General features: G+C 43.9%; 43 protein-coding genes (2 of these 43 only partly in view). 21 read left to right on the forward strand and 22 right to left on the reverse strand.

What is annotated here, in order from left to right:
- The 3 genes from prc to ITG09_08835 all read right to left on the reverse strand — a co-directional run.
- Positions 1 to 123 carry the 5' end (the start) of a carboxy terminal-processing peptidase gene (prc, locus tag ITG09_08825; protein UPR50830.1) on the reverse strand. It extends 1872 nt beyond the left edge of the window, so 123 of the gene's 1995 nt are visible here — the first part of the coding sequence; its start codon is at positions 121 to 123; its stop codon lies beyond the left edge, outside the window.
- A gap of 17 nt (positions 124 to 140) precedes the next feature.
- Positions 141 to 764, reverse strand: a complete 624-nt coding sequence (gene proQ / locus ITG09_08830) for an RNA chaperone ProQ (GenBank protein UPR50831.1) — start codon at positions 762 to 764, stop codon at positions 141 to 143.
- Between the two features lie 97 nt (positions 765 to 861).
- Entirely contained in the window at positions 862 to 1353 is a 492-nt protein-coding gene (locus tag ITG09_08835) for a GAF domain-containing protein (protein UPR50832.1), read from the reverse strand.
- A gap of 89 nt (positions 1354 to 1442) precedes the next feature.
- Between ITG09_08835 and ITG09_08840 the strand changes: the two genes are divergently transcribed.
- From ITG09_08840 to rsmF, 4 genes are all read left to right on the forward strand, one after another.
- On the forward strand, positions 1443 to 3239 hold the full coding sequence (locus ITG09_08840; GenBank protein ID UPR50833.1) for an ABC transporter ATP-binding protein: 1797 nt from the start codon (positions 1443 to 1445) through the stop codon (positions 3237 to 3239).
- 78 nt (positions 3240 to 3317) lie between these two features.
- Entirely contained in the window at positions 3318 to 4601 is a 1284-nt protein-coding gene (locus tag ITG09_08845) for a paraquat-inducible protein A (protein UPR50834.1), read from the forward strand.
- The gene (locus tag ITG09_08850) at positions 4588 to 7245 is read left to right on the forward strand and encodes an MCE family protein (GenBank protein ID UPR50835.1); all 2658 of its coding nucleotides are present in this window, start codon (positions 4588 to 4590) and stop codon (positions 7243 to 7245) included. The genes ITG09_08845 and ITG09_08850 overlap by 14 nt, the downstream gene beginning before the upstream one ends.
- A 168-nt stretch (positions 7246 to 7413) precedes the next feature.
- Complete coding sequence (rsmF, locus tag ITG09_08855) at positions 7414 to 8835, forward strand: 16S rRNA (cytosine(1407)-C(5))-methyltransferase RsmF (protein UPR50836.1); 1422 nt, start codon at positions 7414 to 7416, stop codon at positions 8833 to 8835.
- 298 nt (positions 8836 to 9133) lie between these two features.
- On the opposite strand, the gene ITG09_08860 is transcribed toward rsmF, so the two are convergent.
- Complete coding sequence (locus ITG09_08860) at positions 9134 to 10042, reverse strand: GntR family transcriptional regulator (protein UPR50837.1); 909 nt, start codon at positions 10040 to 10042, stop codon at positions 9134 to 9136.
- Between the two features lie 28 nt (positions 10043 to 10070).
- Here ITG09_08860 and ITG09_08865 point away from each other — a divergent pair, with 28 nt between their 5' ends.
- Complete coding sequence (locus tag ITG09_08865; GenBank protein UPR50838.1) at positions 10071 to 11426, forward strand: hypothetical protein; 1356 nt, start codon at positions 10071 to 10073, stop codon at positions 11424 to 11426.
- A 101-nt stretch (positions 11427 to 11527) separates the two neighbouring features.
- On the opposite strand, the gene ITG09_08870 is transcribed toward ITG09_08865, so the two are convergent.
- Together ITG09_08870 and ITG09_08875 are read right to left on the reverse strand one after the other, a co-directional pair.
- Positions 11528 to 12013 (reverse strand): DUF4442 domain-containing protein, encoded by a 486-nt coding sequence (locus ITG09_08870; GenBank protein ID UPR50839.1) that lies wholly within the window; start codon positions 12011 to 12013, stop codon positions 11528 to 11530.
- A 176-nt stretch (positions 12014 to 12189) separates the two neighbouring features.
- On the reverse strand, positions 12190 to 13077 hold the full coding sequence (locus tag ITG09_08875; GenBank protein ID UPR50840.1) for a phosphoenolpyruvate synthase: 888 nt from the start codon (positions 13075 to 13077) through the stop codon (positions 12190 to 12192).
- Between the two features lie 207 nt (positions 13078 to 13284).
- Between ITG09_08875 and ITG09_08880 the strand changes: the two genes are divergently transcribed.
- On the forward strand, positions 13285 to 14343 hold the full coding sequence (locus ITG09_08880; GenBank protein ID UPR50841.1) for a 3-deoxy-7-phosphoheptulonate synthase: 1059 nt from the start codon (positions 13285 to 13287) through the stop codon (positions 14341 to 14343).
- A 12-nt stretch (positions 14344 to 14355) separates the two neighbouring features.
- On the forward strand, positions 14356 to 14838 hold the full coding sequence (locus ITG09_08885) for a YajQ family cyclic di-GMP-binding protein (GenBank protein ID UPR50842.1): 483 nt from the start codon (positions 14356 to 14358) through the stop codon (positions 14836 to 14838).
- A gap of 168 nt (positions 14839 to 15006) precedes the next feature.
- Here the strand turns inward: ITG09_08885 and ITG09_08890 are convergent, their stop codons facing one another.
- Positions 15007 to 15948, reverse strand: a complete 942-nt coding sequence (locus ITG09_08890) for a siroheme synthase (GenBank protein UPR50843.1) — start codon at positions 15946 to 15948, stop codon at positions 15007 to 15009.
- A gap of 481 nt (positions 15949 to 16429) precedes the next feature.
- Here ITG09_08890 and ITG09_08895 point away from each other — a divergent pair, with 481 nt between their 5' ends.
- From ITG09_08895 to ITG09_08920, 6 genes are all read left to right on the forward strand, one after another.
- Positions 16430 to 17458, forward strand: coding sequence for an amino acid ABC transporter substrate-binding protein (locus tag ITG09_08895; protein UPR50844.1), 1029 nt, complete (start codon positions 16430 to 16432; stop codon positions 17456 to 17458).
- Positions 17459 to 17529: 71 nt separating this feature from the next.
- Complete coding sequence (locus ITG09_08900) at positions 17530 to 18735, forward strand: amino acid ABC transporter permease (GenBank protein UPR50845.1); 1206 nt, start codon at positions 17530 to 17532, stop codon at positions 18733 to 18735.
- Between the two features lies 1 nt (position 18736).
- Positions 18737 to 19834, forward strand: coding sequence for an amino acid ABC transporter permease (locus ITG09_08905; protein UPR50846.1), 1098 nt, complete (start codon positions 18737 to 18739; stop codon positions 19832 to 19834).
- A gap of 22 nt (positions 19835 to 19856) precedes the next feature.
- A complete protein-coding gene (locus ITG09_08910) occupies positions 19857 to 20621 on the forward strand; it encodes an amino acid ABC transporter ATP-binding protein (protein ID UPR50847.1) in 765 nt (254 codons plus the stop codon).
- 282 nt (positions 20622 to 20903) lie between these two features.
- Positions 20904 to 21569: a Bax inhibitor-1/YccA family protein gene (locus ITG09_08915; GenBank protein UPR50848.1), complete on the forward strand. Its 666-nt coding sequence runs from the start codon at positions 20904 to 20906 to the stop codon at positions 21567 to 21569.
- 155 nt (positions 21570 to 21724) lie between these two features.
- Entirely contained in the window at positions 21725 to 22054 is a 330-nt protein-coding gene (locus ITG09_08920; protein ID UPR50849.1) for a TusE/DsrC/DsvC family sulfur relay protein, read from the forward strand.
- Positions 22055 to 22105: 51 nt separating this feature from the next.
- Here ITG09_08920 and yccX read toward each other — a convergent pair whose 3' ends face one another.
- Positions 22106 to 22393, reverse strand: a complete 288-nt coding sequence (gene yccX / locus ITG09_08925) for an acylphosphatase (protein ID UPR50850.1) — start codon at positions 22391 to 22393, stop codon at positions 22106 to 22108.
- 88 nt (positions 22394 to 22481) lie between these two features.
- On the opposite strand from yccX, the gene ITG09_08930 reads away from it, so the two are divergent.
- Both ITG09_08930 and ITG09_08935 read left to right on the forward strand, forming a co-directional pair.
- Positions 22482 to 23885 carry a methyl-accepting chemotaxis protein gene (locus ITG09_08930; protein ID UPR50851.1) on the forward strand — a complete coding sequence of 468 codons (1404 nt, stop codon included), beginning with the start codon at positions 22482 to 22484 and terminating at the stop codon, positions 23883 to 23885.
- Between the two features lie 128 nt (positions 23886 to 24013).
- The gene (locus tag ITG09_08935; GenBank protein ID UPR50852.1) at positions 24014 to 25207 is read left to right on the forward strand and encodes a class I SAM-dependent methyltransferase; all 1194 of its coding nucleotides are present in this window, start codon (positions 24014 to 24016) and stop codon (positions 25205 to 25207) included.
- An 82-nt stretch (positions 25208 to 25289) separates the two neighbouring features.
- On the opposite strand, the gene ITG09_08940 is transcribed toward ITG09_08935, so the two are convergent.
- Positions 25290 to 33686: an Ig-like domain-containing protein gene (locus ITG09_08940; GenBank protein UPR50853.1), complete on the reverse strand. Its 8397-nt coding sequence runs from the start codon at positions 33684 to 33686 to the stop codon at positions 25290 to 25292.
- Between the two features lie 444 nt (positions 33687 to 34130).
- Between ITG09_08940 and ITG09_08945 the strand changes: the two genes are divergently transcribed.
- The 4 genes from ITG09_08945 (at position 34131) to ITG09_08960 (ending at position 38696) form a co-directional block, all read left to right on the forward strand.
- Positions 34131 to 35396 (forward strand): TolC family outer membrane protein, encoded by a 1266-nt coding sequence (locus ITG09_08945; GenBank protein UPR53616.1) that lies wholly within the window; start codon positions 34131 to 34133, stop codon positions 35394 to 35396.
- Positions 35396 to 36013: an OmpA family protein gene (locus tag ITG09_08950; protein ID UPR50854.1), complete on the forward strand. Its 618-nt coding sequence runs from the start codon at positions 35396 to 35398 to the stop codon at positions 36011 to 36013. Before ITG09_08945 ends, ITG09_08950 begins: the two co-directional genes overlap by 1 nt.
- Positions 36014 to 36149: 136 nt before the next feature.
- Positions 36150 to 36500: a DUF2750 domain-containing protein gene (locus tag ITG09_08955; GenBank protein ID UPR50855.1), complete on the forward strand. Its 351-nt coding sequence runs from the start codon at positions 36150 to 36152 to the stop codon at positions 36498 to 36500.
- A gap of 162 nt (positions 36501 to 36662) precedes the next feature.
- Complete coding sequence (locus ITG09_08960; GenBank protein UPR50856.1) at positions 36663 to 38696, forward strand: GGDEF domain-containing protein; 2034 nt, start codon at positions 36663 to 36665, stop codon at positions 38694 to 38696.
- On the opposite strand, the gene queC is transcribed toward ITG09_08960, so the two are convergent.
- Entirely contained in the window at positions 38656 to 39351 is a 696-nt protein-coding gene (queC, locus tag ITG09_08965; protein ID UPR50857.1) for a 7-cyano-7-deazaguanine synthase QueC, read from the reverse strand. The genes ITG09_08960 and queC overlap by 41 nt on opposite strands.
- 58 nt (positions 39352 to 39409) lie before the next feature.
- On the reverse strand, positions 39410 to 40060 hold the full coding sequence (gene queE, locus ITG09_08970; protein UPR50858.1) for a 7-carboxy-7-deazaguanine synthase QueE: 651 nt from the start codon (positions 40058 to 40060) through the stop codon (positions 39410 to 39412).
- Positions 40061 to 40263: 203 nt separating this feature from the next.
- Here queE and ITG09_08975 point away from each other — a divergent pair, with 203 nt between their 5' ends.
- A complete protein-coding gene (locus ITG09_08975) occupies positions 40264 to 41073 on the forward strand; it encodes a Cof-type HAD-IIB family hydrolase (GenBank protein UPR50859.1) in 810 nt (269 codons plus the stop codon).
- A gap of 105 nt (positions 41074 to 41178) precedes the next feature.
- On the opposite strand, the gene ITG09_08980 is transcribed toward ITG09_08975, so the two are convergent.
- From ITG09_08980 to ITG09_09030, 11 genes are all read right to left on the reverse strand, one after another.
- Complete coding sequence (locus tag ITG09_08980) at positions 41179 to 42591, reverse strand: phosphatase PAP2 family protein (GenBank protein ID UPR50860.1); 1413 nt, start codon at positions 42589 to 42591, stop codon at positions 41179 to 41181.
- Positions 42592 to 42675: 84 nt separating this feature from the next.
- On the reverse strand, positions 42676 to 43155 hold the full coding sequence (locus ITG09_08985; GenBank protein ID UPR50861.1) for a GNAT family N-acetyltransferase: 480 nt from the start codon (positions 43153 to 43155) through the stop codon (positions 42676 to 42678).
- Positions 43156 to 43346: 191 nt separating this feature from the next.
- Positions 43347 to 43748 carry a glycine zipper family protein gene (locus tag ITG09_08990; protein UPR50862.1) on the reverse strand — a complete coding sequence of 134 codons (402 nt, stop codon included), beginning with the start codon at positions 43746 to 43748 and terminating at the stop codon, positions 43347 to 43349.
- 241 nt (positions 43749 to 43989) lie between these two features.
- Entirely contained in the window at positions 43990 to 44436 is a 447-nt protein-coding gene (locus ITG09_08995) for a hypothetical protein (GenBank protein UPR50863.1), read from the reverse strand.
- Between the two features lie 147 nt (positions 44437 to 44583).
- Positions 44584 to 46488: a propionyl-CoA synthetase gene (locus tag ITG09_09000; GenBank protein UPR50864.1), complete on the reverse strand. Its 1905-nt coding sequence runs from the start codon at positions 46486 to 46488 to the stop codon at positions 44584 to 44586.
- A gap of 117 nt (positions 46489 to 46605) precedes the next feature.
- Complete coding sequence (prpF, locus tag ITG09_09005) at positions 46606 to 47778, reverse strand: 2-methylaconitate cis-trans isomerase PrpF (GenBank protein UPR50865.1); 1173 nt, start codon at positions 47776 to 47778, stop codon at positions 46606 to 46608.
- A 9-nt stretch (positions 47779 to 47787) separates the two neighbouring features.
- Positions 47788 to 50424, reverse strand: a complete 2637-nt coding sequence (gene acnD / locus ITG09_09010) for a Fe/S-dependent 2-methylisocitrate dehydratase AcnD (GenBank protein ID UPR50866.1) — start codon at positions 50422 to 50424, stop codon at positions 47788 to 47790.
- 101 nt (positions 50425 to 50525) lie between these two features.
- On the reverse strand, positions 50526 to 51728 hold the full coding sequence (prpC, locus tag ITG09_09015; protein UPR50867.1) for a 2-methylcitrate synthase: 1203 nt from the start codon (positions 51726 to 51728) through the stop codon (positions 50526 to 50528).
- 146 nt (positions 51729 to 51874) lie between these two features.
- On the reverse strand, positions 51875 to 52771 hold the full coding sequence (gene prpB, locus ITG09_09020; GenBank protein ID UPR50868.1) for a methylisocitrate lyase: 897 nt from the start codon (positions 52769 to 52771) through the stop codon (positions 51875 to 51877).
- Positions 52772 to 52870: 99 nt separating this feature from the next.
- The gene (locus tag ITG09_09025; GenBank protein UPR53617.1) at positions 52871 to 53590 is read right to left on the reverse strand and encodes a GntR family transcriptional regulator; all 720 of its coding nucleotides are present in this window, start codon (positions 53588 to 53590) and stop codon (positions 52871 to 52873) included.
- Positions 53591 to 53980: 390 nt separating this feature from the next.
- On the reverse strand, positions 53981 to 57154 hold the full coding sequence (locus tag ITG09_09030; GenBank protein ID UPR50869.1) for a transporter substrate-binding domain-containing protein: 3174 nt from the start codon (positions 57152 to 57154) through the stop codon (positions 53981 to 53983).
- Positions 57155 to 57604: 450 nt separating this feature from the next.
- On the opposite strand from ITG09_09030, the gene ITG09_09035 reads away from it, so the two are divergent.
- Positions 57605 to 57671, forward strand: partial view of a tripartite tricarboxylate transporter substrate binding protein gene (locus ITG09_09035; GenBank protein ID UPR50870.1) — the 5' end (the start) only. 905 nt of this gene lie beyond the right edge of the window; only the first 67 of its 972 coding nucleotides appear in the window; its start codon is at positions 57605 to 57607; its stop codon lies off the right edge, out of view.

The following is a 57671-nucleotide window of genomic DNA, read 5'->3' on the forward strand; positions in this document are numbered from 1 at the left end:
GTGTTGGACCTCAGGAGCGAGTAGAGGTAAATCGTCCTGATCTAATTTGGCTTCGAGAGCCTGAGCTGAAGCTGCTAGCCAAAAGCTAGCAGCAATCAGTGTCAATTTTGAACGGCATTTCATGCGTAGGAGTATCTCCTTTAAGCGCGCAAGTGCTCCGCTTTAACAACCATTTGTAGGCCGTTTGCTAACTGAACACGCACATCTTCCTTATTGATTTCAACAATGGTCGCAGCCATGTTTCCTGTACCCATGTTCACATTTACTTCTTTGCCAGCGATGAATTCATCGGCGTTCAAAGCGCGTGTTTCTACAGGCTTTTCTACTTTTGGTGCTTTAGGCGCTTGACGACGAGGCTGTTGAGCTTTCTTCGCCTTAGTTTTCGCTTTGCCTTCTTCACGAGCTTTTTGTGCTTGTTCTTTACGACGAGCCTGAACTTTCGCTTTGCTTTCTGCAAGTGTAGCTTTAGCGTGTTCTACGTGCTCTTCTTCTAATGTGCCACATGCGTTGCCGTCTAGGTCAACACGATCTGCGCCAGCTTTTACGCCGTGCAGGTAACGCCATGATGATGTGTACTGTCTTAACGCTGCACGAAGCTGAGTCTTACTTACTTTTTCGTCTTCATTTAGACGTTCAGCAAGATCTTGAAAAATACCAATTTTAAGTGGTTTTGCTTCACCTTCTAGAGTAAAGCATTTAGGGAAACATTCAGCAACATATGCGATAACTTCTTTGCTGTTTTTTAACTTTTCAGTGTTTTCCATGTGGGTTCCTGGTTTTTGCGGTTTTCCGCGAGCATTAAGAAAATATTTTTACGTATTATAGAGAGATGCTTGGGAAAAACCACAGTAAGAGAATAATTTATGCTTTGTTCGCGTGCGAATTAAGCACCTTTTCCACTTCAGCCATAAAAAATGTCAATCCGTCTTCATCAATTTGAGAAAAACGACCAACATTTGGGCTATCGATATCAAGAACGCCCGTTATTTTTCCGCCAATCGAGAACGGAATAACGATTTCTGAGTTACTCGCGGCGTCACAAGCGATGTGACCTTCGAACTCATGAACATCATGAATGCGCTGAACTGTATTCGTCGCAACCGCAGTTCCACACACACCACGCCCTACCGGAATTCGCACACAAGCAGGTTGACCTTGGAAAGGACCCAGTACAAGTTCGTCTTTTTCCTTAGCCTGGTCCTGCTTCATTAAATAGAAACCCGCCCAGTTCAAGTTATCCAATTCCATGAATAATAATGAACTGATATTAGCAAGATTAGCAGTTAGATCGGTTTCTGATTCAATTAATGCAACGGCTTGTTTGGTTAAGCGTTGGTAATGTTCTATTTTCATATTAACTTCCAATTAAATTGAGACTTCCATTATCAAGAGAACGCAGTAGAATGCGGCCATCAAACTAAATAGGACTTATTCTCATTACAATGAACAATTCAGAAGATACTATTAGCCGTTCTTGGTTAATAACTCAAGTAAAAAAACACAAGTCCAAATTACTGTTTGCTAACATTATTGCCATTTTTGCAACTCTCATTAGTGTCCCTATCCCGTTGCTGATGCCACTAATGGTTGATGAAGTATTACTTGATAAGCCTGCTTCAGGTTTAGAAATGATGAACCACCTACTTCCATCTTCATTACAAACACCGACTGGCTATATAGCACTAACTTTGTTGTTAGTGATTATCATGCGCTCCGTTAGCCAAGCGTTGAACATTCTGCAAGGGCGTCAGTTTACGCTTGTGTCCAAAACAATTACCTATCAAATGCGCAGCAAGATGATAGATAAGCTTGGCCGCATCAGTATTCGACAATACGAAACCAAAGGCAGCGGCGGTATCAACGCCCATCTGATAACAGACATAGAGACAATAGATAAGTTCATTGGCTCGACCCTTTCTAAATTTATCATTAGCTTCCTGACCGTGTTCGGTACAGCGATCGTGTTGTTATGGTTAGAGTGGCGTTTAGGATTGTTCATTTTACTGGTCAATCCTGTTGTGATTTATTTCTCCCGTAAACTAGGCAGCAGGGTTAAACACCTTAAGAAGTACGAAAACCAATCTTTCGAGCGCTTTCAAAACCGTTTGGTGGAAACTTTAGATGGCATTTACCAACTACGCGCGGCGAATAAAGAACGCATCTTTCTCGATGAACTTAAGGTTCAAGCAAACCAAGTAAGAATCGATGCAGACAAATACGCTTGGCAATCTGAAGCTGCTGGCCGTGTTTCGTTTCTACTCTTCTTATTAGGTTTCGAACTTTTCCGTGCCGTCGCTATGCTAATGGTGTTATTCAGCGACTTAACCATCGGTCAGATTTTCGCAGTATTTGGCTACTTGTGGTTCATGTTAGGCCCAGTTCAAGAGCTACTAGGGATTCAATTCTCTTGGTATAGCGCGAAAGCGGCACTGCAACGCATCAACGATCTTCTTCAGTTAGAAGAAGAGAAGCGACCTATCAGTAAAGTGAACCCATTTAATGAAGATCAAGAAGTGACAGTTGACATCGAAGACGTTACATTCTCTTACACATTAGAAAACACTGTTTTAAATAGACTATCGCTGCACATCCCTGCAGGTAAGAAAGTCGCTTTGGTAGGCGCGAGTGGCGGTGGTAAATCTACGTTAATCCAGTTGCTGATTGGGGTTTACCAAGCCGACTCGGGTTGCATTCGCTATAACGGTGAAACAACCGATGACATTAGCTTTGATGTAATACGCAATCAAATTGCCGTGGTTTTACAACAACCTATACTCTTTAACGATACATTAAGGCATAATCTGACCCTTGGTGCTGAATACGACGAAATGTCGTTGTGGCGTGCGCTTGAAGTCGCTCAAATGCAAGATGTCATCAAGCAACTGAGTAATGGCTTAGATACACAAATTGGTAGGAACGGCGTTCGACTGTCTGGCGGTCAACGACAACGCTTAGCAATAGCTCGTATGGTGCTGAGCAATCCTAAGTTTGTTATTCTTGATGAAGCGACATCTGCACTCGATACAGCAACAGAGTCAGCGCTGCATAAAGCGTTGAGCGAGTTTTTGAAAGATCGCACAACTTTGATAGTGGCTCATCGATTATCAGCGGTGAAACAAGCCGATCTAATCTATGTTTTAGAAGATGGACAAGTCACACAGACGGGAACACATGGTGAATTGGTTGAACAACAAGGACTCTATCAAACACTCTATGGCAGTGTGCAATCGCACGCCTGATGTTTATTGTTCTAGGAATTTAAGTCAGTTTAGTTTTAAGTATTTAAATCAGCTTAAAAGTCTTATCGCTGTTTCAACTTGGGAGGTCGCGTGACCTCCCCATCCGTTACCAACCCTTTATCAACTAAGCATCAATGCGATAGCAGCTCAGTGCGCCTTTGCCAAGGCTGCGAACTTCCCGTCGATAAAATGGACATCCCTTTAGGAAAGTCCGCTTATTGCCCTAGATGCGGTACCCAGCTTTATAGAGGCGGCACCCCTAGCCTCTCTGGAAACCTAGCCATCGCAATTACCTGCTTATTGCTGTTTATCCCGTCGCACTTTTTTGAATTCATCAGTATTCGCCTGATTGGTGTCATGATTCCCGCGACGTTACCATCCGGCGTCTTTACCTTAATGGGTGAAGGCTTTCCTCTGCTTGGCTTGTTGATTCTATTCTGCAGTTCGATAGCTCCGTTGCTCGTGTGCACGTCGGTACTCATCACTCATGCTTCACTGCGTTTTAAGATCTTCACACCCTTTCGTTATGCATTAACTATTATTCAAACTCTCAAACATTGGATGATGTTGGATGTATTTCTGGTAAGTTTGGCGGTATCGTGTTTCAAACTCCAAGATTACTCGGATATTTTTGTCGGCCCTGGTTTGATTGGCCTGATTCTTCTGCAGCTTTTCAGCGTATTACTAGTAAGCCGTATTAGTGTGCGTCGCTACTGGGAAGCTTGGGCAAAAGAATCTGAGTACTCTTTTGCTGAAAGTAAAAACGTACACTGTCACAACTGTCATCTTTCTCAGCCTGACGGCCATACTTGTGTGCGTTGTCACCATGACTTATATCACCGCAAGCCTTACTCTATACAGAAGACTTGGTCTCTGTTGTTTGCCGCATCCGTGGCTATTATACCCGCTAACGTCATTCCTATTTCTATCCTTATTACCAACGGTCAAAGGTTAGAAGACACCATTATTTCCGGTGTCGCTTCGCTGATTAATAGCGACATGTATGGCATCGCAGCGATCATTTTCATCGCCAGTATCGTCGTGCCAGTTGCAAAAATACTTGGCCTTGCTTACATCTTAATTTGTATCAAGATGAAGCGCGCCGTTTACCACAGACAACGCATGACCATCTATTTCATTGTGAAATGGGTGGGCAAATGGTCGGTTATGGATCTGTTCGTTATTTCGATCATGATGACCTTGGTCGACCGCGGACAAATTTTAAACTTTACACCAGGTTATGGTGCAGTCGCTTTTGGCGTCGTAGTTGTTCTCACGATGCTGGCAGCGGAAAGCTTAGATCCTAGGCTAATTTGGGATAACTACACCTCTAAAGATGAGTCAGTGAATGAACAACGATAACCAATCACAAACATCATATTCACCAGAAGTAAGGAAAAACAAAGGCATCTCACCTTTGTGGATCCTGCCAATATTAACCGTCGCATTAGCCGGTTGGTTGGTCATGAAATCGATACACGATGCTGGGCAGCGTGTGCAGATATACTTCTCAGATGCCGCAGGTTTAGTCGCAGGTCGAACAACGATTCGTTACCAAGGCTTAGAGGTGGGTATGGTGCGCGACATCACTTTGTCCAAAGATCTATCCAGCATCTATGTCGATGCTGACATCTACCCAGAAGCGAAAAAGCTACTCTCAAAAGGCACTCGTTTCTGGCTAGTAAAGCCGACAGCAAGTTTGTCTGGCATCTCAGGATTAGACGCACTTGTTTCAGGTAACTATATTGCTATCCACCCGAGTGAAACCAAAGAAGACCCAGAAACCGTTTTCCAAGCCTTAGAATCATCCCCTTCTGACTTACTGGCTTCTGAAGGTTTGAATATTTCACTGACGACCAAAGATCTGGGCGGCGTGTCTGTTGGTTCTCAAATCGTTTACCGTAAAATCCCAATTGGTGAGGTTTACAACTACCAGTTAAACGACAATGCGAAATCCGTTACGATTCAAGCGTCAATTAAAGATGAATACAGCCATATCATCACCGACCAAAGCCGTTTTTGGAATGTCAGTGGTTTAGGTGCCAGTATTGGTTTTTCTGGTGTTGATGTTCGTTTAGAGAGCCTAAGTGCATTGCTTGGCGGTTCAATTGCGGTCGACTCTCCGGGAGAAGGCCAACCCGTCGAGATGAATACCAAGTTCAAACTCTACCCAGATCTGAAAACAGCAGGTCGTGGTATCTCTATCAAGATCGCCGTACCCGATGACAACAAGATCAGCGCAACAGGCGCACCAATCATGTATCGTGGCATTGAAATCGGTCAAATCACTGACTTATCGCTAAGTGAAGGGCGTGAAAACGTGGTCGCATCTGCCGCTATTCAACCAGCATTCAGTGATTTTTTAAACAGCGGCAGTAAATTCGTTCTAGAAGAGGCTGAACTGTCGCTTACTGGCATGAAAAACATTGCCAACTTAGTGACAGGTAACTTTTTAACCTTGGTACCGGGCGAAGGTGAAAAAGCACGTCGATTTACTGCGATCCGCAAAAATGAATTCAGTCAGGAACAAGAGAAATCCGTGGCGATTCGCTTAACGTCGAACAATTCGTTCGGGTTAGATGTCGGCACACAACTGCTCTACAAAGGCATTGCCGTTGGTTCTATCATCCAAGTGGGTTTAGTCGATGGTGTTGGCTCTGGCTCCGATAAGCACGAAGTGTTCATGGATGCGCTTATCGACAACGAGTACGCGCACCTTATCAAAAGTCACAACCGTTTCTTCGTGACAGGCAGTGCGACCGCAGAACTTACCGAATCAGGCTTGAGTGTTACGGTCCCACCTGCAAAACAGCTTCTTACAGGCTCGATTAGCTTTGTCAGTGAAGGTAAATCTGAAGCAAGAACGGACTATCAACTTTTCCAAAGTAAATCGTTAGCAGAAATCGCTAAGTTTAATCAGTCTGGTTCAAAGACACTTTCTTTGTTTGCGAGTGAGTTACCTTCAATCTCTAAAGGCAGTCCACTCCTCTACCGCAACCTACAAGTGGGTAGTATTTCTGATTTTCAGCTTGCAGACGGTGGCGTAAGAATCAAAGTCACGATCGAAAATCGTTACACGCACTTACTCAACAAGCACACTGTTTTTTGGAACCGTTCAGGCGTTGAGGTTGATGCGTCGTTATCGGGTATCAGCATTAAAGCAGCACCAGTTAAAACTCTTATTCAAGGCGGTATTGCTTTTGACTCTCTGCCGGGAATCGACAACAAACTTGGCGATGTGTGGAAGCTTTACAAAGATTCGAAATCCGCTCGAAAATTTGGCCGCGCGATTACTATCACCTCTTCTGGCGATCAAGAAGTCAGCAAAGGCATGGCGATCAAATATCAAGGTGTCACGGTTGGTGAGGTTACTTTGGTGATTCCGAACTTCAACAAGGGCGGTATTGAAATTACTGCGCGTATTTTACCTGAGTACGTCAACAAGATTGCTGTGGCGAACAGTCACTTCTGGTTGACAGAGCCTGAGATCGGCCTTAACGGCATAAAAAACGTCTCTGCGCTGCTCTCTAAGCACATTAACGTAGATCCGGGCAAAGGTGATAGAAACACGAAATTTGAGCTTAGCAAGGGACCCGTGCAGCCAGAAGGCAAGATATTCCAACTGCAAAGCGAAACGCGAGGTTCAGTGTCTGAAGGCACGCCTATCCTATTCCGTGAACTAGAAATCGGCAGTGTTATCGATGTTCAGTTGGGTGAGTTTGCTGACCGCATCATATCTACCATTCAAATAGAACCTGACTACGCGTACCTAATCCGCGCAAACACTGTGTTCTGGAACGTGTCGGGCGTCGATGTCTCTATCGGCCTGTCTGGCGCAAACATCAAAGCCGGAACGGTAGACAGCTTGTTAAGAGGTGGTATTACGTTCTCAACACCACCGACGAATGAACTTCAACCAGTCGCAAGCGAAGATCAGTCTTTCTATCTCTATCCTCAAGCCGAAGCTGAGTGGAAATCATGGAGGACTGCGATTCCTCGTCCATAGAGTGAATCCCCTGACGCTCCTTGCGATTAATAAAGCTTAAACAAGATTAATTCTTCATCAAAATGCAGCCAATAGGCTGCATTTTTGTTGTTTGCTTTAAATAGGGTTTAGGACGGCTTCATTTTGCTTTAAACTCCCCGCATTAATGCAATAAATCGAGATACTCTTTTGCACGCTAACGTATATATTCCTGAAGAATTCCTAACGCACATCGAAGCAATCATGCCTAGTCATCTAGATATGGCTTCTTTTGTCGCGTCATGCCAAAAACCACTTCGTAAAAGTATTCGAGTCAACACATTGAAAATCAGTGTTGAAGACTTCCTAGTACGAGCAAAAGAGAAAGGCTGGGAACTGGAACCTGTACCTTGGTGCGAAACGGGCTTTTGGATTACAGCTGATGAAAGTGAAGCGCCACTAGGCAATACGGCAGAACACATGTCTGGTCTTTTCTACATCCAAGAAGCCAGCTCTATGATGCCCCCCTCGGCACTTTTCCAAGGCGAAGCTGATTACCAAGCGGTGTTAGACACTGCGGCTGCACCCGGTTCTAAAACAACGCAAATCGCTGCGCTAATGAATAATCGCGGTGTACTGGTTGCCAATGAGTACGCAGCAAGCCGTGTAAAGGTCCTTCATGCTAACATCGAACGTTGTGGTGTTCGTAATGCCGCTCTAAGTAACTTTGACGGTCGAGTTTTCGGTGGTTGGTTACCAGAACAGTTTGATGCTGTGTTGCTAGACGCGCCCTGCTCTGGCGAAGGTACCATTCGTAAAGACGCTGATGCGATGAAGAACTGGACGTATCAATCTGTGGTCGATATTGCCGACACGCAAAAAGATCTGATTGAAAGTGCATTCCATGCTCTTAAACCTAATGGTGTGTTGGTTTACTCAACGTGCACGCTTAGCACCGAAGAGAATCAACAAGTGTGTCATCACCTAAAAGAAACCTTTGGTGATGCGGTTGAGTTTGAATCTCTTGAATCACTATTCGACAACGCAAAAGCAACCACGACTGAAGAAGGCTTTCTACACATCTTCCCTCAAGTTTATGACTCAGAAGGTTTCTTTGTTGCGCGTATTCGTAAATTAGCGTCAGTTACTCCACCAGAAGTTAAAAAGCGCATGGGTAAATTCCCATTTGAAAAAGCATCAAAGAAAACTCAGCAAGAAGTCGCTGAACAACTGATGAGTACTCTCGATATCGAATTTCCAAGCGATACTCAAGTTTGGATTCGCGACAAAGACGTTTGGCTATTCCCAGAAGCGCTAGAGCCGATGATCGGTGAATTCCGTTTCTCTCGCATGGGAATCAAGATCGCAGAAACCCATAAAAAAGGTTACCGCTGGCAGCACCAAGTAGCGACAACGCTTGCAACAGGTAATGAAGCTAATGTTGTCGAGCTAAGTATTGAAGATGCTCGTGAATGGTTCATGGGACGCGATGTTCGCCCTGAAGGCTTGTCTGGCAAAGGTGAAGTATTAGTGAAGTACAATGGTGCAATCATCGGCCTTGGTAAGTGGGTTGGCAACCGAGTGAAGAATGGTTTACCACGCGAACTAGTGCGCGATAAGAACCTATTCTAAATAGCTTTCGCACTGAATACACCTTGATAAACAAAAAGCCCAAACAACGTTAATTGTTTGGGCTTTTTCTATTCTATCGACCATGTAACTCAGTGTGCGAGCGCTTGTAAATCAACAGCTAATTATATAAATATCAATTCAAGTCACTATTTCCAAAAAGAAAAATAGCACTTCAGGGAATCTAAACTAGACTTCAATCTAATAGTCAAAAGATTAAACGATTAGCGTAGGCTCTTCGGAGCCCTTTCCCCTAGCCCAAACAGGAAGGTTTGGGCTTTTTTTTGACCGAGAGAACCGCTTATTTAACTAAGCTGATACCTTCTTTATCGATAGTGATCTTGCCAGATTTGTACAAACCACCAATTGTCTTTTTGAACGTACCTTTGCTGGTTCTGAATGCACAGAAAATAGCTTCAGGAGAAGACTTATCATTCAAAGGCAGGTAACCGCCTTTCTTCTCAAGCAGGTCAAGAACCTTAGTGCTTAGGTCATCCATCTTAGCTACGCCAATTTTCTGAAGAGATAAATCAATCTTACCGTCTTCTTCACGAACGTTTTTAATGTAGCCTTTCAGTGTTTTGCCAATGAACAGCTTACCGATGATGTCAGATGGGAAAATCATACCCCAGTGTTCACCGTTCACAATCGCTTTGTAACCCAGTTGGCTTCTCTCTGCGATAATGAGATCGACTTGCTCATTTTGCTTATAAGTTGCTGGCGTGTTGTCTAACCATTTATTGAACTTCGTTGTACCAACGATACGGCTCGATGCTTTATCGATATACACATATACTAAAATTGACTGGCCTTCGTTTAAACGGCCGCGCTGCTCGCTGAAAGGAACAAGAAGGTCTTTACCTTTTACGCCCCAACTCATGAATGCACCAGTGCTGTTAACACCTTCAACCGTCATCAAACCAAACTGGCCTACTTGAGCAATTGGTTTTTCAGTGGTTGCAGCGATCTGGTTGTCAGAATCAATGTATAAGAAAACATCTAGCTTTTGACCAATTTCAACACCTTCAGGAGTAAATCGTTTCGGCAGCAACACGGTTCCATAGTCGCTCGCGTCAAGGAATACACCGAAGTCTGCTTGTTTTACTACTTCTAAGTTGTTTATTTGACCAATATTAATCATCAAGATTGTCTCTACTTTAAATTTGGCGGAGATTATACGTGATCTCTGATATGCTTTCGCTAGTTTCATTCATATTTTTATATTCTAGGAGACATCGTTGATCACCGTTGATAAACAAGATGCGATAACACTTAAAATTAACCATGCGATGGCTAAGACAAAAAAGCTCGACATGGACGTTTATCTATTCATTCCCGGTGAACTTGGACTGACTCCTGAAGTACTTTCTGAAAGTGCCTTTTTCTACAGCTCAATCACTCAAAAACGTGCCTACTACAGTAACAAGACACTTTTACCTTTGGTGCACAGTCGCTTAGCTAAGCGTGGACGATTGTCGATTACGCAATATCGTGTCAGTTTGAGTTTGTTCGCCTACCAATATGTTATCGCGTTAGATAAAGCGGTAAGTAGCCTGAATAAGAATGATAGTGACGACGTAACGGCTGATGAAGTAGATGAAGTAATTGAACTGGCTTTAGACATCCTCAAGAAACTTCGTCGTAGTATTCCCTATGAAGAGAACCTCAAACGCTACTACGCAAACATTGATAACTACCTTTCATGGTACACAGAGCAAAAGTTCCTATCGCTGGTATCTCATATGCCGCGTGGCAGCGAGTACTCCACAATTAAGGATCGACTCTTAACGCTTTGTGATAAGGAGACCGCACACCGCAAGCTAAACCGCTACAACTCAGCCAAAGTACGTGAAGACGTCACCCGTCTGAGTAACAAGATGCGACTGCTGCGACGTTTGATTGAACACCCTATCGTGCTTAAAGAAAAGACCACCTCCATGGGTAAAAACGTGAAACGCGCCGTAAAAGGCATTGCAACAGGTTTGGTGATGGTGGTGGTGACAACGACGGTTATCTTAGCCCGTGACTTCCTTGGAGAAATTACCGCGTCCTTCATCGTCGCGATGTCATTCATCTACGCGTTGCGTGAAATCTTTAAAGATGACTTGAGGGACATCCTTTGGCGCTGGCTTCGTAAAGGCAAACCAAAGTGGAAGCGTCGTTACTATGATCCAACGACCAATAAATCAGTTGGTCATAAACTTGAATGGCTGGATTATGCGAATTTTTCTAAGTTGGCAGACCGTATTCAATCGATACGTAAGAAGCGTGTCGTTCAACGTGAAGAGCAAATCCTGCACTATCGTTCGCACACTGAGATGTCGACATCGACGTTCATGAGTGGTTACGAAGAGACCCGTGAAACGTTATCCATTAGCCTCCGAGCGCTGACACGATTGATGGATAAGGGATCAAATAAGGTGTATCGCTTGAATGAAGGGCAAGTTAGCCGTGAATCAGTAGAAAAGCGTCACTTGCTCAACCTGATCATTAAAGAGAACAATCACGATAACGAACCGACCTATTACCGTTGGAAAATCGTAATGAACCGTTCAAAAATCGTTGATATCGAGCAAATCACTCAAGAATCTTAACTTTTCTACGGTTTTCGGCACGGTATGTGGCTATTCAATTCACATACCGCTCTTCCACTTATTCACTTATTCACTTATTCAAGCTTCCATCTACTTCCAAGCTATTTCCTAGACGGGACTTTCTTGATCGAAAGCGTTAGCGTGAACTCGGCCATTGGCTCGTCGCCATGCAAAGATGGGCAAGTCGCGATAATGGTTACAGGTTGGTTTACACGCTCCCCGGTAGACATAGTTTCTTCCAGCATAGTGTTGATCAACTCACCATCGTTACAAGTGAAGTGTACATCGCCTTCTGGACGCTTTAAGAAGTTGCCTGTCACCTCTTTAAATGCCAACGAAATCTTTTCACCTTGCTGCTGAGATTTACTCATCGCAAGAAAACCACCTGCGACATCAGCACCTACAGCCAAAACGCCAAAATACATACTATTAAGGTGGTTCTTCGTTCGTCTTTTGAGAGGGATTTTGACTTCAACATGTTGGTTATCCAGTGCGAGCAACTTTGGTCTGCATAACCAAATCAAAGGCACTTTGAAAAAACCAAACATGCTCAAGTAGAAATTAGCTTTTTGTAGAGGGGTCAACATTCGGATTACCTAGCCAAGTTAGTCATCAGACCAGTTAATCGATTAGCGATGAAGATGTCAAAAAAATGTTACAAAAAAGAGATATCATCGCATAATGATATCTCTTTCATTCTCAAAGCGTTAGCGCTTCAAGTAAACGGACACGGCAAGTTGATTTACTAAGACAACAAATCGATTTATGCAGTCACGACCGTTTCTACGCCTTCAAGATCAGCTATGTAACCTTGTAGACGCGGGTAATCCACCAAGCCTTGAGTTACTAGCAGCACTGGTTTCTTCGCGTTCAGGGTTGCTTTAACAATCATATCCAACAAGGTAATAACCGCCTCGTTTTGTGGATCAAAAGCGTGTTGCTGAGCTTCATTGTGTTTATCTACACCTAAAGTGAAAGACGCTAAGCTATCAACGTTTACAACAACACCATCGAAGTAATGCAGTAAGCGTTCGCTCAATAGCACTGCAGACGGCACATCGCAAGAGAACAGTACTTTCAAACCATTAAGGCCACGTGGTAAGCCTTGCTCTGCAAGCAGGTCAATAATCTTAGCGGCATCGCTTAATGCACGAACGTAAGGAACAACCACTTCAACGTTAATACCCTGCTCTCGCAACGCTTTAATTACCTGACATTCTAAAGCGAAAGCCTTGCTGTACTCTGGTGTCGCGTAACGAGCAACGCCACGAACACCTAGTGCAGGGTTAATCTCTTCAGCTTCACAGTTCCCGCCAAGCAGCGAACGGAAGCCATAGCTGTCAGCACTACTTAACGCGATACGAACAGAAGTATGATTTGGCTGCACGGCAGCTTGGATGGCAATCACTAAGGTCGAAACAAAATGCTCATCGACTGTTTTATCGCCAAGAATCGCATCTAAAGACGTTTTTTCAATATCAGTCAAAGTATCTAAGTGACTCTCGATACTTGGGTGATAAAAGACACGATCCATCACCAATTCTGATAATGAAACGTATAAGTGGTTGGAATTATTATTATCGTTGTAAGAAGGCAGCACATCACCTAAGGCAAGTTCTGGGTGCAAAGTGCTTTGATTTTCTTGAGTCATTGCTGCTCCAGCATTTTTATGTTGTGTTCAAACGAAAATACCGATAGCTGCCTGTTAATACAAGTGAAAATCCCTTATTTGACGCTGGCCTGCTGATAAAAATAAGAATATTAGCAATAACTGAGATAACTTTGACTCAAGAGAGTTTATTCCTCTGTTCAATTCCGTTATCTTAACCACTTCGCAATAGAATAAAAAAGCTATCACATGCCATTAAAAACTGATGAGTTGAGAACCCAAGCTCTGGGTCCTATGCCAACTCCTGCCGAACTAGGCAATGCACACCCTATTACTGACGACGTTGCTGAGCGCATTAAAAATTCTCGCCGCCAAATCGAAGATATCCTAACTGGTCGTGATAACCGCCTATTAGTTATCGTAGGCCCTTGCTCTGTTCACGATACAGATGCGGCACTTGATTACGCTGAGCGCCTAAGCAAAATTCAAGACCAGTACAAAGATGAACTGTTCGTGGTAATGAGAACCTACTTCGAGAAGCCTCGCACTGTTGTAGGTTGGAAGGGTTTGATTACCGATCCTAACCTTGATGGTTCATACGCACTTGAAACCGGCTTGAACAAAGCTCGTAAACTTCTGCTAGATATCAACAAGCTTGGCCTAGCTACCGCGACTGAATTCCTTGATATGATCACAGGTCAGTACATTGCGGACCTTATCACTTGGGGTGCTATCGGCGCTCGCACAACAGAATCTCAGATTCACCGTGAAATGGCTTCTGCACTGTCTTGCCCAGTTGGCTTCAAGAACGCAACCAACGGCAACATCAAGATTGCTATCGATGCAATTCGTGCAGCCCATGCTTCACACTACTTCTACTCTCCAGATAAGAACGGCCGCATGACGGTTTACCGTACTTCTGGCAACCCATACGGTCACGTTATTCTACGTGGTGGTGATAAAGGCCCGAATTTCGATGCTGAATCTGTCGATAATGCATGTAAGCAACTGGCTGAATTCGATCTACCTCAACGTTTGGTTGTAGACTTTAGCCACGCTAACTGTCAGAAACAACACCGCAAGCAGTTAGAAGTTGCACAAGACATTTGTGAACAAATTAAATCTAACAAGAACCAAATTGCAGGCATTATGGCAGAAAGCTTCATTATTGAAGGCAACCAGCCAATGACAGATATCAACAACCTAGAATATGGCAAGTCGATTACTGACCCATGCCTAAGCTGGGAAGATACTGCAACAATGCTAGACATGCTTGCAACAGCAATTAAAGATAGAAACTTAGCTTAAGGAAACAACACAATGCCATCATTTGACATTATCTCTGAAGTAGAAGCAGTAGAACTGCGTAACGCAGTAGACAACGCAAACCGTGAACTATCGACTCGTTTCGATTTCCGCGGCGTTGAAGCAAGCTTTGATTACAAAGATGAATCAGTAAAATTGACTGCTCAAGACGATTTTCAACTGAAGCAAATGCGCGATATCCTTCGCAGCAACCTAACGAAGCGTAATGTCGATCCTAACGCGATGGAAGCGAAAGCGGCAGACCAAACAGGTCGCACTTGGCACCAAACGGTTATCTTTAAGCAAGGCATTGAAACTGATGTAGCTAAGAAGATCGTTAAGCTAATCAAAGACAACAAAGTTAAAGTTCAAGCTTCTATCCAAGGCGACAAAGTTCGTGTAACGGGTAAGAAGCGTGATGACCTACAAGCTGTTATGGCTCTAGTTCGCAGCGGTGAACTTGGTCAACCTTTCCAGTTTGACAACTTCCGCGACTAATTAATCTGGCTATGTGCAGCGACTCTTGTTCGCTGCTTACTAATCAGTTTAATGCGGCATTTAACATAGCAAAAAGCCACTTCTTTATCGGAAGTGGCTTTTTATTTATCTAGGCGTTGTTATTAGCGTGTTAGACGCCAGTATGAAGACGACTAGCAGGCCTATCTTTTAACTCAACACCTTGGCAGAAGACAGCTTCAGGTCTTTGCCTACCAATAAGTTGAATTCGACACTCGCTGGTGGAATAAACACACAGACACGTAGACTCTCTGATCTTGCTTGTTCGAGCTTAGTCGACAGCTCTCCACTATTCGCATAGCTTTCCCTTTCCGCATCTCGGCGACATAAATCTACAAACTCAAACGGGCAATCACTCGGAGCAAGAACCAGTTCCGCTTCCTGCATTAGACGTAAAGCTTTCATTGGTAAGAGCTCTATGTCTTGCTCGAATTCAATCCAAGTGACCTGCCCTTCGCTATCAATGCCTTCGGTTAGCGCTTGCTGGTAATATGACTCTAACTGTTCTCTGTCAGTCACCTGCGCGATAAAGCTGGATGACAAGAACTGTTCCCAAAACTTACGACGCTCGTCGACAGTTGGGAATGACTCCTTGATCGAATTGCGTTTTGATGCACCAAAATCTGCGATCAATCCTATATTTTGTGGAAGTACCGTTTCGAGTTTCTCTCTAATATTTCTCACTAAAACAGGTGATGCACCGCCGCTAGAGATCGCAATTTGGATTCTTCCACGATTTATCATCGAAGGGGTAATGAAATCACAATAAGGCAAATCATCGACCACATTGACTAAAATACCCAGTTTTTTCGCATCATTATGTACTTGATGGTTAAGACTTGGATTGTCTGTAGTAGCCCAAACTTGTAGATAATCTTTTGAGATAATTTGTGATGAGTAAAAGTTTTGTACCCAATGAAGTTTACTCTCGTCAACTAGCTGCTTTAAGTAAGGTGCAACCTTGGGAGACACCAAGGTCACATTAGCCCCTGCTCTTAATAAGCTATCTACTTTTCGGCAAGCAACCTCACCCCCACCAACCACTAGAATTGGCTTATTCTCTACATCCAAAAACATTGGGAAATAACGCATGTTCTTCCTTGAGACTACTTCAATAACTATTCAACCATGCTACCAAATTTGGAGCACATTAATAACTATCCAAGTGTAATAAAAATATTTATTCACCAAATTTCAATACTTCTTGAGTTTAATGTTTCATCATTGTGATGTTGATTCAGAATATTTATCTAGTCGATTATCAATATAAAAATCTAAATCTTGTTGCACCAACAGTGTGAGCCGTTGCACTATTTACATTCACATAACATTTGGTCATTCTAATTGTGTTCGGATTTGTGATTTCATTCAAAATTCTTTTTAAATTATACATTTGTGAAAGTACGGATCCTTTCCTAACCTTATAAACAGTTGCTTAAATCGCACACAGTTTCATTTGCAAAATGCAACTAGTTTGAATTGAGTAACAAGGTCATAGAAAACGCAACACATATAGAAAAACTCAAACGAGCACGAGTATCAGGTGTCACCTGGTTAACAAGGAAGGATACAAATGACAAATAAACTAACACTTCTTGCTTCAGTAGTAGCTGCATCAACTGCGATGATGGCAACATCAGCATCAGCGGCAGAAAGCACTCTGGACAAAGTCACATCTCAAGGTTTTCTAACTTGTGGTGTAAGTACCGGTCTTCCAGGGTTCTCTAACCCTAACTCAAAAGGTGAATGGGAAGGAATTGATGTTGAGTATTGTCAAGCTCTTGCAGCGGCTGTACTCGGTGACAAGACTAAAGTTAAGTATGTACCTCTAACAGCGAAAGAGCGTTTTACTGCGCTTCAATCTGGCGAAATCGACGTACTATCTCGCAACACAACATGGACACTACATCGTGACAGTGCTCTAGGTCTGAACTTTGTAGGCGTTAATTACTACGATGGTCAAGGCTTCATGGTTAAGAAAGAACTTGGCCTGACAAGTGCTCAAGAACTTGATGGCGCTTCTGTATGTGTTCAATCAGGTACAACAACTGAGCTTAACCTAGCCGATTACTTCCGAAACAGTGGCATGTCTTACAAGCCAGTAGTATTCGATACGGCAGCACAAACATCTAAAGGTTTCGACGCGGGTCGTTGTGACGTGCTAACTACTGACCAATCTGGTCTATATGCACTTCGCCTGAACCTAGCTGATCCTAAATCTGCAGAAGTACTTCCTGAAATTATCTCTAAAGAGCCTCTAGGCCCTGTAGTTCGTCAAGATGATGATCAATGGTTTAACGTTGCTAAGTGGACACTTTCAGCAATGGTTAACGCGGAAGAATACGGTATCTCTTCTAAAAATGCAGACGAAATGCTTAAGTCAAAAGATCCAAACATCAAACGTATTCTTGGTGTAGACGGTCCTAAAGGCAAAGGCCTTGGCATTCGTGACGACTGGGGTTACCAAGTAATTAAGCAAGTTGGTAACTACGGTGAGAGTTTTGAACGTACTGTTGGTACAGGTTCTCCACTTCAAATCTCTCGTGGTGTAAATGCATTATGGAATGCGGGCGGCTTTATGTACGCTCCACCAATCCGTTAATAAATTTTCAAGCATCAATTAGGGCGGAGTTTTCCGCCCTATTTATTAAATGGATTTGAGGTTATAGTAGTATGAAACCTAATGAAACTATTTCTCCAGCTCAGGCAAAGCCACAGCCCAAAAGTGCCAACTTATTTTACAACCCCACTTTTCGCTCCATCATCTTCCAAATTCTCGCCGTCGGAGCGCTTTGTGCATTCTTTTACACGATTGTAAATAATGCACTCACTAACTTAGATTCCCGTGGTATCACCACTGGTTTTGATTTTCTCTCCCAAGAAGCTGGTTTTGGTATCGGCTTAACGCTGATTGAATACGATGAGACCTTCTCATATGGTCGTACATTCTTTATCGGCCTTCTCAATACCGCTTTGGTCTCAGTACTCGGCATCATGCTAGCTACGGTACTAGGCTTTAGTATGGGTATCGCTAGACTCTCTTCAAACTGGCTGGTTAGCCGATTTGCAGCTATCTACATTGAGATATTCCGAAATATCCCTCTTCTATTGCAAATCTTTTTCTGGTACTTCGCCGTTCTCCAAGCCTTACCTTCTGCTCGTCAAAGCATGAGCCTCGGTGAAGCAATTTTCTTGAACGTACGTGGATTGTACTTCCCTGCACCAGTGTTAGAGCAAGGCAGTAGCATTGTTATCGCATCATTGATTGTCGGTATTATCGCGACGTTTATTATCAACATCTGGGCTAACAACAAGCAGAAACTAACCGGCCAACAAACACCAATGTTGAAAATCGCTGCAGCGTTGATTTTAGGCTTACCTTTAGTAACTTACTTTGTTATGGGCATGCCTATCTCTGCGGATTACCCTGTTTTGAAAGGGTTTAACTTCAAGGGCGGTATTAGCATAATACCTGAATTAGCTGCATTGATGCTTGCTTTAAGTATCTACACAGCAGCGTTCATTGCTGAGATTGTTCGTTCAGGCATTAACGCCGTAAACCATGGGCAAACTGAAGCTGCTATGTCTCTAGGCATCCCACGGTCTAGAACTCTAAAGCTTGTCATTATTCCACAAGCATTAAGAATTATTATCCCACCACTAACCAGTCAGTATCTAAACCTGACCAAAAACTCATCACTTGCGATGGCTATTGGTTACCCTGACCTTGTCTCTGTATTTGCAGGAACAACACTGAACCAAACTGGACAAGCTATCGAAGTAATCGCGATGACAATGGGCGTCTACCTAACCTTGAGCCTATTAACGTCTGCTCTAATGAACATATACAACCGCAAAGTAGCGTTGGTGGAGAGATAAGATGAGTACACATCAATTTCAACCTGATCTTCCGCCTCCAGCGAATACCGTTGGGCCAGTCGGTTGGTTAAGAAAAAATCTATTTAATGGACCAGTTAACAGTGTCGTCACTGTGATCCTTGGTTATTTTGCTTTCACTTTATTGTGGGCAATAGCAGATTGGGCATTCATCAGTGCTGACTGGATAGGAACCACACGCGATGCCTGTACTAGCGAAGGCGCTTGTTGGGTTTTTATTAGCGTTCGTTGGGACCAATTCATGTATGGCTTCTATCCAGAAGCTGAATTGTGGCGACCTCGCCTCTTCTACGCAACGTTAGCTATTTTTGTAGCCTTACTGGCTTATGAAAAAACACCTAAACGTACGTGGATTTGGTTGTTCTTCGTAAACATCTACCCATTTATCATTGCTGGCTTGCTATACGGTGGTGTTTTTGGATTAGAAGTTGTTGATACCCATAAATGGGGTGGGCTGTTGGTTACACTGGTCATCGCACTTGTTGGTATTGTAGTGTCACTCCCTATTGGTGTTGCACTTGCTCTTGGGCGTCGCTCAGAGATGCCGATCATTCGCAGCATGTGTACCGTATACATCGAAATTTGGCGTGGCGTACCGCTCATTACAGTACTATTCATGGCTTCAGTAATGCTTCCACTCTTTTTATCAGAAGGGACGGAAACCGATAAGCTGATTCGAGCACTTGTTGGGGTGGTACTATTCAGTGCAGCCTACATGGCCGAAGTAATTCGTGGTGGCTTACAAGCGATACCAAAAGGTCAATACGAAGCAGCTGATGCTCTGGGATTAAGCTACTGGAAAAAGACTGGGCTTATCATTCTACCTCAAGCTCTTAAAATCACGATTCCTTCAATTGTGAACACCTTTATTGGTTTGTTTAAAGATACCAGTCTTGTTTTGATTATTGGTATGTTTGATGTATTAGGGATTGGCCAAGCAGCGAATACCGACCCTGAATGGCTTGGGTATTCAACAGAAAGTTATGTATTTGTCGCGTTAGTGTTCTGGGTGTTTTGTTTTGGCATGTCGAGATATTCGATATGGCTAGAAAACAGACTTCACACCGGTCACAAACGATAATTAACAAGATCAAGGACGTATTATGACGCAGCAGACAGAAAACAACTCTCAAGGTCTTATGATTGAGTTGAAAGACATGAACAAGTGGTACGGTGAATTCCACGTACTTAAGAACATCAATCTAGAAGTTAAAAAAGGCGAGAAAATCGTTATCTGTGGCCCTTCTGGCTCAGGCAAATCAACGATGATCCGCTGTATCAACCGATTAGAAGAACATCAAAAAGGCCATATCTTCGTTTCAGGTAATGAATTAACAGAAGATCTAAAGAACATCGAAGCTGTTCGCAGAGATGTCGGCATGTGTTTCCAGCACTTCAATCTGTTTCCTCATCTGACGGTATTAGAGAACTGTACTCTGGCCCCTATCTGGGTCAAAAAGATGCCAAAAGAAGAAGCTGAAGCGATTGCAATGAAGTACTTAGAGCGAGTTAAAATCCCAGAGCAAGCGGACAAGTTCCCAGGTCAACTCTCAGGTGGTCAACAACAGCGTGTAGCTATCGCTCGTTCTTTGTGCATGAACCCTCAAGTGATGCTTTTTGATGAACCAACATCAGCCCTCGATCCGGAAATGGTTCGTGAGGTGTTAGACGTAATGGTTGAGCTTGCAGAAGAAGGCATGACGATGCTTTGTGTAACGCACGAGATGGGCTTTGCTAAAGAGGTCGCAGATCGCGTTATCTTTATGGATGCCGGTGAAATCATCGAAGAGAACAACCCTGTCGATTTCTTTGAAAACCCACAATCAGACAGAACGCAGAACTTCTTAAGCCAAATCTTACACCACTAATGTGTTATGATGCATAAACTACAGAGGCGGCTTAGGTCGCCTCTTTATCTTCAGTGTTATAATTAGCTATTCATGATTATAAATAGCGTCTCAGTGCGATAAGAATCAAACATCGAACCTTAACTGCGTTATCAGAAATATTTTGTTACACCTTCAAGAACACTTAACCGACTATTTTGATTATTATTTTACGTATACAAGAGGAATGAGAGACTTGATTTTTCGAACTTTCACCCCCATAAATGTACTAATAACTATTGAAGTCACCTTACGAGGAAGATTATGAACAGCCCTATGTTTTCACGCACAGCATCTCAAGAAAGTGCTCTGCAAACCAATAAAGTGTTGCGTAACACCTACGCATTACTGTCTATGACACTACTTTGGTCTGCTGTTGTAGCAGGCGTATCCATGGCGATGAACCTTCCTCGCCCGGGTCTTATTATCATGCTAGTTGGCTTCTACGGCCTACTTTTCCTAACAGAGAAGAACCGTGACAACAGCATGGGTCTAGTCTTTACATTCCTATTTACGGGTTTCTTAGGCTACACCATCGGCCCAATCTTAAACATGTACGTTGGCGCAGGTATGGGTGATGTCATCTTAACTGCACTTGGCGGCACTGCACTAGCGTTTATGGGCGCATCAGCTTACGCACTAACAACTAAGCGCGACCTTTCATTCCTTAACGGTATGTTAATGGCCGGTTTCGTTGTACTGCTAGTAGGTATGGTTGCAAACATCTTCCTGCAAATGCCCCTACTATCTTTGGCAATGAGCGGTATGTTCATCCTATTCTCGACTGGTGTTATCTTGCTAACAACGCAAAGCATCATCCGTGGCGGTGAAACGAACTACATCTCAGCAACTATCAGCTTGTACGTATCGATCTACAACATCTTCATCAGCCTACTAAGTATCTTAGGTATTATGAACAGCAACGACTAATCATAGTTCGTTCAAAATCGAGCCCAAGAGCAAGTCTCTTGGGCTTTTTTGTATCTATAGATGCAATATTCCTAGAGATAACGACGATATTTCTTGAGAAAGATAAACGTGGTCATGTACCCTATTTACTGAGTTAAACTGATTCTGGACTAAACATGTTTGAATATAACGGCAAACAAATCGAAACCGACGCTCAAGGCTACCTATTGGACTACACACAATGGGAAGAAGGTATGATCGAAATTCTTGCTCAAGATGAAGCTATTGAACTGACTGAAGCACACTTGGAAGTCGTCCATTTTGTAAGAAGCTTTTACGAAGAATTCAAGACTTCTCCAGCCGTTCGCATGCTTGTGAAAGCGATGGAAAAAGCTCACGGGCCAGAGAAAGGCAACAGCAAATACCTTTTCAAGTTATTCAAGAAAGGTCCTGCGAAGCAAGCGACCAAACTTGCCGGTTTACCTAAACCAGCAAAGTGCCTGTAAGAGACTAAGCTGTTTAAGGTAACCCTCGATACCAATACTGTAGTGCGTGAACTACAGTATTTTAAATTCGCCAGCACGTACCACTCTAAGATCTGCTTCTGTAACATCATGTTTGACAACCTGATCTACTTGAGCGCTAGACGGCCCTAATTGTAACCAAGCGTATAACTTCTCTATCTGATCCAAATCCCCAACGGCTAATACTTCGACACGACCATCACTTAAATTTTTTGCATAGCCCGAAATCGACAATGTTTGCGCTTGCCTGCTTGTGTGATAACGAAAACCAACACATTGAACTCGGCCTGATACGACAAATATACATTGTGAATTTTTCATAACGTTGCCTCATAAATTATATGAATGATATAGTTGCAACTCTATTCATTCACCGTTTAACGGTGGCATTACTTCGAGTATAACGATTATGAAAGAAATCCCATTTCGTTGGATTGACAAATATCTCATTCACCTAAAAATCCAAGAAAAGTTCTATCTACTCTTCTTATTGCCTCTTCTCGCTCTGGTTATATTAACTCTCGTTTTAGATAGCGCCGCGGACTCTTTACTTGCTCACCTTTATCAAGAAGAAATGCTCTTGATGAAAGGGCTTATCGAAGCAGGCCAACTCACTAAAGATCAAGTCGCTCAGCTTGTTAGTCACTCTGAAAGCATTTCCCTAGGCTATGGCACGGGAGCCGTTTCAGTGATGAACGGCGCGTTCAGTTTAGTCGCAAACCATGATCAAAACCTATGGTCGGCTTTATCTACAACGCAAGTATCTATCATTGCGGTTACTCTGACCTTAATTGCGCTTGGCGTTTATTACATCATGACTTTCATTGGCGGAGCGATGTTCTCTATGAACAAAGCTTTGAACACCCTAGCGAATGGCGACTTAACTTGCCGCATGAACTACTTCTTAGTTCGTGACGAGTTCAGTGAAATCGCGATTACAATCGATAAGGTCGCTGAACGTGAACAAAACATGGTTCTATCAATCCAAGAGTCTGTCGCTCTCATGCAGCAAATCAGCTCAGACTTGAACCAGTCAACACAACAAAGTTCAGACATCTCAGGTAACCAACAAGAACACCTGAATAGTTTGGCAAGCGCGACGGAACAAATGGCGGCTACAATTCGTGAAGTCGCTACCCTTGCTCATGAGTCTAGCTCACAAACGATGGACGCTCGCGGCGTTGCCCAGAGTGGTCAAGTAAAGGTTTCAAACACATTGGAGTCTATCTCTAACCTATCTCAAGAGATCCAATCCGCTTCACAAGCAGTAGAAGAGCTTGATGCCAACGCGGCGCAGATCGATGAGGTGGTCGCAACTATCAATGGCATTTCAGAGCAGACTAACCTATTGGCACTGAATGCTGCCATAGAGGCTGCTCGTGCAGGCGAGCAAGGTCGTGGATTCGCTGTTGTTGCCGATGAAGTTCGTGCCCTTGCAGGTCGTACTCAACAAGCAACAGTTGAAATCCAAAGTATGATTGAGTCATTACAACGTAACAGCCAATCACTGACCAAACTGATGGAAGTCACGGTGAACAATGCTAATGAAGGTCAAACACTGATGTCAGAAGTGAACGTTGAGATCGGTTCATTAGCTGAAAAGAACCAGTCTATTTCAGATAGCAGCACTCAAATTGCTACCGCGGCTGAAGAGCAAGGCGTAGTAGCTGACAACATTGCACAAAGTGTTGAAGAGATTCGTCATCAGTCAGACAGCATCTGCGAGATGATCAGTAAGAGTAATTCCAATGTTGACCAACTTCGTAAACAAAGCGATACGATGGAAGGTTTGCTGACCGGTCTTAAAGCTTAATACTGATATCCAACCAATATGTGTTGTTAATCATTACTAGGGCTGCTTCTGCAGCCCTTTCTTATTTGCTTTTCACCTGTACTTCCCCGACAATACCCCTCCTTCAAATTCAACAAACAGAGTAAATTATGACTCCTTCAATTCATCTAGCTAAAGGCCGAGATAAATCACTACGCCGCAAACACCCTTGGGTATTTTCACGCGGTATCGATAAGGTCGAAGGCGAACCAAAACAAGGTGAAACTGTAGACGTATATGCTCAAAATGGTCAGTGGCTCGCAAAAGCAGCTTACTCACCAGAATCTCAAATTCGAGCTCGTGTTTGGACATTTGAAAAAGAAGAAATCAACAAGGCGTTCTTCGTAAAACGAATTCAAGACGCACAGTCTTTACGTGAAGACATCATTGAGCGTGATGGTCTAACGGGCTACCGCCTAACGGCCGCAGAGTCTGATGGCTTGCCAGGTATCACAATCGACAAATACCAAGACTTCCTTGTTTGCCAACTGCTAAGTGCTGGCGCTGAGTTTAACAAAAGTGTATTAATTGAAGCGTTAATCGAGTGCTTCCCTGATTGCAACATCTACGAGCGTTCAGACGTGGCAGTTCGTAAGAAAGAAGGCTTAGAACAAGTTGTCGGTGTTCTTCACGGTGAAGAACCACCTAAATCAGTGGTCATTGAAGAAAACGGTGTGAAAATCAGCGTAAACATTATCGAAGGCCATAAAACGGGCTTCTATATGGACCAGCGTGATAGCCGTAAAGAATCGATGAAATACGTTAAAGGTAAAGATGTCCTTAACTGTTTCTCGTACACAGGTGGTTTTGGTCTGTATGCCCTTAAAGGTGATGCTAAGCGTGTAATCAATGCAGACGTTTCTCAATTAGCTCTTGATACAGCTAAGTTCAACGCTGAGCTGAATGAGTTCGACATCTCGAAAAAGCGTGCAGTATTCCTAAACGCAGACGTATTCAAACTACTTCGCGAATACCGAGACCAAGGCACGAAGTTCGACGTAGTGATCATGGATCCACCAAAATTCGTTTCAAGTAAGAACAACCTGACATCTGGCGCGAACGGCTATAAAGACGTTAACATGCTTGCGATGCAAATACTGAAACCAGGTGGCACTCTACTCACCTATTCTTGTTCAGGCTTAATGGGCGCTGACTTATTCCAAAAAATCATCGCTGATGCAGCATTAGATGCAGGCCGCACTGTTAAATTCGTAGAACGCTTCGAGCAAGCAGCCGATCACTTAACAGATACAGCCTACCCAGAAGGTTTCTACCTGAAAGGTTTTGCTTGTAAGGTTCTTTAATTTTAGAGCTTTAGAATCTAGCTTTTCTAGAAAACAAGATGTATTAAAAAAGGGCCTTTCGGCCCTTTTTGTTATTCATGAATTAAGAGTTTGGTAGGTTAGTCATTAGTGAATTAACTAAATTTGTCAATTCATCACCGGAATAAACACCAGAAGAATCGACGTCAAAGCCATTAAGATTACTTGCTTGGCCCTGCAATACTATAGTTTGAGAACCTTGATCATTAGTAATGGTTAACTCTAGGTCTTGGTTGTTATCGCTAACCTTAGCTGACAAATGTTCAAGAACATCATCCATTGTATTTTCATCGTGAAGGAGTTCAGACAAATCAATACGGTCACTGCCCACTTCAAAGTCAGTAATAACGTCTTGATAGTTGTTCAAAGGTTCATCAACCCACTTGAAGATATCATCACCGTCACCACCAGTCAGAATGTCATCACCTAAACCGCCGATTAAAATATCGCTACCGTCGCCACCGAGTAAGATATCGTCACCAGCAGCTCCTAGAAGTACATCATTACCAGCATGACCTAAGATAATGTCATCTTGTCCAGTACCCTGGAACTGATCATCACCTGTCGATGCATTAAACGAAGAAGTAGGTGCAACATTCACCTCTCCGCTAGGGCTTAGATTTAATGTAATAAGTTGCTGTGATTGAACACCTTGACTGTCTTCTACGGTTACAAGAATTTCAAATGCAACCGCCTTACCAGCTTCAATGTCTGTGCTTCCACTTGATGGTTGGAAATAGTACGACCCGTCCTGTGCAATACGGAATTCGCCATAACCTATATCAACAACTAATTCATTCCCTACGGTATCTTTGGTAAATGTTAGACCGGTAGGCATATTAACGTTATTACCATCAGCATCGATTTTTTGAATCACTGACGCTTTAGTATCATCAATCATCACCGCTACAGCATCTAAACCAGATAGCGTTAATAATAATGAACCAGCAATACCAATTGTAGGGCGTAGCTTAGGTAGTTCCGTAGTGATAGTAGAATCTGGAATATAGACAACTTTACCATTGCTACCAGCGACCTCGTTTAGTCCGCTTGCAGGAACATTGCCCGAGCTACCTATACCAACGGCTGTTACATCTTTATCAACAATGAAAGCATCCCAATCACTGTTGATATCACTGTCCCAACTGCCATTGTTTTGACCATCACTCAAGAAGTACACAACATCATTAGTTTCACCTGGTGTCAGGTCTGACACAGGAGAAACCTTATAACCATCAATTGCAGCTTCTACTCCATCTTCATAATAAGTCCAGCCTTGTGCGTCAAAGATACCGTTATAATTATCCTCATCTATTTTTTCTTGAGCTGTCTCTAAAAGAGCGATTGCTTCAGTAACAGTTTTCCAGCCTGTATTCGTAGCATTAGAATCAAAGTCTATTAGTTGTACCCAAACTTTTTCACTGCCTTCTTGTGAATCGACGTTTTTCAAGAGATTAATTGACGCTTGAAGCACATATTCAATTCTCATGTCGCTCAGTTCGCTAGGAATGCTTGCCATGCTGCCAGATGAGTCAATAATCAGTGAGATAACCGTTGTTGGAATACTGCCACCTTGATCCGCCATTACATCGTTAGTTTCAGCAACGTTGACACTAGTTTTGGCTGTTGAACCGTTCACATCCACCGCGACCACTTCAACATCTAGGTCTAGGTCTAGCGCTTCACCAGATGTGTCTCTTACTGCAAGATTGTCATAATTAATATGCTGAGTAGTGTCTCCTACAATATCAATGACCCAAACAGATTCATCGCCAACGGTTACGAAACCACCAAGAACATTACCAGTATCTATATCAATAATTTCTGCTGAATCTGGTAACCCGGAAATTCTAACTTCATCTAGGTACTCACTTCCGTCAGTATCAGCAACCGAAGCTGTAACTGTAAACCCAGCATCTTGTTGAAGCACATTGAATGTTCCATCTTCATTCAGTTCAACAATGGCATCAGCAAAAATTAAACGTTCAATTTGATACAGCTTGTCACCAGTACTGCCCGACTCCGGTGTGTCGCGATTCAAATTATCAATGATTGTCCAATCATGTAACGTCGTCGTATCACCGACAAAAGTTAGATTGTATTCAGAAAAGTTACCTTCATATACTGCTGTATCAATAGCGTTTTCAGCATCCAAAGAACCTGTACCGCCAGATATATGATCATCCCCATCACGTCCAACGAAAATATCAGAACCGGTGCCTCCTGGGTTTGTATTAGCATCTCCAATCAAACTATCTCCAGAACTTACATCAGAGCCAACGATTAAATCATTTCCTACAGTTCCCGTTTTTTGACCATATTGATTCATTACAGTATGACCAAGTTCAGCATAATCACTCTCAGTGAAACTGGTATTAGCGTCAGCATTTACCAGCTTAGTATGCAGTGCATCACTAATTACAACATTTGAAGCATCCCCAAACACTACTGTGACATTAGGTTTATCGGCTACAGCATTAACAGCAAGCGTTGCAGTACCTTCACTTGAATTTACTCCATCTGAAACTGTGACTGTAAACGGAACGCTATCGAAGTGTTTATCCGATACTGGTGTAAAATCTGCAGAAGTCACCTGCCCTTCTGAATCTATTACAAGCTGAATTGAACCATAAGATGGATCAACCGTTACACCGGTAATGAATGTTTGGTCACCATCAGCATCAGTAATATTAAGCTTATCCAGAGACAAACTAACAACCTGATCTTCGTTAGAGGCGTCAAACTGAGAGTCACTCAAAACTGGTGCACTATTAGTTGAATCCTCTGTACTTGGAGTGGAAATAGTTATAATACCAGTATCAGTTCCTTTATCGCTGTCTGTAGCTTCATAGCTTATTTTTTCAGTAACTATCGCATCTACAACTTCGACGCCTTGTAGAGTGATATTTGAGTTAGATTGGCTAGATTGATCTCCATGGACTGTATACACACGTATCTCATCAAAACCACCATCAAGCTGGATATTGGCAGCAAATTCACCGCTTCCATCATAAACTGTAGAATTGCTATCATCATCAAAGATGTAAGGGTCGTTACCTACCTGCACACCATCTTTAAATAGGATAACTTGTATCTCAGCATCAGCAGAATTGTTGTCAGCGTAATGAGCCCAAATACTACCAAAATCAATATTGACCTCAGTTACAGTTACCTCAGTCACATTAGAACCACCAACCTGAGTGAAATCTATAGAAATATAATCTTTTGTTGAAACATCAAGTTCACTATCACCGACTCCTAACCCTGACTCATTGTCCGCACTATCATAATGCAATGTTTCAGGTGTTAAAGTACTAGAGGAATCTGGCTTATTCCCATCGAAGCGACCACCAGAAATTACTACACCACTATCCAATGCGTAAGATGTTTCTGAACCACTAATATTGTTAAAATCAACTGAGGCATCAAAAGACAGGTCAGAATTTACAGTTTCATCTAGCACATATTCAATTTGTGAATCTTCACTTAGAACTGTGTCCTCATCTATCAATGTTCGGGTTAGCCCTTCAACCACATATAAAGAACCTAGTTCTGGAAGGTCAATAATCGAAAGTTGCACTTCTTTATTATCAGTACTACCTAAATCATCTTCAGCATCACTAACATGTGTATCAAAGGAGAATTGAGCAGATTGTTCGCTGCCAAGCCCAATTGAAAAACTTGTAGCAGTAGGGTCAATATTGGTAGACAACGCATCAGCACCAATAAACTGAGTACCCACTGGCTGATCTTGATATGTTAACTCGGCAGAAACATTCAGTTCACCATCGACAACCGTGCCCATATCGACATCAAATGATAAAGACCCAGAATCTATATCAGCTTGAGTAAGAACTCTAGTCTCAGCAACTTGCCCTTCGACTTGAACCGTCAATGTAGCACCGACTTCAGCCCCAACAGGTAACAATACACTGTATGAAACCATAGTTCGGTCACTGTTAATAATATCGTCTTCATCTTTTACGATAACGACCGAAGGAGCAAATAGCTCTTCAACAGTTTTTCCACCATCAGTAAAATTAAAGTTTTCAAACTCAATGAAGGTATTCACATCACCATTGTTTTCGGTGATTGACACTGAACCATCAGCATTAAGTGTGACTGAAGCCGAGTCCAAAGAGAAATCAAACACAGCAGTATCTGTACCATCTCCACCATCAACAACCAATCTGTTATCAATGTCATCTACAGTGGCATTGAATTGATCATCTCCTTCGCCAAGTAAAACGAAGTCATCGGCTGCTTCTTGTTGAGCTGGGTCAAAGTCACCATGGTAGTAATGTACGGTATTCGATGATTCGCTAGTGTTACCGTAATTATCAACTTGTTTGGCTGTAAAGAATTCATTGTCATTAACAGACGTAGAAATTAGGTCCGATATATCAATGATCCAGTTGCCATCGTTATCTACTGTAATCGGAGCAACGTTCACCTGATTATTATCTTCATCGAATAGTAATATTGCTGAGCCAGGCTCACCAGTACCATGCAATGTAACTTCAGAATAATCACTAGCTGCAGAATCATCTGAAATATTTGTAATGGATGGCACATCTGGTGCATCAAGGTCAAAGAAATAAGGTTCCGTCGTACTAGCTACAACAGTATTACCTGCATCATCCGTTACGGTGACTTTAGCCGTTAGTATCGCTCCACCTTCAGATTCTCCATCAGGGATTAAGTTCGATCCAAGCGTCGTAAATTCATATTTATAACCAACCTGTTCACCATTTGAATTCAAGTATGGTTCACTAGATACAACACCGGAACCAATTAACTCTCCCTGCAAATAAAAATCGATCTTGTCACCTGGTTGCGCGTCTTTGTTTACAAAACCAACAACACTGATATTTTCACTAGATTCAGCACCATTAATTTTGTGATCGCCAGCTATATTTAGAATGTCTATTTCTGCTTGAACACTCGCATCCACAACCGCACTGTCTGTACCTGGTTGGGACACGTTGCCGTCGCTGTCAGTCTGCGTTGCATCGACCTGGATGCTTGCGCCCTCTAACACGGTTTCTGTCCAAGTGATGGTGCCATTGTTGTAGCTGTAGTTGCTGTCGTTCAACTCGTAAACTGGCGCATCTTCTGTGCCTGTGTTACTCAGCGTCAGCACGATGTCGGTGCCACCTTTGATGCTCAACGTCACTTGTCCGCCGTCAACCAATTCGGCGTGGTTCACGTCAACCTTCACTTGAACGTTGTCATCACCCAGCTCGTCTTTGTTGATCACGCCATCGTTGTTCGCATCATCCACGATAGTCACGGTTGGCGCACCAGCGTCCGCCGTGGTGTCTTTCGCAACCGTGTCGTCTGCGGTCTCTACGTTGCCATCTTGGTCGGTGAACGTCGCGTCCACAGTCAAGGTGCCATCTTTCAGGCTGCTCACGTCCACGTTTGGCACTTCGAAGGTGCCGTCCGCTTTCACCGTCACGTCGTTCAGAACGATATCTGCCGTGCTGTCGTCGCCATCGCTGATCACCAAGTCCACGGTCGCCGCTGCGGTTTCACCGATGTTGCCGCTGATGGTCGCTGTCTCGGTACCTGTGATCTCATCATCGTTATCGTCAGCTGTGCTGTCTGTGATGCTCACCGTTGGCTGTGTGATGCCATCGGCTGGCTCATCTGTCTCGTCACCGTAAGTGGTGTCTACAACTGCGCTATCGCTACCTTCAACTGACTCATTACCGTCGCTGTCGGTCTGCGTTGCATCGACCTTGATGCTTGCGCCCTCTGCCACGGTTTCTGTCCACGTGATGGTGCCATTGTTGTAGCTGTAGTTGCTGTCGCTTATCTCGCCGTCTTCATTCAGGCTCAGCGTCACTGTGCTTGCGCTGCCACCATTGGTGATGGTCAGTGTCACTTCACCGCCTTCAACCAACTCGACGTGGTTCACATCAACCTTCACTTGAACCTGGTCATTACCCAGCTCGTCTTTGTTGATCACGCCATCGTCTGGATTGTTGTCATCCACGATGCTCACGCTTGGCGCGCTTACATCAACGGATGTGTCAACTCCATAACCCTTTGACACAGACCCACTAAACTCATTGCCAGTCCAATCATCACCCGTAACACTAGCTGTCACCGAACTATCAGCAGCTAGATCACTACCTTGAACATCAACACTCCAAGACTTATTACTTAAAACTGTTGTCAGGTAAGTTACGCCGTTCACCATAACCGAAACTTGATCACCAGGTCTTGCATCACCACCAACAGAACCAGTTAAAGTAACTGTACTTTCACTTTCGCTCTTATTAACAACATTATCATCAGTGATTGAATCAATCGTGATAGTGCCTCGAGCAAACGTATCAACTAAGTAGAATTCTGTAGAAGTAGCTGAACCAATATTCCCTGCGGCATTGATCACATCAACTTTTGCGTCTACCACGTTGTCAGAGTCCAATTGCAAATCGGAACCATTCACATCTATACTGTATTTCCCTCCGTTCACTGTGCCGGTATACTCAACACCGTTAACTGTTAATGTCACAACTGCCGTTTCATACGTTTCGCCAGTTACAGTTCCCGTTATCGTTACTGTTCCCGCAACTTCTTTTGCATTAACAACGGAGTCATCGGTTATTGGGTCTATGTCGATATTAACGTTAACTAATGTCTGGTCAAAGGTATGCGTCGAGCTACCTTTACTTTCAAATGAATTACCTGCGGCATCTTCAGAACTAACATAGACATCAAAAGCAGTGTCTGCCGCTAAGTCTTCACCGCTAACGTTCAATTGCCAGCTTCCATTGTCGCCAACAGTTGTTGTGTAGATTGCACCATTTATTTCTGCCGTTACAGTATCTCCGGACTGAATATCGCCACCAACAGCGCTGCCTGTTACGGCAATAATTTGCCCTTGTTCAGTAACAGTGATTACATCATCTGATGTAATCTCATCTACATTCACAGTCCCCGCATCTGCTTGTGTATCAAGAGTGAATGTCAGCGTTGAGCTGCCTGAAGTATTACCTGCTGCATCGGTTTGACGAACAGTAATCGTGTTGTCACCTTCCGTTGGCACGGGCGCACTTGTCGTCCAGTTTCCGTCAACAAGGTATTCGACTGTCGCCCCCTCTTCTGTGCCGCCGACTGTGAAGCTGCCGTCGTTGGTTAAGAAGTCATCCGCCGCTGAGCCTGAATCCGTATCAAGTGTCAATGCTGGTGCATCTGGCGCTTGCGTATCTAGAGTGAACGTCAGCGTTGAACTGCCTGATGTATTACCCGCTGCGTCGGTTTGACGAACGGTGATCGTGTTGTCACCTTCCGTTGGTAATGGTGCGGTTGTCGTCCAGTTTCCGTCAACGAGGTATTCGACTGTCGCACCCTCTTCTGTGCCGCCGACTGTGAAGCTGCCGTCGTTGGTTAAGAAGTCATCCGCCGCTGAGCCAGAATCTGTATCCAGTGTCAGTGTTGGCGCATCTGGAGCTGTGGTGTCTAGAGTGAACGTCAGCTCACTACTGCCTGATGTATTACCCGCTACGTCAGTTTGACGAACGGTGATCGTGTTGTCACCTTCCGTTGGCACTGGCGCGGTTGTCGTCCAGTTTCCGTCAACGAGGTATTCGACTGTCGCACCCTCTTCTGTGCCGCCGACTGTGAAGCTGCCGTCGTTGGTTAAGAAGTCATCCGCCGCTGAGCCAGAGTCCGTATCCAGTGTCAGTATTGGCGCATCTGGAGCTGTTGTGTCTAGAGTGAACGTCAGCGTTGAGCTGCTTGATGTATTACCCGCTGCGTCGGTTTGACGAACGGTGATCGTGTTGTCACCTTCCGTTGGTACTGGTGCGGTTGTCGTCCAGTTTCCGTCAACGAGGTATTCGACTGTCGCACCCTCTTCTGTGCCGCCGACTGTGAAGCTGCCGTCGTTGGTTAAGAAGTCATCCGCCGCTGAGCCAGAGTCCGTATCAAGTGTCAGTGTTGGCGCATCTGGAGCCGTTGTATCACCTATGGTCTCGCTGTCTGTGCCTAGGTTATCCGGTTGTTCAATAGAACGGAAAGCATCAAGAAGACTCAGGCTTTGAGTGCGAGACATACCCAGCGCTTCAAAGCCCGTCGTTACAAATTCAGTGCCTGGAATAGTTTCTTCACCGTCGCGCTCAATGGTCCCGCTACTCACTAAGCTTGAACCACTTTCACCGGCGGCTGTTGCAAACTCTTCTCCGAGTTCCGTCGGATCCTGACCTTCTTCTAAAGCCGCAAAGATATTTGCAATGTCTTGGTCTAGTTCTACTTCACCGCCATCTTCAGGCGAAAAACGCTTGACTGAAATTGGAGACTCAGAGTTTTCGCTTTGGGATTCAAGAATGACATCCCCCGCTTGCAATGGTTGGCCGTCTTCTAGGACTTTAATTGTACCATCTACTGAAACAACAATGCGTTGACCAAGTGCTAATACACCGCTCGCATTCAATACTGTTATATCCATATAAACCCCTAAAACCCATTTCTCAATCAAAACGTCAAAATAGTGACATTGTATTTATAATATTAGATAAAATATAACACCTAACACTATATAATTCATAGTTATGAATGCATATTTTAACAAGGCCGTATACACCATGATGACAATGGTCACACATACCAATACTCAAAGCACCTCTAAATTTGATATAAGTTATTGTGCTAAAGGAAAATAATTGACATATTAATAGATATTCTAAGTGCATCAAAACATCATAATACGCACAGCGATCGGTTAACAAATTTACAACCATTTATGAGCGCCAGTTGTAGCGATCGTAATTTTTTTGGCGGTTCATCTGAATTTTGTATATTATCGTGCAAAATTAAGATTCGGGTGTGACTCATTTTGGAGAGATGCAAATTGAATAGGATTCAAACGACGACCGTAGGACTAGCTGTAGCACTGACCTTTCCTGCTGCTGCACAAACTCTTGAGCAAGCTGTTGCTTTTACGTTGGAAAGCAACCCTGAAATCAAAAGTGCTTATAATGAATATATCAGTAAGCGTTATCTTAACGATGCTTCTGGTGGTGCTTATCGACCAAGTATAGACTTAGATGGTGGCATTGGTTACGAACATACTGATCTTGTAACCAACCAAGACACCACCGATCTGACTAGAAAAGAAGCAACGATCACGTTGACCCAGTTAGTATGGGATGGTGCAAATACATCAAATGATATTGACCGCACTGCCGCTGATGCAGAGTCTGTGCGCTATCAACTACTATCTAACGCGCAAGACATCGCTTTAGAAGTCACAAAGGTTTATCTTGACGCAGTGAAAGCCTATGAAGTGCTTTCCCTGTCTGAAAACAACCTAGCGACACATAAAGAGATATATAACGATATTCGTAAACGCGTCGAATCAGGCATTGGTTCGACGGCGGACATGTCACAGGTAGAAGCTCGTATTGCGAAAGCGCACGGGAATTTACTTGCTGCTCAAAACAACCTTTTCGACACGCATACACAGTTTAAAAGACTTGTTGGTCAATCTCCTTTAGGTTTAACTTTCCCTCGCGCAGATGCGGGCGCAATTCCTTACACCATTGATGGTGCGTTGGCAAAAGCGTTTAACCAGCATCCAGTCATCAAGATTGCACAGGCCGATGTTGACTCAGCGAAGTTCCAATACAAACAATCTAAGAGTACCAACTACCCAACTGTTTCTTTTGAAGCCGCACAAACTTGGCGTGATGACGCCGGTGGTACAGAAGGCAGCAGCGATGAATTTTCTGCAATGGTTCGTTTAAGGTACAACCTTTACAACGGTGGTTCGGATCAGGACCGTGCAGAGAGTGCTGCTTACCAACTCAACAAAGCCAAAGATCTTCGTGAAAGCACTTACCGCAACGTAGAAGAGAGTCTACGTCTTTCATGGAGCGCACTTGATTTAACGGTTCAGCAGAAAGAGTTCCTGTCTGACCACGTAGACTCGGCATCAGACACGGTTATCTCATATGAGAAACAATACCGCATCGGTAAACGTACCCTTCTCGACTTGCTTAACACCGAGAATGAATTATTCGAAGCTCGTAAAGGCTATCTAGATGCTAAGTATGACGAGCAATACGCAAAATATCGCGTAATGAACGCAACTGGTAACCTACTCATCGGTTTACGAGTTGAGATCCCAGAAGAATGGAATGAAAAGGTGGAATATTAATGAAGCTTACCAACACAGTATTATCGCTTTGCTTCATGGTTGTATCTGCCAATGCTTTAGCTGAAAACAACGAGGACGAATTTGAATATCGTGCCCTTCCACCTGTTACTCAAATTTACGACCTTCAAGATGATGACAATGACGGTGTAATCAACGCGCGAGATTTATGTCCCGACACACAAATTGGTGCTGAGATCGATAACGACGGTTGTGGTTCATATTTCGAGTCATCAGAGAAAAGAGAGCTTCATATACTCTTCGCCAATAACTCTACAGAAATTAACCCTGCCTTTCTTAGTCAGATACGCCAAATGGCCGCATTTTTGAAGCGTTACGAGGGCACGACGATTGAATTACAAGGCTACGCGAGTAAAGTGGGTAATGCTGAACATAATTTAAAGCTGTCAAAAGACCGAGCATCACACGTAAGGCGCGCACTTATCAGCAATGGCATTCAACCGTCGAGAGTGAATATCGTCGGTCACGGTGATTCTGATTTTAGTAGTGATGACACCCAAATCAATCACGCATTACATCGGAAGGTTGTCGCTTCTGTTGCAGGATTTAAAGGTAACATTAAAGAAGAGTGGCACATTTTCACCAAAATCAAAAAGTAGCTTGTACACTACTTTCACCATACTGAATCGCTATCTTAAGTTGACGTTTCAGTATGGTGATAATTCCTTGAATAGCATGTACCTAAGCCGTCTATAATGTTAATCTTGCCCCGTTATCAACATAGAGAATTAATCCATGAGCAAACTAACAGCTGATACTCAAGCAAATCTAGAACTTTTCGTTTCTGAAACACAAGAAACTAAACTGGTATGGGGCCTTCGCAATGAAGAAGGTTGGCTAGCATGTGACTCAAGTGAATTCGAGAACAGTGAAGTGATGCCATTTTGGTCTTCAAAAGAAGATGCTCAAATTCACAACGTTGAAGAGTGGGCTGACTTCGAAGTATTAGAAATTCCACTAGATATCTTTGTAGAAGATTGGTTACTGACTCTTGCTGAAGACGGCGTTCTTGTTGGTACTAACTGGAATGCAACTTTAGAAGGCAAAGAACTTGAGCCTTCTGACCTAGCGAAATTATACATCTAATTTCCGATATCGGTCGTGCGAATCGTGCGACCGATATACCTCTGATTAATATCAACAAATAAGAGACCTACCTCGCATAACCTCATAGCCACATCATTCAAAATTTGAAGCAATGTCAAATTAATAATAGAATATCGTTCTTTATCTGATTGATAGTCTCTCGTGATCCACTCCGTTTTTATTACCTTTCTGCTTCTCATTAGTTTTAATTCTTACAGCCAATTATCAACGTTAGATCGTGACCACAATTCATCAATCTATGCCTCCAAGTTAGACGTCAATGCTACTCCAAATGCCGATTGGAACGCGCTTTATCTCTCTACTTTAAACCACTCCCCTGAGCGCGCATTAAACATGCTGCAAACACGCTATGTCGGCTCAACAGTTTACGGAGACAAGCTTTACCTTGCATCTCTTCTGTATCAATACATGAGCCACCGAGATCAACCGTTCTACGGAATCTCTTCAAACGACAGTGACTACCAAGCGATAGAAACCGCGTTTATTTCTGCTCTGATGAAAGACGGTAAAGGCCAATATAAGGAAGCGCAACAAGGTTTTTTAGCACTTTTGGCGAAAATGCAATCTCGCAGTGATTTGACTGGAAAAGCGTTACTAAAGTACCAACTATGCCGATCGCTTAACGAACAAGCTAAATACCATCAAGCGAACTATTACTGCTCTGCACTTCAGTCAGATTTACATGACATCGCTGACCCCGTATTACCAAAGTTCGGGACTTATCGAGTCATCGCAAACAATCACCATTTCCGCAGTGACTATCAATCAGCATTAGACACTTACTTATCACTGATAAGCGTGTTCCCACAAGGGCATGATATTTCAGGGATTTATAACGATGTGGGTAATTTACTCAAAGAATTAGAGCAATATGAAAAATCAGCGGAGTATCTAGAGGAAGCACTCATTCTCAGAGCGAACGCTTCAGATTTAATGAAAGCACAAGTACATCACAGCCTTGCAGATCTCTACCTTAATCAAGAGCAAAGTGATCTAGCAATTGACAATTTTCAGACAGCAAGAACACTGCTGATCTCATCGTCGCATAATTATGGTATCGCACTAACAAGTCTTGGCTTAGGAAAAGCGTACACTCAAACGAAAGACTATGATTCGGCGAGAACCTACTTAATCGAGTCTCTTTCAGCTTCGAGCGAACTGAGCAATGATGTCATTCGCATCAATGCTTACTTGGCGATCAGCGATATGTTCGAAGAACAGAAATTGCTAACAGAAGCGCTCAACTATGGTCAACAAGCATTAGAATTATCGGAACAAGTAGCAAGGCGTAAATACATCGCCCTGTCACTCCTTCAGCTTTCTGATATTCATCAATCACTCAGCGATTACCAACAAGCTTTCTATTTCTACCAGCAATACTCGTCAATACAAATGGAAGCTAGAGACATCGACAATCGACTCGCACTCGAAGCGCTCGGCCTAACGCACGCCAAATATGAACAAGAACTTGAAAACTCTTTCCTGACACATCAGGCAAAACTCGACCGTGTTCAAATTGAAAAAATGGAACATCAAAGGTGGATGTACAACATCGTTGTCATTCTATTGATTTGCGCTGCAAACTTTACGGTATTGGTAAACAAAACAGTTCGTGCGAAAGCAGCAATTGATGGCTTAACGAACGCATATAGCCGGACTGAGATAATTCGAAGAATCAAAAGAGTGAAACGCTGTAAAGAGACGGAACAACGGCATGTGCTTGTTTTATTCGATCTAGATAAGTTTAAGAAGATTAATGATGAACATGGTCATCCTACTGGAGATCGAGCTCTGGTCCATATTAGTAAGCAAATTAGAAAGCACTTAATGAAGGGTGAATTGTTTGGTCGCTTAGGCGGTGAAGAGTTTGTCATAATGCTAACCGATACCAAACCATCAGAGGTACGAGAACGCGTTGAAGAATTACACTACGCTATTTCAAGCACTGTCTTCTTATCTGAAAGCAAAAAGTCACTTAATGTAACCGCGAGCTTTGCTTATCTAGCAACCTCAAACGCATTAAGTGACTTTGATGACCTGTATTCAGTGCTTGACCAAGCGCTCTATCAAGCTAAAAGCAACGGCCGAAACTGCATCATCGATGCTTATAACGACCCGATCGACTTACCTGATGTTATTTATTCTCGGTCTGTTTGCGAACCAACTCCGCCATAATGCATTCGCGATCACCGAGGTAATCGTTAAGGCCAACTTTTCTTAGTTCACATGCAGGGCAATCACCACAACCGTCACCGATGATACCGTTGTAGCAAGTCAGGGTTTTATTGCGAACAAGCTCAAGTGCTGAGTACTGGTCTGCTAACGCCCATGTCTCAGCCTTGTTTAGCCACATTAGTGGTGTTTTGATATCAAGATTCTTGTCCATGCCCTGTACAAGCGCAGAATTCATCGCTTTTACAAAATCATTGCGACAATCAGGATAGCCAGAGAAATCTGTTTCACACACACCTGTAATCACGGTTTCAGCGCCGATTTGGTACGCGTAAATACCTGCCAGCGTTAAGAAAAGAATATTACGACCAGGAACGAATGAGTTCGGCAAACCATTCTCTTGTAGCTCATGAGATACAGGAATATCGTCACGAGTCAGAGAGCTAATAGCCAGTTCATTCAACAGAGTCACATCCATCACTTTGTGCGCTTTCACACCAAGTTCTTTCGACAATGACTCAGCAACTTCAATCTCGAGTCTATGGCGCTGACCATAATCAAATGTAATCGCATGAACTTCATCATACTCTTTTAATGCTTGAACAAGACATGTTGTTGAGTCTTGACCACCACTGAATACTACCACTGCTTTTTTCATCTTAAATCCTTACGAGAACCTTCTACTAGCGACTTATCTTGCCCAGCAAAAATACAACCTATGCGATGCTCAAATATTTGTGAGTTTGTATTGATAAGCGCCAATTGCGCTCAATGCAGGTATCAATACAAAGCTGAGTAGCTCGGTCTTTTTGGCTGATTGGTTGCAGAGCGATAACAGTGTCGCTAGCAACCGCAGCTCGCTCCAATAAACCGTCAAGTTGTTCGATGTCTTTGCTTGTGCCTACTGGATGCTTAATTTCGTTAGCACGTTGTAAAGCACTATCTAAAATTTCCAGTTTCGCTTTCATCGCCACCTTCGGTGACACCGTAACCCAAGTGTCCGATGTGGCTTTAACTTCTGATGTTCCGCTAGTCTCAATCTGACAGCGACAACCGTGCTGCTCAAATGCTTCAGTAAGAGGAACAAGATCATAAATGCACGGCTCACCACCGGTAATCACAATGTGCTTAGCCGTGTAACCTTGCTTGATGTATTCATTCACGATTCCTTGAGCATCAATTGCTGACCAAGTTGGTGAATCTTCTGTCTTAACCATAATATCGCCAAGGCTGGTTTCATCTTCTGGCAACGCTTCCCAGGTCTGTTTGGTATCGCACCAAGAACAGCCCACTGGGCAAATTTGTAGACGAACAAAAACAGCGGGAACGCCAGTAAACACGCCCTCACCCTGAATGGTTTCAAACATTTCATTAATCTTGTACAACTTTCCCTCAGCTCAATCATTTGATGAAATTAATCAACCGCAGACCTTAAAGCACTTCCCTCTTTTGGTCAAACAAATGAGTACTGATAAATGAGTTGATCAAAGCCCTAGCCTGAACTTTCAAGTTCCCTTATCCTTTCGTCCATTAGATTTTGTTAGCTTTTAATTTTTTAGTAAGGAACAACATGTACAAACTGATTGCTCTTGATATGGATGGCACACTACTCAACAGTGAAAAAGTGATTTCTCAAGAGAACAAAGACGCGATCGCTAAAGCACGAGCTTCAGGCGTGAAAGTGGTTCTCGCTTCTGGTCGCCCTTTAGAAGGCATGCAAAGCAAATTAGATGAGCTTTCAATTAACGGTGAAGATGACTTTGTACTCTTCTACAACGGCTCTATGGTTCAGAACGTTTCTACAAAAGAGATCATTCACAGTGAGATCAGCAACGGTAAGTCTGCAAAAGAGATCACAGCACTAGCTGAACAGCTTGGTGGTTATGTTCATGCATTCAGCAAGGTTCACGGCTTAATCACACCTGAAAACAATGAGTTCACCGCTATTGAAGCACGTATTAACGGCTTAGAGATTACCGAGTTCGATTTTTCTCAACTAGAAGATGACCACGAAATCATCAAGACCATGATTGTCGCTGAACCAAGCAAGCTGACTGAAATCATCGGCAAGCTGCCACAAGAGCTTAAGACTCAGTTTACTATCGTACAAAGTGCACCATTCTTCTTAGAGTTCCTAAACCCAAAATCAAACAAGGGTGTCGGTATTGAAGCGATAGCGAAACACTTAGGCATTAAATCGGAAGAAGTAATCTGCATGGGTGATGCTGAAAACGATCACCATATGCTTGAATACGCAGGCCTTGGCATTGCAATGGACAACGCAATGGAAGAAACCAAGAAACTGGCGGATCACATCACAGCAAGCAACGACGACCATGGTGTAGCGGTCGCGATTGAGAAGTTTATCTTCAACTCGTAAGCACTAGATAGAGCCCTCTACTTTATCTAACTCACCTAAAATACATTGATATAAAGAAGGCTGTACATTGCACAGCCTTCTTTTTTATATGAGTCGTTCTACTTATTATTTTCTAGCCCAAGGCAGACGAAATGCCACCACACTAAACAGAATCAAGATTGGGAAACGTAAGGTCTCAACAATAAATGAAGCGATGCCACTGAATGAGACAAAACTTCCTGCCCAGCTAATCAGCAGATTCCCCGCTAACAACATCGCCATCACTCCAAATACAATCTTGAATGAGAACTGACCGACCAAAGGTTTCGAGTCTGTTAACGTCACTAGGCATGCAATCGTCATCAAAATAGCCACCCAGAATGAGAATGTCGGCAGTGGCCATATCACCGTGAGAACGATGGAAAGTAAGCACAATGCCCACCAGACACCTTTAGAACTCAGTAAAGCACTAATATCAACATCCGGTTTCGCATCTAATCTCACGATGTGCCAAGTCGTTAACGCGCCCAATACGCCTCCCATTACCACATCACTAAAGAACGCACTGCCTGAGTAAGACTTAAATAGCATGATCCACAGTAGGCCAGCGAGCACTATCAAAATCGATTTTTGGTCCAATAGGCGCTTTATTTTCCAAAAGACTAACAACGTTAAACTCACCCACAAGGCAGCCAGCAGACTTGGAAAGCTATACCCACTGCTCATCACCAGTTTCAATGTTGGCAAGTAAGCGTGTGGACGCGGAAAACCAAAACCTTGATGTGCGATCAAAGTAAGCAGTGTCACCGAGATCAAAGTGAAGCCAAACTTCAACGCGAAGTTACGGCCAAAGTACCAAGCAATTAGTGGCAATATCACAATGAAAACCCATGGCTTCGCTAACAAGTCTGTCAAAAGCACAGTATTCGCAAACACGCTTGGCATCTTATCGAACGTGTTTTGAAGTGACACAATCCAATTTAATTCAACTTGGTGGACTTTGGGTGCCGCGCCCACCAGCTCAGTCACATACGTCACCGGTTGGTCCGTCGCGGATAAAAACAGTTCGTTAATCTCAGACCACTGTTCTGGATAGCGGTACTGATGATCTTGCAATTCAGTAGGAGGAAGTAACATCGCTCGGCTGACTTCCACGCCGTAATGAGGCGCAAACCAAATCGGCAGCTCAAAGCCACCCAACTCATTTCGAGCTTTGTAGCTGATCACTTCAGAATCGGAGATACAATCAAACACGACGGCACTATCGGTATAACCCAGCACATCACCGACCGTTACCGACAAACCCGCCTCTTCCCATGTTTCACGTTGCGCCGCGACTGCTGGCGGCTCACCTGAAACAACAGTACCACCCGGCAGAGATAAATGACCGGTGATCAATTCATCAACCAAAACGATTTGGTTATCAGCACGTACTACACACAAAGCGCCCGCAATATGATCGGGCAAAGTGTTGTTTGCCCACGCGGAAATAGTACTCAAAAAAGACAGTATGAAAACTAATAAATATCGAATAACCAACGAGTTTACCTAAAAATAATAGAAGAAATTTAAGACTGCTAATGCATAGAGCCTATTGTAATCAAAGCGGCACAAAATCGCTGTCTACGTTTTGTGCAAAGCCTTCCTCATCCATTGAATGTGAGGTGTGAACCCCATTTTTTGATAGAAGTCCTTGGCAGGTGAATTAAAGTCCCAAACTTCTACAAAGACTTGTTCAACCCCATAATCATCAAAAGTACTTTCAACTTTGCTAAACAACTTTTCAGCAATCGATTCTTTTCGATAATCAGGTAAAACAAACAGTTCATCGACACTCCCCATCGGCACTGGTTTACTCACTGTTGAGATAAGCTCACAAAAATGCCCAGAGATAAAGCCAACAATGAGCTCACCTTTTAATGCCACGTAGACTACGCATTCAGGATCATCCAAGTAACGTGCAATGCTTTTTTCCTGCTCAATCTCTTCTGCCGTTTTAAAGTGCTCTGGGCTAGCGAGGTGATGGTGATGGTGGAGATCGAACATTAACTCGTTAAGTTGTTCCAAATCCGTGTGCTTTGCGGCCCTTAAGGTGACATTCATGACTATTGTGCTTCTCAAACCAAATTAATATTTAAACTGAGTCTAGTTTACTTGCCGCGAGTATCTATACAAGTTATTGAATTAATTCATTGTTTGAAGTGCGTATTTTAGATACAAAAACGGCCACATTGCGTGGCCATTCTGTTTGAATAATTTAGAATTAAACGAATATCGAGGCTGTAGCTCTCGCTTTATGCGCCGTTATCTTCTTTCTCTTCTTTGAGTTCAGCAAGCTGTTGTTCTAGTTCGATAAGTTTAATTTCAGCCTCAACTTCAGCAACTCGCTTTTCTGCATCGGTACGATTATCTTGCGCTAGACCATCGGCAGTAACTTGGGTTCGTTGTGCATTTCTTGCATCATCCGTATCTTTCATCGAACCAGCCACACCACCAGTCACACCACCTAATGCAGCGCCCTTCACGGCTAAACTCGCATCTCCAGTTAGAGCACCGGCTGTTGCTCCTAATAAAGCACCGCCTATTGCACCACGATTACGCGCTGCGTTTTCATTTTCGTTGTCCGTTGCAGGAGATGCACAACCAGAAAGAGTCACAATCAGTGTCGCTAAAAGAAAAGGTTTAGTGAATTTCATAGGAGTCTCGCTTAGTTCTTCGTTTGGAGTAGAACCATCTTAAGCAGAACCGTTAATGAGATAAATAAAGCCACGTTTAAACGATACATCATTTTCAGCTATGTATCATTCAGCCAGCACATGACTGATTGATGATATATATGTCTTTGCGCTCGCTTTATCCTCATAAACAAAAAAAGACGACCAATAAGGTCGCCTCAATCATTCTTGCTCGATAATTCTTATCTTTCAGATGTCGCTCTTAGCCTTTGGACCAAAAGTTTTGCATATTTTCTGCGCTAGGTGGTGGCCTAACACCGCAATCTCGATAATGATTTTTATCGCCGATCCCCAGTATCTTGCCATTTTCGTCATCAATCATAGCGGCAACTTTAACACCGTCTCCCACGTGACGAGTTAACACGACAATTTCTCCGGCTCTTTCAGATCTTACCGCGCCTAAGATTTGATATTCGTAGCGGCCTTTCCTTGAATTAACGATCATCGTCGAGTTAATAGGGTCGGCTTCATATCCCACACCGATATCAAAAACCGCTTGATAAAGATCGACGCCAGTCTTGGATACACATTTAAATACCTTAGGATGACTCAAAGGCTCTAACAACGCTCTACTCGCTTCATCCTTTGAAATACTGGCACTAGCCGCACCACTAACCAGTAAAGCAATCAACAAAAAGTAAGCTCGCATAAAAAGACCTCAATATGTGGGATTCATAATGAGGTCATAGTAAACGCAATGGATAAGCGGATGAATAAAGTAGAGTTTAGGTAAATCATCACGCTGGGTTATGTATTAATAAACAAGCCGAAGGTGATATTGCTAAAACTGCTACGTCTATTTACCGAGCTTTTCTGCAATTTCCGTTAAGCTGGTAGGATCGTCAATCGTCGAAGGCACCACATATTGCTCACCTTCTGCAATTTGTCGGATAGTTCTACGTAAGATCTTACCTGAGCGTGTCTTAGGTAATCTCTCAACCACCAAAGCTTGCTTAAAACATGCAACCGCACCAATCTCGTTACGAACCTTACCCACTAGCTCTGCTTGCAGTTCAATACCATCGACTTTCACGCCATCTTTTAGCACAACTAAACCGAGTGGCAGTTGTCCCTTTAAATCATCGTGAATACCAACAACGGCACATTCAGCAATCGCAGGGTGACCGCCAACGATCTCTTCCATTTCTCCTGTCGACAGACGATGGCCCGCTACGTTTATCACATCATCAATACGACCCATGATAAATAGATAACCATCATCATCGAGATAGCCTCCGTCACCAGAAACATAATAGCCAGGGAACTGACTCAAATAGCCGGATTCAAACCGATCATGATTTCGCCATACCGTGGGTAAACAACCAGGTGGTAATGGTCGTTTGAGTGCCACAAAACCTTGTTGATTCGTTTGTGCGATTTCACCTAGCTCATTGAGGATCGCTACTTGGTAACCCGGAACAGGTTTAGTGGAAGAACCCGCTTTCACAGGCAAAGACTCCAGCCCTGTAGGATTTGCAGAGATAGCCCAACCCGTTTCTGTTTGCCACCAATGGTCGATCACTGGTTTGCTCGTGTGAGATTCAACCCAATCCAGAGTTGGCGGGTCTAAGCGCTCTCCCGCCATAAAAATCGACTTGAGCGATGATAAGTCATACTTGGTGAGCAACTCGCCTTCGGGATCTTCTTTCTTGATTGCTCTAAATGCGGTTGGCGCAGAAAACAACACATCGACGTTGTACTCTTCGCACACACGCCAGAATGCGCCTGGATCTGGCGTTCTGACTGGCTTACCTTCAAACAAAATGGTCGTACAACCATGAATCAATGGCGCATAAACAATATAGGAATGGCCAACCACCCAACCCACATCGGAAGCCGCCCAAAATACACCGTCTTGCGGCATATCATAGATAGTACTCATCGAGTATTTCATGGCAACCGCATGACCACCATTATCGCGGACAACACCTTTGGGTTTACCTGTCGTTCCCGAGGTATACAAAATATATAACGGGTCTGTCGCCAGAACGGGCACACACTCATGAGGCTCAGCGCCTGCAACGGCTTGTTGCCAATGCAAATCACGTTCGTTGTTTAGTTCTGAAAGGCATTGCTCTCTTTGGAAGACCACAACTTTTTCGGGCTTCCAACGGCTATCCATGATGGCTCGGTCAACCATCGGTTTATACGGTAGAACTTTGTTTATTTCGATACCACATGAGGCAGTAATCAAGACCTTGGGTTCAGCGTCTTCGATTCGAACGGCAAGCTCATGAGGAGCGAATCCGCCAAACACCACCGAATGCACCGCGCCTAATCGTGCACAGGCTAGCATTGCCATTGCTGCTTCAGGAATCATTGGCATATAAATCACCACACGATCGCCTTTGGCAACACCTTGTGTTGCTAACATCCCCGCGACTTTAGCCACTTGGTTACGCAGTTGGTCGTAGGTGTACGAGGATTGAGTACCTGTAACGGGCGAGTCATAAATCAGCGCGACCTTATCACCACGGCCATGTTCACAATGATAATCCAACGCTAACCAGCAGGTATTCATCACCCCATCAGGAAACCAGCGTTCAATGCCGTTATCGTCAGTTTGTAATATCGTTTTTGGTGACTCAAACCAATCAATGGCTTCTGATTGTGTTTCCCAGAACGAATTAGGATCTTCCCTCGCCCATTGATACTCGGTGATGTAATCTGTTTTTCTAGTCATTCGATTCGTAGCAGACATAGTGCCTCCTCCATGATTTATCCATTTTTCCAAGCGCCTAGCTTGTGGCCGTTCACTTGGGTGCACTCTTTTCTCAGCGTTGTGTTCGTGAGCATCTAACCGTTCACGACAATAGCTTTACTTAGGAAAAGGCACACGGATGGCACCTTCCATGATCACTCGGGCACTACGACTCATAATCGCCCTCTCTATTTTCCACCCACTTTCGGTCTGCAGCGCTTTCGCACCTACCTTTGAGGTTCCTGACGGGTGTCCAAAGGTCACAAAATCACGACTTCCCTCACCGGCTGCCAAGTTCACTAAGGTGCCTGGTACACTTGCCGCTGAAGCAATCGCAACCGCAGCCGTACCCATCATGGCATGGTGCAATTGCCCCATAGACAAAGCACGCACCAGAAGGTCAGTATCTTCGGCAGCAACCGATTTTCCACTCGAAGCTTGATACGCTTGAGGCTTAGCAACAAACGCAACTTTAGGTGTATGTTGGCGTGATTCTGCTTGTTCTAAAGAATCGATAAGCCCCATCGCTACTGCACCATGTGCTCGAATGGATTCAAACAGAGCCAAGGCTTTGGTATCACTGTTAATATCCGATTGAAGCTCTGTGCCTTGATAGCCCACAGCTTCAGCATCAACAAAAATGGTGGGTATCCCAGCATTAATGTATGTCGCTTTGATGCAACCTAGGCCTGGAACATCTAAAAAATCGACAACATTCCCTGTCGGAAACATCGACCCGCGCGCATCGGCTGGATCTAGGAAATCAACTTGGATCTCAGCAGAGGGGAAAGTGACACCATCGAGCTCAAAGTCACCCAACTCTTGGACTTCTCCATCAGCGATAGGTACATGAACAATAATGGTTTTCTCAATGTTCACTTGCCATACTCGCACCTCGATCACACCATTTTCTGGAATACGATTCGAATCGACTAAGCCACTATGAATAGCAAATGGGCCCACTGCAGCAGACAGATTGCCGCAGTTACCGCTCCAATCAACGAACGGCCTGTCTATTGCCACTTGGCCGAATAGGTAATCCACATCGTGATCGACTCTGTTGCTCTTCGAAACAATCACGATTTTACTGGTACTGGACGTTGCGCCACCCATACCATCGGTTTGTTTACCATAAGGATCTGGACTGCCAATGACTCTCAACAACAATGTATCTCTAGCTTCTCCAGCAACTTGCGCTGATTCAGGTAAATCACTTAGGTTGAAGAAAACGCCTTTGCTCGTCCCGCCTCGCATATAGGTCGCAGGCACTTTTATCTGTTTAGTGTTCATCACAAGCTCCTACTGGGCGAGAAAGTCTTTGGCGAAGCGTTGCAACACGCCACCAGCGCCATACACGTTCACTTCGTCTGCAGTGTCTAGTCGGCAGGTTACTGGCACATCAAGCTTTTCACCGTTTTTACGAGTGATCACTAAAGCCAAATCAGAACCTGCTTCAATGTCACCATAAACGTCGTAAAGCTCGGTACCGTTGAGTTGTAAGGTATTCCGATTCGTTCCCGCTTTAAACTGTAAAGGCAACACGCCCATTCCGACTAAATTGGTTCTGTGGATTCGCTCAAACCCTTCGGCAACAATCACTTCAACACCCGCTAAACGCACCCCTTTGGCTGCCCAGTCACGTGATGAACCTTGTCCATAATCAGCCCCCGCCACGACAATCAAAGGCTGTTTACGGTTCATGTAGGTTTCTATCGCTTCCCACATTCGCGTAACTTGACCCTCGGGTTCAACTCTTGCTAATGAACCTTGTACGACTTCTCCAGCGTCCTTCACCATTTCGTTAAACAGCTTAGGGTTGGCGAATGTTGCTCGTTGCGCGGTTAAGTGATCACCTCGATGGGTCGCGTAAGAGTTAAAATCCTCTTCCGGCACTTCCATTTTGGTGAGGTATTCCCCCGCCGCGCTCGAAGCAAGAATCGCATTTGATGGGGACAAGTGATCCGTAGTGATGTTGTCCCCCAGAATAGCCAAAGGCCTCATACCAGATAGGCTTCGTTCTCCCGCAAGAGCCCCTTCCCAATAAGGTGGCCTGCGAATATAGGTACTTTGAGGTCGCCAGTCATAAAGCGGTTCAGTCGTTACCTGATCCTCATCTGGCTGGAACATTTTTACGTAGATTTGTTGGAATTGCTGAGGCTTAACATGTTCACCGACAACAGCATCGATCTCCGCATCACTCGGCCATAAATCACTTAAGTAGATTGGCTTGCCGTTGCTGTCAGTGCCTAAGCTGTCTTTCTCGATATCAAAGCGAATCGTGCCAGCCAACGCGTAAGCAACTACCAATGGCGGTGAGGCTAAAAACGCTTGTTTTGCATACGGATGAATTCGACCATCGAAGTTTCGATTCCCTGACAACACAGCGGTTGAATACAGGTCGCGGTCGATGATCTCTTGTTGGATTTTAGGATCCAGCGCCCCACTCATTCCGTTACATGTCGTACACGCATAGCCGACGATACCAAAGCCTAATTGTTCAAGTTCAGGAAGCAAACCTGCCGACTCGAGATAGAGCTTGGCAACTTTAGAACCTGGCGCAAATGACGTTTTCACCCACGGTTTACGAACTAATCCAAGCTGATTGGCTTTCTTAGCCACCAATGCTGCCGCGACCACATTTCTTGGATTACTGGTGTTAGTACAAGAGGTAATTGCTGCGATGATCACCGCACCATCAGGCATCTGCTCATCGCTGTACTGCTTAGCATGCTGCTCTTTCCAAGATGCTTGACTGATACCTTGTTCAGCCAGCTCTCTGGTTGGTAAACGACGATGTGGGTTAGATGGCCCTGCTAAATTGCGTTCAACTTTAGACAAATCAAACTCAAGTACTCGTTCATATTGAGCAGACTCTAGATCGTCAGCCCATAGCCCAGTTTGCTTAGCGTAGCGTTCGACTAATTCAACCTGTTCTGGTTCTCGCCCTGTAAGCTTGAGATATTGAATAGTCTGCTCATCGATATAGAACATACCCGCAGTCGCGCCGTATTCTGGCGTCATGTTGGAGATGGTTGCGCGGTCACCAATGGTCAGTGCACGAGCCCCTTCACCGAAGAATTCCAAATAGCTTGAGACCACTCTCTGATTACGAAGAAACTCAGTAATCGCAAGCACAATATCCGTTGCGGTTATCCCTTCTTGTCGTTGACCCGTCAGTTTAACGCCTACAATATCAGGCAAGCGCATCATCGACGGACGACCGAGCATCACTGTCTCAGCTTCCAAGCCGCCCACACCAATCGCAATAACGCCCAGAGCATCAACGTGCGGTGTATGGCTATCGGTACCAACACAGGTATCAGGGAAAGCGATGCCTTCTTTAGATTGAATAACCGGAGACATTTTCTCCAAGTTAATCTGGTGCATGATCCCGTTACCCGCAGGGATCACACTCACGTTTTTAAACGCGGTTTTACACCATTCAATAAAGTGAAAACGGTCTTCGTTTCTGCGCTCTTCAATCGCGCGGTTTTTATCAAACGCTTGGTTATCAAAGCCTGCATGTTCCACGGCTAACGAGTGGTCAACAATCAATTGGGTTTCGACCACTGGGTTTACCTTGGCAGGGTCTCCGCCTTGGTCGGCAATTGCATCGCGTAAGCCAGCTAAATCAACTAAAGCGGTCTGACCTAGAATGTCATGACACACCACACGCGCAGGATACCAAGGGAAATCAAGGTCACTCTTGCGTTCAATGATCTGTTTTAAGCTGTCTTCAAGAGTTTCAGGATCACAGCGTCTTACTAATTGCTCTGCCAATACTCTCGACGTATAAGGCAAGGTTCTATAACTGCCCGGAGATATCGCTTCTACCGCTTCGCAAGCATCGAAATACTCTAAATGCGTACCGGATAAAAGTTTTCGGTACTGATTTTTATCAAGGTACTGAGCTTGTTCAAGTTTTACATCAGACATACATCCACCATTATCTGTTAGATTCTATTCGTTGTTTCTTGAGGCGTTGTCATATGAAGACGGAAGTCACCTCAAGACATAAGTCGGCTCGTTATAGAGGGCTAACGTAGATGAATAGGTAGCCAGTCTTGATGCTCTGGCCCGGTGTAGTCTGCACTTGGACGAATGATGCGATTGTTTTCTCTTTGTTCGAACACATGCGCCGTCCAACCTGTAAGGCGGCTCATCACAAAGATCGGAGTAAACAATTTGGTTGGGATGTCCATGAAGTGATATGCCGATGCATGGAAGAAGTCAGCGTTACAAAACAAGCCTTTCTCTCGCTTCATAACGGCTTCAACGCGCTCAGACACGGCATAAAGCTGTTCATCACCCACCTCTTGAGCTAGCTCTTTTGACCAACGCTTGATTAGAGCATTTCGTGGGTCGCTTTCACGATAAATGGCATGACCGAAGCCCATAATTTTGTCTTTGTTAACAAGCATCTGCATGATGTTAGTTTCTGCTTCATCAGCGGATTTCCAATCTTGGATCATTTCCATTGCCGCTTCATTCGCACCGCCATGTAAAGGACCTCTTAGTGTGCCAATTGCTGCTGTAACGCACGAATGAATATCTGACAGTGTTGATGCACACACACGAGCAGCAAAAGTAGATGCGTTGAACTCATGCTCTGCGTAAAGCGTTAGCGAACAATGCATTACCTGCTTATGCAGTTCACTCGGCGCTTTATCTGTTAGCATTTTCAAGAAGTAGCCACCCAGACATGCTTCGCTTTGATCTTCAGTATCAATGCGCACGCCATCGTGGCTAAAGCGGTACCAATAACAAATAATCGCAGGGAAAAGCGCAAGCATTCGTTCGGTCGCGAACAGTTGCTCAGAGAAGTCAGACTCTTGCTCTAGATTACCTAACATTGAACAACCCGTTCTCATCACATCCATTGGATGAGCGTCTGCAGGAATAAGCTCTAGTGCTGCTTTCAAAGGTTGAGGTAAGCCGCGTAGACCAACCAACAATGTTTTGTAATCGTCTAGCTCTTTTGCATTGGGTAAGTGACCTCTTAGTAGCAGGTGCGCCACTTCTTCGAACTGAGCGTGATGAGCAAGATCGGTAATATCATAACCACGGTAGGTTAAGCCGGTTCCTGATTTTCCTACCGTACATAGCGCCGTAGTTCCCGCACTCTGACCACGTAGACCAGCACCACCGATTGCAGGTGCGCTGGCTGTTTTTTCGCTTTGTTGTTGGTTTTCTGTTGAAGCCTTTTCGACAGCTGCTTTATCACTCAAAGATACAGACATGGTGAACTCCTTTTCTGTGTTAGCCGCCTGCACTCTTTGGTGCTGCCTGTTTATATGTCCGATGATCTTTATCATCGGTACTGGATATGGCGACTAACCATTTCACGTTATTGGATTAAGTTGATTTTTGATTAATTGAAACTGGTTTACCCTTCACTTGAAAACAACTGATCAAGCTTGTTTTCGTAGTCGTGGTAATTCAGGTGTTCGTAAAGCTCTTTACGGGTTTGCATTGAATCCAACAGAGCTTCTTGATTGCCTTCAACTAACAAGTGCTTGTAAACACTCTCCGCCGCTTTGTTCATCGCACGGAACGCACTCAATGGATAAAGCACCATGTCGACACTTGATTGGGCCAACTCGTTACAGTTGTAGAGTGGCGTTTGGCCAAACTCAGTGATGTTCGCAAGAATAGGCACGTGTTTACCCGTTGCTGATTTCAACGCCGCCGAGAACTTCACGTATTGGTCTAGCTGATTCATCGCTTCAGGGAAGATCATGTCCGCACCCGCTTCAACACACGCAATAGCTCGCTCAATCGCACTGTCTATTCCTTCAACCGCCAATGCATCCGTACGAGCCATAATTACAAAGCTTTCGTCGGTTCTGGCATCGGTTGCCGCTTTCACTCTATCGACCATCTCTTGCTGGCTAACAATTGCTTTATTTGGACGGTGACCACAGCGTTTCTGAGCCACCTGATCTTCCATGTGAATTGCCGCTGCTCCCGCCTTTTCCATCGCGCGAATCGTACGTGCGATATTGAACGCGCCACCGAAACCCGTGTCGATATCCACCAGCAAGGGCAAATCACACGCATTGGTAATACGTTCAACATCCACCAACACATCGTTCAATGTGGTGATGCCTAAATCAGGCAAACCGTAAGACGCATTGGCGATGCCTCCACCAGACAAATAAATCGCCTGATGACCCAAGTTCTTTGCCATCATCGCGCAATACGGATTCACAGTGCCTACGATCTGCAATGGATCGTTGTCTTGCACAGCTTGTCGGAACTTTGCTCCTGCTGATAACTTCATAATGACGCTCCCTGTTAATTGTTTATTTCTAGCTAATCTTTAAGATTCACACCTTTGGTTATCGCCAGCACTGATCCGCTGACAGGTTCCAATGGTTGCTTAATCAAGATCTTTGGATTGGATTTGTTGTTCTATAAGCAATCGACTACCCGAGATGTGTCTTCGCATTAGCATTTCTGCTAACTCTTCATCACGGTTGCGAATCGCTTGTAAAATGTATTTGTGTTCATCGAGCGCCTCTTTTGGTCGAGACTGAGCTCTAGGCGATTGATAGCGATACATGCGTAATAAGTGATAAAGCTCATCACACAATAGAGAAATGAGTTTGCTGTTACGACTCGCTTTAATAATGCGGTAATGGAAATCGAAATCCCCATGTTGGTGGAAGTAAGAAGAACCTTCGACTTCATCGATGTGTTGGGAATGTGTCGACAATAAGCCTTCAAGCCCAATCAACTCTTCTTGTGTGATGTGTCTCGCTGCTAAACGAGCAGCCATGCCTTCCAATGCCTCTCGCACTGCGTATAACTCAAGTAGTTTGTCTGCCGAAAAGGTAATAACTCGCGCGCCTACATGAGGAATTCGCTCAATAAGCCCTAGCCCTTCCACACGCATTATCGCTTCACGTAATGGACCTCGACTTACCTCAAAGCGTTTGGCCAGTTCAGGTTCCGAGATCTTACTGCCCGGCGGTAATTCACCGTTAACAATTGCCTCAACGAGGTATTCCGTCAGGTTTTCTGACTTGGTGTTTTCTTTATCGCTCACACGAGTTTTCGTGTGAGCACTTAAGGTGGGATCTTTTATCGCAGTATTCATATTCACGCTGCTCACTTCTGATTGTTGAGCCTTAATTGTCAACAACTTCATAACATGAACATAAAATACACGATTAAATTGTCGACAATCAAGAAAATTGTCGACAATTTAGACTAAGGTAGTATCTTTTATAGGCGATGAGAACTTACTTAAAAAAGCACTAATAACAATTCAACCATTTGTTATTTATCGACTTAACTAGAAAAAATCCACCAATTTCTTAATTACTCTAAAATTATTTTAAATCGAAGTGTCGACAACTTATAGGCGAACTTGTCAAACGCAGGTCCCTCTGTATCTATCTAACGGCTCACCGATAAACGGATATAAAAAAGGCGCATCATGTGCGCCTTACATCCATATAACTCGTTCTAGCAAGCCAACCTTTGGTCAAGCAATCTGGCGAGTCACTTCGAGGTATTTATTGATATCAACAAAATCAATCTGTTCCGGTTTTAGATACTCTTCTGCATATTGGATATGCGTACCGCTGGTTAAAAACAGTCTAAACAGCTCGATATCTAGATGCTCATCCAGCGCCATTTTGTACATAATGTCGACAGCCACGCTAATTGGCTTCGCTTTCTTGTAAGGTCGGTCGGCAGCAGTTAACGCCTCAAAAATATCAGAAATAACTAAAATACGTTCTGGGATTGAAAGGTCGTCTGCTGTGAGTTTCCTTGGATAGCCTGTACCTTTAAGGGTTTCATGGTGAGTCGACGCATAACGAGGAACACGGCTTAGCTCTTTCGGGAATGGCAGGTTTTCAAGCATCTTGATGGTACCAAGCATGTGCTCATTTATCTTAAACCTATCTTCAGCAGTTAAGGTGCCGCGAGCAATACTCAGGTTATAGACTTCACCTAGATTGTATAAGTGCTCTGGAACGTCCATTTTAATCTGATGTTTCGGGTCAAATTCTAATGGTCTATCTCTTTTCACTATGTGTTCAGGTTTGTCACTCAGAAGTGGCTCTGTCGCAGGTAAGCTTGAACTCGATGCCCTATTCATCGCTTCAATTGGCGATAGGCCGAGTTGATCGTCGAAATTACGCGTCCAAGTCGTTTCAGCGATAGAATGAATACGGGCAACCTTATCATCACTCATAAATTCACCACCCACATTAGATGTTGCGATAAACGCAAAATCGTCTTGTAGCTTTTTCTTCGTTATAGCTAACTCTTCGGCTATCTGATCCGTTGGTAATTCACCTTCAAGCTGCTTACGCAAAGCCGTAATTTCTGCATCACGCCAAAGCACCTCAAATCGCGTTCTCACCTCGTGAATACGGTTATAGTTCGCTTCTAGCTTAGAGCCTTTATCCACGATATGTTCTGGCGTGGTGATCTTTCCGCAATCATGCAGCCACGCAGCTATTCTAAACTCACGGCGCTCATCATCATTCTCAAACTTAAAGTCTTTGAAGTGCTCAGATTGTGATTGTTCAGCCGCATCAGCCAGCATCAAACCGAGTTCTGGTACACGATTACAATGCCCTGCCGTATAAGCGGACTTATCATCGATCGCTTGAGCGATGAGCTTGATAAACGACTCAACAAACGCCTCTTGAGTTTGCTCATGTTGCTTGAGTTCTGTCGACATCTCTTTGACTGCAACCGACAACTCCCATATTTCCTTAATTCGAGTATCCAGCACGGTCACGCTGTCATAATCACGCAGTTTAATCTTACTCGTCTCTGCTTTTAATTGACGAATAGGGCGGACAATAGGCGCACCAAAGATCCAAGCTACAGGCAAGGTTAGGCTCATCAAAAACACGGTCACGCCAATAGAAGTTGCCACTCGCTTGTTCACCGCACTGTAAATTTCCGCTTCTGGTATCGCTACTGCAAAATATTCAGAGTACTGCGCGCCCGTCTCAATCTTTTTCAGATATAAGCGCTTAGCTTCACCATTAAGCACAATCTTAACCATTTCGCCTTCGGTGGTCGCTGTCGCAGTTCTTTCATAGAGCTCCGTATAAGGAATGGTTGTACCGGTATTTAGGGCTGGATGTTGAAACCACTTTTGCGATAATGCAACTTTCTGTTCTTCCGTTAATGCATTTATGGCTTGGTTGATGATTGGTAACAGTTGTTGATGTTTATTCTGCAGCACAATGTGAAACTGGTTTGGATAGCTCGCTTTCAAGTCCGATAGCGCTTCATTCACTTTGAGGTTTGCATGGAAAAATTTATCCAACGAAAACGACAGCACGGGCTTAGCATCGAGTACCGCAAAATATTTACCATTTTCAACAGCAGCCAATGCCGATTCCATGTCGGAAAACTCAACAAGTTCGATATTTGGGAAGTCTGTTCTCAACTGAGGTGTAATCGACCACCCTGATAGAATCGCAACTTTTTCACCTTCAAGCTCAGCGTAATTTGATAGGGTTTGAACGTCACCTCGAGTGACAACAGAGAAAGGCAGTTCATAGATAGCGTCAGTGTATAAACCTTTAACACCATTGCTTTCGTAGTTCTGAATCGAATGTAGGCCATCAATGCTTCCTTCATGAAACTTGCCGGTTAATTCCGCCCACGAAAAACCATTCACAAATTCAAATCTAACCCCGCTCATCTCACTGATCATTTGCAAGAGATCAATTGCGTAGCCGTGTGGCTCTCCAGATACAGAGAAATCCATCGGCCCCCAATCATTTTGATTAGAGAACAACAAGGGAGGTGTTTTTTCTATGGTGGCTTGTTGATCAGAAGACCAATTGATTTCATTAGCTTGAGGAAGTACTTGTGTCGTTTCAATATCGCGGTTAGACGCAATAATGTTGCCTGATTTGGAATATAAGAAAGATTCAACCTGACTGTCTTCATCAAGATCCAACGCGCTCGCAGATAGCTTACTTGCCAGAGATGACAAGACGATATCGATGCCTATCACATGTTGTGTATCGCCAGCAGCTTTTGATTCGAAGGCTAAAGAATAGGTTTGTCCGGTGATCTGGAGATGTTGGAAAAGGTAAGGTTGCGTTTTTTCAACCGTCTCTGTATTTGCGGATACGTACCAAGGCCTTGTAGTCGGAAAGTAATTGCTCGGTTCTGTCTTTGACTCTCTGAGGTTAAACTCAAGGTCATAGTATTTGGTCGTACGGATACGGCCTGCTTGTCTATCACTGATCTCAATCACAACCCACCGGTCTGAACTATCAGCACCGATTTTATCTCTCACAAAAGGAGATGATTCCAGGTTGATAATCTGAAAGAAACGCTCGTTAGAAGACCCAATATAAATACTGTAAAACAGCGGATTGTCTTTTATCGCTTCTGAGAGAATTCCACGCGACTCTTCCCGAGAGATCTGGTGGCTAATAGAGCGATGTACTGAAGAGAGTAAACGAGCAGTATTTATCGCGTCTGAGTCGACGTTACCGATATAGTCGCTTAAGTCCTGAGATACCATGGTCAACTTGGACAAGGTATGCTCTGTCGCCATTTTTTTACTGAAGTAGTATTGAAGTGAAACCGCAACGATCGCTGTCAGTACCGTTGCAAGCAAAAACATCCCTCCAACGGTAAACCGTAACGAGATTTTTGTGTTCGTCATTATTCTATCCTTGAATAACCACTAGCCCAGAAATGTAACATGCTAGCAATATTTATATTATTACTACGGCATACTGTCTCTAGCAACACATTATTCTATATATTAAAGAGCGCCTCTCCATATCACTCTTTGTGTCGCAATAAGTACCCTCTTTAATGATACACAGCAGTATAAAGCGACCAGCAGTCAAAAAAATTGTTCACATAAACTCAAGAAAAACCTAGTTATTATTGCTGGAAGAGTCCTATAGCCACGCCTCCATGAACTTTATGAACAATATTAATCCAATGTTCTTTATTCTCAATATCGCCGCATTACAGACAATTCGTTAACACACCGTTAACTTTAACTTCATCTACTCAACAGCACCCAACAGTGATGTTGAGCAGCTGGATATAAAACATAAGTTTCTCTCCATTGAAGAGATCCCCTACATAAGGAACGTGAACCATGTTCAAGGCACTGAAACCTACTCTTGCGGCTTCTATCATCGCAGCAACCTTTTCTTTCAACACTT

The organism is Vibrio cyclitrophicus (assembly GCA_023206055.1).
In the GTDB taxonomy this organism is placed as follows: Bacteria; Pseudomonadota; Gammaproteobacteria; order Enterobacterales; family Vibrionaceae; genus Vibrio; species Vibrio cyclitrophicus_A.

Coding starts and splice junctions, on each gene's coding strand:
- prpC (UPR50867.1), bottom strand. CDS start 51,728: ATGTCTGTATCTTTGAGTGATAAAGCAGCTGTCGAAAAGGCTTCAACA.
- ITG09_08910 (UPR50847.1), top strand. CDS start 19,857: ATGACGCAGCAGACAGAAAACAACTCTCAAGGTCTTATGATTGAGTTG.
- ITG09_08850 (UPR50835.1), top strand. CDS start 4,588: ATGAACAACGATAACCAATCACAAACATCATATTCACCAGAAGTAAGG.
- ITG09_08835 (UPR50832.1), bottom strand. CDS start 1,353: ATGAAAATAGAACATTACCAACGCTTAACCAAACAAGCCGTTGCATTA.
- ITG09_08860 (UPR50837.1), bottom strand. CDS start 10,042: ATGAAACTAGCGAAAGCATATCAGAGATCACGTATAATCTCCGCCAAA.
- ITG09_08915 (UPR50848.1), top strand. CDS start 20,904: ATGAACAGCCCTATGTTTTCACGCACAGCATCTCAAGAAAGTGCTCTG.
- prpF (UPR50865.1), bottom strand. CDS start 47,778: ATGAACACTAAACAGATAAAAGTGCCTGCGACCTATATGCGAGGCGGG.
- ITG09_09000 (UPR50864.1), bottom strand. CDS start 46,488: ATGTCTGCTACGAATCGAATGACTAGAAAAACAGATTACATCACCGAG.
- proQ (UPR50831.1), bottom strand. CDS start 764: ATGGAAAACACTGAAAAGTTAAAAAACAGCAAAGAAGTTATCGCATAT.
- ITG09_08955 (UPR50855.1), top strand. CDS start 36,150: ATGAGCAAACTAACAGCTGATACTCAAGCAAATCTAGAACTTTTCGTT.
- ITG09_08995 (UPR50863.1), bottom strand. CDS start 44,436: ATGCGAGCTTACTTTTTGTTGATTGCTTTACTGGTTAGTGGTGCGGCT.
- ITG09_08870 (UPR50839.1), bottom strand. CDS start 12,013: ATGTTGACCCCTCTACAAAAAGCTAATTTCTACTTGAGCATGTTTGGT.
- ITG09_08940 (UPR50853.1), bottom strand. CDS start 33,686: ATGGATATAACAGTATTGAATGCGAGCGGTGTATTAGCACTTGGTCAA.
- ITG09_08875 (UPR50840.1), bottom strand. CDS start 13,077: ATGACTCAAGAAAATCAAAGCACTTTGCACCCAGAACTTGCCTTAGGT.
- ITG09_08930 (UPR50851.1), top strand. CDS start 22,482: ATGAAAGAAATCCCATTTCGTTGGATTGACAAATATCTCATTCACCTA.
- queE (UPR50858.1), bottom strand. CDS start 40,060: ATGTTTGAAACCATTCAGGGTGAGGGCGTGTTTACTGGCGTTCCCGCT.
- ITG09_08985 (UPR50861.1), bottom strand. CDS start 43,155: ATGAATGTCACCTTAAGGGCCGCAAAGCACACGGATTTGGAACAACTT.
- ITG09_08935 (UPR50852.1), top strand. CDS start 24,014: ATGACTCCTTCAATTCATCTAGCTAAAGGCCGAGATAAATCACTACGC.
- ITG09_08950 (UPR50854.1), top strand. CDS start 35,396: ATGAAGCTTACCAACACAGTATTATCGCTTTGCTTCATGGTTGTATCT.
- ITG09_09030 (UPR50869.1), bottom strand. CDS start 57,154: ATGACGAACACAAAAATCTCGTTACGGTTTACCGTTGGAGGGATGTTT.
- ITG09_08890 (UPR50843.1), bottom strand. CDS start 15,948: ATGCGTTATTTCCCAATGTTTTTGGATGTAGAGAATAAGCCAATTCTA.
- acnD (UPR50866.1), bottom strand. CDS start 50,424: ATGTCTGATGTAAAACTTGAACAAGCTCAGTACCTTGATAAAAATCAG.
- ITG09_08975 (UPR50859.1), top strand. CDS start 40,264: ATGTACAAACTGATTGCTCTTGATATGGATGGCACACTACTCAACAGT.
- ITG09_09025 (UPR53617.1), bottom strand. CDS start 53,590: ATGAATACTGCGATAAAAGATCCCACCTTAAGTGCTCACACGAAAACT.
- ITG09_08840 (UPR50833.1), top strand. CDS start 1,443: ATGAACAATTCAGAAGATACTATTAGCCGTTCTTGGTTAATAACTCAA.
- ITG09_08905 (UPR50846.1), top strand. CDS start 18,737: ATGAGTACACATCAATTTCAACCTGATCTTCCGCCTCCAGCGAATACC.
- prpB (UPR50868.1), bottom strand. CDS start 52,771: ATGAAGTTATCAGCAGGAGCAAAGTTCCGACAAGCTGTGCAAGACAAC.
- queC (UPR50857.1), bottom strand. CDS start 39,351: ATGAAAAAAGCAGTGGTAGTATTCAGTGGTGGTCAAGACTCAACAACA.
- ITG09_08900 (UPR50845.1), top strand. CDS start 17,530: ATGAAACCTAATGAAACTATTTCTCCAGCTCAGGCAAAGCCACAGCCC.
- ITG09_08990 (UPR50862.1), bottom strand. CDS start 43,748: ATGAAATTCACTAAACCTTTTCTTTTAGCGACACTGATTGTGACTCTT.
- ITG09_08895 (UPR50844.1), top strand. CDS start 16,430: ATGACAAATAAACTAACACTTCTTGCTTCAGTAGTAGCTGCATCAACT.
- ITG09_08920 (UPR50849.1), top strand. CDS start 21,725: ATGTTTGAATATAACGGCAAACAAATCGAAACCGACGCTCAAGGCTAC.
- ITG09_08885 (UPR50842.1), top strand. CDS start 14,356: ATGCCATCATTTGACATTATCTCTGAAGTAGAAGCAGTAGAACTGCGT.
- ITG09_08880 (UPR50841.1), top strand. CDS start 13,285: ATGCCATTAAAAACTGATGAGTTGAGAACCCAAGCTCTGGGTCCTATG.
- yccX (UPR50850.1), bottom strand. CDS start 22,393: ATGAAAAATTCACAATGTATATTTGTCGTATCAGGCCGAGTTCAATGT.